Consider the following 56638-nt stretch of genomic DNA (forward strand, 5'->3'; position numbering starts at 1 on the left):
GCGCGTTATACAGGGAGAGTCACAGCTTGTTCACAGGTTGCTCTGGCAATGTATCCGGGTATGGAGAGGCCCCCTATGTTCCGAGGAAGCAAGACGGCTAAGGCCGTCGCGCATACTTGGGTCGCGCCTACCTGGCAGGAACTGGTCCGCGACCATTCCGCCCAGGTGTATCGCCTCGCCTACCGCCTCACCGGCAATCAGCACGACGCGGAAGACCTTACCCAGGACGTGTTCGTGCGCGTGTTCAAGTCGATCCACAATTTCCAGCCCGGGACTCTCGAGGGCTGGCTGCACCGAATCACGACAAACCTCTTCCTCGACCAGGTCCGCCGCAAGCAGCGCATCCGCTTGGACGCCCTGTCGGTGGCCCCAGACCATGTCTGGGGCGAAAGCACTGGCCCCGAGGAACTGCACGACGACGCCGAGCTTGACGCCGACGTCTCCGCCGCCTTGCGCGCGCTCAGCCCTGAGCAGCGCGTCGCGGTGGTCCTGTGCGACATTGAGGGGCTGAGCTACGAAGAGATCGCCAAGGTTCTCGACGTGAAGCTCGGCACGGTGCGTTCCCGGATCGCCCGCGGCAGGGCAGCACTGCGCGAAGCCCTCGCGCACCGTGCGCCCACCGGGGGACGAACGCGCTATGCCGGAGTGTCCTGAATGGCCAAAGGCCCCTGCGAGAAATTCCACCCAGATCTGTCGGCCTATGCCGACGGGACTCTGCCGCCCAAACGCTGGGAGCAGGTGACCTACCACCTGGCGGGCTGTGACAGCTGCTGCGAGGAGGTCCGGGGCATCAGCGACGTGTGCTCGAAGCTGAGCACCTACCGTTCCACCGGCACCCCGGATTCGCTGGCCGCCCGGCTCGAGAACATCGCCGGCGAACACGCCGCCACCCCCCTCTACATGGCTCACGGAGCCGGGGACCTGCCCTCCCAACGCCGGCGCAGGGCCCAGTTCGCCTACCAGGGCGGCGTCGCGCTGCTCGCCGTCATGGTGTCCGCCGTCGTGATCGCGGTGCTTGTTGCGCCCACCCCGGTCAAGGTGTCGGATCCGGTCAAGGCCGCGCGGGAGCAGTACTCCCGGTCGCTGACCGCCATTAGCGTCAACGAAGCCGTGGGTGCCATGCTGCTCGCCAACGAGCGCGGCGCTGACTTCGGTGCCCCGGAGAGCTACGTGCCGCTCACCTCGGAGACTGAATCGCTGCCCATCACCCGTGAACTGGCCGCCAACCTCCTGCGGCGCGCCGCCGACGCTGATTACAGCCTCACCGGCACGCAGCGGGTGTGGGCCAGCGACGGCGAAGGCCGCTACCGCACCGCAGACGTGCGCACCACGAAGATGGCCGGCTTCGGCGCCCAACTGGAAGTACTCGACGTGCGCGGCGACCTGTTCGGCTCGGCCTTCCTGCCGGAGGTCGGCACCAGCCCCGTCGAGGCGCCCTGGGGGTGGGAATACTCCCGCAGCGGCACCACTGAGCAGGTGGCGGGCCGCGACGCAGTGCGCATCCAGGCCAACTCCGGCGAACTTCCGGCTGCCAGGTGGTGGGTCGACGCCGCCACCGGAATCATGCTCTGGGCCGAACGCTACGACGCCCTCGGCCGGGTCAACCTGGCCGTCGGTTACAAGCAACTCTCCCTGGACGACGCCTCGTTCGAGCCGGACGACTCGGCCCAGCTGATCTCGCTCCAGCCCGCCTCCTCCTCTGAGGCGGACGACTGGTGCGTCGGCCTGGACGCCTGCCCCCGCGAAGTGGGTGGCATGTCCCTGGTGGCGTACTCGTCGTCGGAGAAGGACGAGTCGCCGTCGATGAGCCTGGTCTACTCGGATGGCTATCACACCGCCGTCGTCGACTGGACCACCGGCGTGCTCGGCGACGGAGCCCTCACCGAGAGTGACCGCGCGGCGGACATGACGGTGGAGGTCTGGCAGGCGGGCGACGGGGTGCTTTCGGTGGCCTGCGACTGCGCGCCGGCCATGATCAAGGCCATCGCCGGAGAGCTCCCAGAACCCGAGGCCTACCGGGAGACGATCGCCGAGAAGATCGCCGGCGGGCTCGTTCGCATGACCAGGGTGCGCTGATCCGGCCGCGGCCGGGTAGCCTATAGCCGTGTTTGGCATCAGTGCGACGGATCTCGTCATCATCCTCGTGCTGGCCGTGCTCATGTTCGGCCCCGAGAAGCTCCCCGAGTATTCGCGCAAGGCGGCGCGGCTCTTCGTCTTCTTCCGCGATGTGGCGAACAACGCCAAGACCACGCTGGCAACCGAACTGGGCCCCGAGTACGCAGACCTGGAGCTGCGTGACCTGCACCCGAAGGCCTTCATCGCCAAGCAGTTGCGCGAGGAGGTGGCCCTCATCGAAGACGCCAAGCGCGAACTGCTCGAGGCACAGGACACGCTGAAGTCGACAGCCACAGAGGTGAAGAGCGCGGCGAACGTGAATGCGCTGAAGAACGCCGCGGCGGACGGGTCGGCGCTGGACGAGCCTCCTGCGGACGCCCTGGCACTCGCCGGCCCCGTCGCCTCACCCTTCGATCCCGAGGCGACCTAGATCAGGTCGGGATCCAGCGCCTGGTAGGCATGCCAGGCCGGCACTTCGTAGGGATGTGCAGCCAGCATGGCGTCGATGGCCGCTCTCGCGTGCTCGCGCGTGCAGACGGCCTCGATCCGGACCTCCTCCACCACGGTGAGCTCACCGCTGGTGCCGATGAACGGGTCTGCCGCGTCGCTGGGGCGGAAACGTCCCTCGCCCGGGGAACTGAAGCTGCAGGCGGAGTACTCACCGAGCTGTCCCGCCCCGCCCCCCGTCAGCGCGGAGCGCACGGCGTCGGCGTGGGAGAGCGGGGCGAAACAGACGATGACGATCATTGCTGCCTCAGGCGTTGGTGGACAGCGGGAGCCGGTGCCCGAGGAGCCCGCGCTTGGTGGCGGCGATCTGGTTGGCCAGGTCGATGATGGCGGTGGCAGACGGGTGCTCCGGGTGGCTCTCCACGATGGGCAGGCCGCGGTCTCCCCCGGCGAGCAACTGCTCGTCGAACGGGATCTGGGCGAGCATGGGCACGTCGTAGACGACGCGGTCCGTGAGGGCCTCGGCAACGAGCGTGCCGCCGCCGGAGCCGAACAGCTCGATCCGATGGGTCTCGGTGCAGTGGGGGCAGGTGGTCTCGAGCCAGCTCATGTTCTCCACGACACCGATCACGCGCTGCTCGAGGATGTGCGCCATGGTGCCGGCGCGTTCGGCGACCTCTGAGGCAGCCGACTGCGGGGTGGTCACCACGAGCACCTCGGAGCTGGGGATCTTCTGGCCCAGCGACATGGCGACGTCGCCGGTGCCGGGCGGCAGGTCGAGGAGCAGGTAGTCGAGGTCGCCCCAGTACACGTCCGCCAGCAGCTGGGTGAGCGCCCGGTCCAGGATGGGCCCGCGCCAGGCGACCACCTGGTCACGCGAGGGCTTCAGCATGCCCACGGAGATCACCTTGAGACCACCGATGGCGGGCACCGGCATGATCATGTCGTCCACGACGGTGGGGCGCGCGTCGCCCAGCCCCAGGAGGTCCGGGATGGAGTGGCCGTAGATGTCCGCGTCGAGGATGCCGACGGAGCGGCCCTGCCTGGCCAGCGCCAGGCCGAGGTTGACCGTGACCGACGACTTGCCGACGCCGCCCTTGCCGGAGGCCACGGCGATGACGCGGGTGAGGTTGCCGGGCTCGGCGAACTGGATCTTCCGCTCGGCGGCGCCGCCGCGCAGCATCGAGCGCATCGCCTGGCGCTGCTCGTCGTTCATCACGCCGAGTTCGACGTTGACGGCGGAGACGCCCTCGACGGCCTCGACCGCCTTCGTGACCCGGCCGGTGATCTCGCTGCGCATGGGGCAGCCGGAGACCGTCAGTAGGACGCGGACGAACACGGTGCCGTCGTCGCTCGCCTGGATGTCGTCGACCATGCCCAGGTCGGTGATGGGGCGCCGGATCTCGGGATCCTCCACGGTGTGGAGTGCGGCGCGGACGTGCGGGAGCAGCGGGTGTTCAGTCACGGTGTCCTTCATATCTGGAGGTGCTTGTGCCCTCCACGGTACCCGGGGTGTACCGCCCCGGGGTATCGGGTCCGCCTGGGGGATTGACCCTCGTCAAGCGGATGGTGAGCGCCGGGAGTTGAGGGCGTCGCCGAGGATCATGACGCAGGTGGCCACCAGGGCAGGCACCCAGAGCCCGGCCAGGCTGGCCACCACGACGACGGCGGGGCCCAGCACCACGCTCACCGTCAACCGCTCGCGGTAGCCCAGGCGGGTCCGCGAACCCGGGGCGAGCAGGTAGCGCCACAGGGCGAAGTAGCCCAGGACGAACAGCGCGGCCACCACGGCCCCCAGCCACCAGCCGCCGGCGATCCGCCACAGGGAGATCGCGCCCACCACGATGAGGGCCAGGTGGCCGATGAGCAGGACGATGCCGAACCAGCGCACCTCGGTGGCCGATTCGGCGACCTCGGAGACCTCGTCGGGGTGCACCTCGATGCGTGTCTCTCGCCGACCCGTCACCGCGCCTCCTTCTTCTCGGTCTTCTCATTCGCGCGTTCCAACCGGTCCGTCAGTTCACGCAGTTCGCTACGCAGTTCACCACGGACGAAGTCGCGCGTGGCCAGTTCACCCAGATGCATGCGGATGGCGGCGATCTCGCGCGCGAGGAAGTCCATGTCGGCCCGCGACTGCTGCGCCACGCGGCGGTCTTCGTCGAGACTCAATTTGTCGCGCACCTCCTGACGGTTCTGTGCCAGCAGGATCAGCGGCGCGGAGTAGGAGGCCTGCGTCGAGAAGAACAGGTTCAGCAGGATGAACGGGTAGGGGTCCCACTTCAGCCCGAAGAGGCCGATGAGGTTGATCATCACCCACACGATGACGAAGACCGTCATGTAGACGAGGAACTTCGCGGTGCCCATGAAGCGTGCGAAGCTCTCGGCGAAGATGCCGAACGTCTCGGAGTCGACGGCGACCTTGGGCAGCCAGGAACGTCGGCCCGGCGTCGAAAGGGGATTGCGCTCAGACATCGGCAGCCTCGCTCACCTCGCTGGCGTCCACCTCGTCCATGAGGTCACCTCGCCAGTCGTCGGGGAGCATGTGGTCGAGCACGTCGTCGACCGTCACGGCGCCCACCAGGTGCCCCTCCTCGTTGACCACGGGGGCCACGACGAGGTTGTACGTCGCGAAGAAGCGGCTGACCTGCGCGAGGGGGGTGTGGGGGCGCAGCGGCTCCAGGTTGTCGTCGATGAGCGTGGTCACCATGATGGTGGGGGGTTCGCGGAGCAGGCGCTGGATGTGGACCGCCCCGACGTAGCGGCCCGACGGCGTCTCCAGCGGCGGGCGCGTGATGAACACCATGGAGGCCAGGGCGGGGGTGAGGGCCTCGACGCGGGCGTGGGCCAGCGCCTGCGCGACGGTGGCGTCAGTGTCGAGGATGATCGGCTCGGGCGTCATCATGCCGCCGGCGGTGAACTCCTCGTAAGCCATGAGGCGGCGCACGTCGGCCTGTTCCTCGGGCTCCATGCGCTGGAGGAGGTCCTCGGCGACATCGGCCGGCAGGTCGCGCATGAGATCTGCCGCGTCGTCGGGGTCCATCTCGGACAACACGTCTGCGGCGCGCTCCATGTCGAGTTGCGAGATGAGCTCGATCTGCTCGTCCTCGGGGAGTTCCTCGATGGCCTCGGCGAGGATGTCGTCGTCGAGCGCGTCGATGACCTCGGCCCGCGACTCCGGCTCCAGGTCGTGGAGTTCCTGCGCGATGTCGGCGGCCTTCATGTCGGTGAACTCGGCGATGAGGTGAGCGGCGGTGCGGCCGGTGGACAGGATGAGGTCCGGGATCTCCTTCCAGGAGACCACCTCGGGCTTGCCGCGGCCGCCGAACCCGAAGCGGCCGACTCCGGTCGAGGCGCGCAGCGCCACGGTGGCGAGTTCCCATTCGCGGTTGCGCACCTGGGCCATGGAGATGTCCTCGATCCGCGTGGGGCGGTCGCGGTGGATGTTGCGGTCGAGCAGATCCGCGGCGACGAGGACCTCGGCCTCGCGTCGCTGGAAGCGCCGGGTGTCCACCTGGCCGAGGATGGCCACCTGGTTGGGGCTGATCTCGTGCACGCGGATCATCGGCACGAAGATGCGGGCCCTGGCGAACAGCTCGGCCACGAGGCCCTTGACGCGCGGCGCGCGGCCGTCGGCGCGGAGGAAACACACCACATCCTTCACGCGCCCCACCTGGTCACCGGCCGCGTCGACGATGGGCATGCCCAGCACACGCGAGATGAAGACCTGCGTATCTTTGCTGACCATGGGGGTAAATGTACTGGGAACGGAGCGGAAATGACTGGTAGGCACCAGCGCGCCAGGCGCACCGTCCTCGCGGTGCCCGGTTCGAGTGAGCGGTTCATCGCGAAGTCCACCGGGCTCGACGTCGACGAGGTGTTCCTCGACCTCGAGGACGGCGTGGCCGTGGGCGCGAAGGAGGAGGCTCGCGGGCTGATCGTCGAGTCCCTGCGCACGTTGACGTGGAAGGCGCCGACGGTGTCGGTGCGCGTCAACGACTGGATGACGCCGTGGACCCTCCGGGACGTGCTCGAGGTGATCGGTGGGGCCGGGGCCGCCGTGGACAGCGTGATCCTGCCGAAGGTCTCCACCCCGGGGCACGTCGAGGCCCTCGACCTGCTGCTCACCCAGGTGGAGCGCGAGCACGGGCTGGCGGTCGGGCGGATCGGGATCGAGGCGATCATCGAGGACGCCCGGGGCCTCGCTGCGGTGCAGGCCATCGCCGCGGCCAGCCCGCGGCTGGAGTCGCTGACGATGGGTCCAGGCGACATGATGGCCTCGCTCGGGATGCCCGGCCTGGGCGTCGGCGCCCTGGTCGACGGCTACCCGGGGGATCCGCTGCACCACGTGTTCGCCCAGATTCTGGTCGCCGCCCGGGCCAACGGGCTTCAGGCGATCGACGGGCCGTACGTCGCCATCCATGACCTCGACGGCTTCCGTGCCGCGGCCAGGAGGGTCGCGGCCCTCGGCTACGACGGCAAGTGGGTGTTGCACCCCACGCAGGTGGCCGCGGGGACTCAGGTCTTCACCCCGTCGGCAGAGGCGATCGAGCGCGCCCGGGCGATGGTGGACGCCGCCGACCGGGCGGCGGAGCGCGGCGTCGGCGCGGTGATGCTCGGCGACGAGATGGTCGACGAGGCGGGCGTGAAGCTGGCCCGCACCCTCCTCGCCCGCATCGCTGAAATCCGGTGAGCGCTGTCCGCGGGGTCGCGTAGGCTTGAAAATGGTTCAAGGAGGACACAATGGCCGAGCCCGCATCGCCGATGGGGAAGTTGATGAAGCTCAACTACCCACAGCACGTCGTCGAGTACTCGACGTATGAAGAGGCCCAGTCCGCCGTCGACTACCTCGCCGACAACAAGTTCCCAGTCGAGAACATCATGATCGTGGGCACCAACCTGAAACTGCTGGAACGCGTCACGGGTCGTCGCACCTGGGGCGGCGTGATCGCGGCCGGCGCGGCCTCGGGCGTCATGACCGGCCTTCTCGTGGGCCTCATGCTGATGTTCTTCGTGGGCGGCGGCAACGCCACCATGCTGTGGGTGGGCCTGGCCATGGGCATCCTGTTCGGCATCATCGCCCAGGGCCTCACGTACGCCATGAGCGGCGGCAAGCGCGATTTCAACTCGCAGCGCGTCACGGTGGCGGCCAGCTACGAGGTGCTCGCCGAACACCGCGTTGCCCAGTCAGCGCGGGACCTGCTGATGCAGCGCCCCGGCGCACGAGCGGCGCTCTTCGAGTGACGGCGGAGTTCTGGGACAACCGCTACTCGCATCCCAACTACTTCTACGGGTACCGCCCCAACGATTTCCTGAAGCAGCAGTCCTTCCTGCTCAAGCCCAACTCACGGGTGCTGTGCCTGGGCGACGGCGAGGGCCGCAACGGCGTCTACCTCGCCGGGCTGGGGCACCGCGTCGTGAGCCTTGACTTTTCCCGTGTCGCCCTCGACAAGGCGGCGGCGCTCGCTGCGGAGAAGGGCGTTGAACTCGAGACGTGGCACGTCGACCTGGCCAGCTGGGTGCACAACCCGGACCCGCTCGAGCAGTGGGATGGCGTGGTGTCGATCTTCGTGCACCTGCCGCCTGACCTGCGCCGACGCGTGGCTCAGGTGGTCACGCGCCAGTCGGCTCCGGGCGCCAAGTTGATCCTGGAGGCGTACACGCCGGCGCAGCTCTCGCTGGGCACGGGCGGGCCGAAGGACGTGGACCTGCTGCTGAAGCGCGACGACGTGGCGGCCGATTGGCAGGGCTGGCACCTCGACGTACGGTTGCTGGAGCGGCGGATCTTCGAGGGCATGGGGCACCAGGGGCTCAGCTCCGTCGTCCAGGCCCTCGGCCTTCGCGTCGGCTGAGGCAACCGGAGACACCCTTCGGGCCTGCAGGGGGTCTCCGGTAGGTTAAGGCCCACCGAGTCGTGAGGAGTGCCGCATGGATCTCAACTGGAGCTACTACAACCCCAACTCGCCCGCAGAGCGGGTACTGATAGTCGGACCGAGCCTGGGCGGCAACGCCGCCCATCAGTGGACCAAGGTGGCCGCTGAACTGATCGACGACGTGCGTGTCGTGTTCGTCGACCTCCCCGGCACCGGCCTGGGTGCCGTCTGGGACGACGCGGACGAGCCGTCGCTCGACACCGTGGCCGCCGCCATCGCCGACGTGGCGGACGAGGTGCGCGCAGACCTTGGCGGGGACGTACCCGTGTACTTCGCAGGGCTCTCGATCTCCGGCGCCACCGCGCTGCACCTGGCGCGTGACTACGCGAAGAGCGTCGCCGCCGTCGCCGTCGTGGCGTCCTCGGCCAAGGTGGGGGAGAGCGAGCGCTGGCGTGAGCGGGCCGACGCCGTCGACGCCCGGGGCACGCAGCACCTTCTGGAGGAGACCACCAAGCGGTGGTTCACCCCGGCGTTCCGGGCCGAGCAGCCCGCCGCGGTCGACGCGATCATGGAGGGTCTGGCCTCGGCGGACGACCACTCCTACGCGCAGCTGTGCCGGGCCCTGGCCGAGCACGACGTGCGCGACGATCTCGGCCTCATCCGCATCCCCGTGATGATGATCGCCGGCGAGCGCGACTCGTCGACGCCGATGGCGAACGTCGAGGCTGTCGCTGAGGGTGTGCTGCGGGGGGCGCTGCACGTCGTCGACGGCGCGGCGCACATGGTGCCGGTGTCGCATCCGGTGCAGGTCGCTGAGCTGCTGCGTGGGCTTCTGGAGCGCCCGCTCGCCAGCCGCGTCGTGAGCGAGTCCGAAGACTGAGGTCCGCTGGAGCCGGCCGAGCTGGGGCCTTGGCCGGGCGCTGGGCGCCCGGCCAGGGGACCGTCACCCGGCGTCGCGCAGGTTCCTCATCCACTTCTCGACGGCGTCGGCCTCGCGGGGCAGCGACCCGGACAGGTTGACCGGGTCGCCGTCCGTGATCAGGATGTCGTCCTCGATCCGGATGCCGATGCCGCGGTACTCCTCTGGCACCAACAGGTCGCCCTGCTTGAAGTAGACGCCGGGCTCCACGGTGATGATCATGCCGGCCTTCAGCGTGCCCCCGCGGTACAGCTCCGCGCGGGCTGCGGCGCAGTCGTGCACGTCGAGGCCCAGGTGGTGGCTGGTGCCGTGCACCATCCATCGGCGGTGGAAGCCGCCCTCCTCGGACAGGGATTCCGCGGCTGACACCGGGAGGATGCCCAGTTCCTCGAAGAACTCTGCCAGCACCGTAATGGCGGCCTGGTGCACGTCGGCGAACAGGTTGCCCTTGCGGCACGCCTCGATGCCCGCCGTCTGGGCGGCCAGGACGGCCTCGTAGACGCGGCGCTGCGGCTCGGTGAACGCGCCATTGACGGGCATGGTGCGGGTCACGTCGGCGGTGTACAGCGTGTTGACCTCGACGCCCGCGTCGAGCAGGAGGAGGTCGCCGTCGACGAGGTCGCCGTCGTTGCGGATCCAGTGCAGCGTGTTGGCGTGGTCACCGCCGGCGGAGATCGTGTCGTACCCGACGGCGTTGCCCAGGTGCCGGGCGTGCAGGCCGAAGATGCCCTCCACCCAGCGCTCGCCCCGGCCGTTCCGGACGGCGGCGGGCAGTTCGCGGGCCACGGCCTCGAAGCCGACGCGGGTGGCGTCGATTGCGCGCTTCATCTCGCCCACCTCGAACTCGTCCTTGACGAACCGGGCCTCGGAGACGGAACGTGCCAGGTCGGCGTCGAGCGCGGTGGCCAGGTCGCCGCGCGCCTGGTCGACCATCTCCGTGATGGCCGGGTCGGCGTCGCGGATGACGAGCGTGCGGTTCCCGGCCTCGCGCAGCACCTCAGCGAGGTCGGCGATGGCCCGGCAGCTCAGCTGCGTGGCCGCGGACATCTCCTCGAGGGAGTCACGCTTGCCCACCCACACCTCGCCGTAGCGCGAATCCGCGTAGAACTCGCGGTCCGTGCGCGGGGCGCGGGGCTTGAAGAAGAGCGTGGCTTCGTCGTCGCGGATGACGAGGACGGCATCGGGCTCGCGGTCCTCGCCCAGACCGCTGTAGTACGTGAACGCGGTGTGCGGGCGGAACCGGTAGTCGGTGTCGTTGGAGCGCACCTTCAGCGGGCCGGCGGGGATGACGAGCGTCTGGCCGGGGTACTCCGCCGCCAACTTCTTGCGGCGCGCAACCGTCCACTCACTGGCGGGCAGCTTCTCCGGCATGACGTCGGAATAGGGCTCCCAATCCTGGACGATGAACTTCTTGAACGCCTCGGAATAGGGGTCCCGGCGGTTCTCGGATGCGTCAGAGGGTGCGATCATGGCCGCCACTTTACGCTGCTGGCGCAGACCCACAGCAGGCGATCCTGGGGAACCGCTAGACCTTGCGGATGCGGATGGCCTCGATCGTGTGGTCACGGTCCTTGACCAGGATGGCCGTGGCGCGCTCCCGCGTGGGCGTGATGTTCTGCCGGAGGTTCGGTCCGTTGATGGTGTCCCAGATCTGGCCGGCGAGCTCGACCGATTCGGCGTCGGACAGGTCCATGAAACGGCGGAAGAAGCTGCGCTGGTCCTGGAAGGCGGTCTCCCGGAGGGTGAGGAAGCGGTCCAGGAACCATTCCTTGATGTGCTCCTCCTTGGCGTCCACGTAGACCGTGAAGTCGAAGAAGTCGCTCACCGCCAGGCCCGGGTGGCCGTCTGCCTCGATGCGGGCGGGCTGCAGCACGTTGAGTCCCTCGACGATGAGGATGTCGGGGCTCTCCACCACGATGTGCTCGCCCTCCACGATGTCGTAGACGAGGTGCGAATAGACCGGGGCGAGCACCCGGGGTTCGCCGGACTTCACGCCCATCACGAACTGCAGGAGCGCCCGGCGGTTGTAGGACTCGGGGAAGCCTTTGCGGTCCAGCAGCCCGCGACGCTGAAGCTCCGCGTTGGGATAGAGGAAGCCGTCGGTGGTGATGAGATCCACCTTGGGGGTGCCGGGGGCGCGGCGCAGGAGTTCCTGCAGCAGGCGCGCCACCGTCGATTTCCCCACAGCCACGGAGCCCGCCACGCCGATCACGAACGGCGTGCGCTGCACATCGAGGCCCAGGAAGTCGTTGGACTGGGCGTAGAGGCGCCCGGTGTTGACCATGTGGAGGTGCAGCAACTGCGTGAGCGGCCGGTAGACCTCCGCGATGTCCAGTTGGCTCGTCGGGTCGCCGAGGCCCCTCAGCCTGGTCAGTGTTTCTTCGTCGAGATTGATCTGGGTGGCGTTCGACTTCTCGGCCCACGCGCGGCGTTGCAGCGTGACGTACGGTTCGGGCACAGCGCTCCTCGGTTGCTGGGTGTGCAGCCAGCAAGCATACGCCCGGCGTGTCTCCGTGGCGGGCGCGCCCAGCGGAAGCGCCCACCATGGGCGGCGGTATTCAGCACCTCGAAGTGTCAATGTCAAGAAGTGGGCAAGGGTGCTGTACGGTTTTCGACGTGTGTGGAATCGTTGGATACCTCGGAACCCGTGACGGACTCGACGTTGTACTGAGCGGTCTGCGCCGCCTCGAGTACCGCGGCTATGACTCGGCCGGCATCGCCATGCCGCATGACGGGCAGATCGCCTGGCGCAAGCGCGCCGGCAAGATCGCCAACCTGGCAGCGGCCATCGATGAGGACCCCCTGCCCCGCAGCGCCGTCGCGATCGGCCACACGCGGTGGGCCACCCACGGCGCGCCCAACGATGCCAACTCGCACCCCCACGTCGCAGAGCGCATCGCCATCGTGCACAACGGCATCATCGAGAACCACGACAAGCTGCGCGCGGAACTCAACGGCGCCACGTTTACCTCGGAGACCGATTCCGAGGTCGCCGCGCACCTGCTGAACAAGGAAGTGCACGGGGGGGCCAGCCTCGTGGAGGCCATGCGCACCGTCGCGGCCAAGCTTGAAGGGGCCTTCACCCTCGTCGCCGTCGACGCGCAGGACCCTGACCGGATCGTGGCGGCCCGCCGCAACTCCCCGCTCGTGGTGGGCAGGGGCGACGGCGAGTACTTCCTCGCCTCAGACGTGGCCGCGTTCATCGCGTACACCCGTGACGCCGTCGAACTCGGCCAGGACCAGATCGTGGAGATCACGCCTGAGGGCGTCAACGTCACCACGTTCGACGGCGGCCCCGCCGAGACGAAGGACTTCCACGTCGACTGGGACCTGGAGGCCGCGCAGAAGCAGGGCTTCGACTGGTTCATGCGCAAGGAGATCTTCGAGCAGCCCAAGGCGGTCGCCGATACGCTCCTCGGCCGCCTCAACGAGCGCGGCGAGCTCGTCCTCGACGAACTGCGGATCAGCCCCGAGACCCTGCGCCGGATCAACAAGATCGTGATCGTGGCCGCGGGCACCTCCTTCTACGCCGGCCTGGTGGCCAAGTACGCCATCGAGCACTGGACCCGCATCCCCTGCGAGGTGGAGCTGGCCTCCGAGTTCCGCTACCGCGACCCCATCGTCGACCCCATGACGCTGGTGGTCACCATCTCCCAGTCCGGCGAGACCGCAGACACCCTGATGGCCATCCGCCACGCCCGCGAACAGCACGCCAAGGTGGTGGCCATCTGCAACACCAACGGCTCCACCATCCCGCGTGAATCCGACGCCGTGATCTACACCCACGCGGGGCCGGAGATCGGCGTCGCGTCCACCAAGGGCTTCACCACGCAACTGGTGGCCTGCTACCTGCTCGGGCTGTACCTGGCCCAGGTCCGCGGCATGAAGTACGGCGACGAGATCGCCGCGCTGCTGGCAGAGCTCGAGCGGATGCCGGCCGCCATCCAGCAGGTGCTGGACAACAAGCAGCCGGTGCTGGACCTCGCCGCCGAACTCGTCGACGCCACGTCGGTGTTGTTCCTCGGCCGGCACGCCGGCTACCCGGTGGCGCTGGAGGGCGCGCTGAAGCTGAAGGAACTGGCCTACATCCACGCCGAGGGGTTCGCCGCCGGAGAGCTGAAGCACGGCCCCATCGCGCTCGTCTCCGAAGGCCTGCCGATGTTCGTGATCGTCCCGCCCCGCGGCCGCGACCAGTTGCGCGACAAGGTCATCTCCAACATCGCCGAGGTGCGTGCCCGCGGCGCCCGCACGATCGTCCTGGCCGACGCCGACGACGAGGAGGCGCGCGCTGTCGCGTCGAACTTCATCGAACTGCCCAAGGTGTCCACGCTGCTGCAGCCCCTTGTCGCGGTGGTCCCGCTGCAGCTGTTCGCCTGCGAGTTGGCGACGGTGAAGGGCCACGACGTCGACCAGCCGCGCAACCTGGCGAAGTCGGTCACCGTCGAGTAGGTGGCCGGTCCGTCACGGCTACGGCCCTCGTGCCTCGGACGCGTCCGGCTCAACCAGCGTTAGGGTGCTTCCATGATCGTGGGCATCGGGACGGACCTAGTGGTCATCGAGCGTTTCAAGCGGATGCTCGATGAACGGCCCAAACTGGGCGAGCGCCTCCTCACCGACGGCGAGCGCAAGCTCTCCGTCGAATCCCAGGCAGCGCGGTTCTCGGCCAAAGAGGCTCTGGCCAAGGCGCTCGGGTCGCCGGGCGGCATGCGGTGGCTCGACTGCGAGGTGGTCCGCTCCGACGAGGGCGTCCCGTCGTTCGTGACGACCGGCTCGGTCGCGGCCCGGATCGAGGCGCTGGGTGTGAGGCGCATCCATTTGTCCATCAGCCACGACGGTGGCTTCGCAACGACCATGGTGGTGTGTGAGGCATGAAGCAGGTCATCAGCGCGCAACAGATGCGCGACGCGGAGCAGCGGGTCTTCGACGCCGAACCCGACGTCGACCTCATGGGGAGGGCGGCCCTGGCCGTCGCTCAACTCGCCGAGGCGATCGCGCCCAACGGCCCGGTCCTCGTGGCCGTGGGCCCCGGCAACAACGGGGGAGACGGGCTCTTCGCAGCCGCCCACCTGGCGGACCACCGGCCCGTCACCGTGTGGCCGGCCATGGGGAAATGCCATGAAGCAGGCCTGGCCGCCGCCCGTGGGGCGGGCTGCCACGTGGTCGACGCCGTGGGCGCCGCCGCCGGACTGGCTGATGCGGCCCTCGTGATCGACGCGGTGACGGGCCTCGGCTCGCGTCCGGACCTGCCCACCACGACGGCGACCTTCGCGGAGGCGTGCGACGCCGCCGCCGTCCCCGTGCTCTCCGTGGACCTCCCCAGCGGGCTCGACGCCGACTCCGGGCACCCACACAACAGCTTCCGCGCCGAACACACCATCACCTTCGCCGCGCTGAAGGCCTGCCACGTGCAGCAGCCAGCGGCGTCGCGCTGTGGCGAGGTACACGTCGCGGACATCGGGGTCGCGCTCCCTGAGGGCGCCCCGAGGGACGGGCAGCGGGGCGCGTTGAAGGGCGCGGGCGTCGAGGAGGTGCGCCAGGCCGAGGAGGCCGACGTGGCCCTCTGGTGGCCGGTGCCGGATGCCACCTCCGACAAATACTCGCGCGGCGTCGTGATGGTGGACACCGGGTCCGAGCATTACCAGGGAGCTGCCCTCCTCAGCATCGCCGGAGCTGTCAACGCCGGCGCCGGCATGGTGCGCTACACGGGCCGCGTGCACTCCGGCCTGGTCCTCACCCGGTTCCCGAGCGTGGTGATGGGCGAGGGCAGGGCCCAGGCCATGGTGCTGGGGTCAGGTTGGGGCGACACCGACGGCGCCGAAGGACGCGTCGCCAACGCCAAACTGCACGGCCTGCCCGCCGTCGTGGACGCCAACGCCCTGTACGCACTGCCCCAGGGCCGGCTCGACGGCTGGCTGTTGACGCCGCACGCCGGTGAGTTGTCCCGGATGCTCGGTTGCTCGCGGTCGCACGTGGAGAACGAGCCCGTCAGTTGCGCGCGGGAGGTGGCCCGCAGCACGGGGGCGGCCGTCCTCCTCAAGGGGGCCACGCAGTACGTCGCTGAACCGTCCGGGCGCGTGACGATCGCGGTCCCCGGGCCGAGTTGGACGGCGCAGGCGGGTTCGGGTGACGTGCTCGCGGGTATCTGCGGCACGTTGTTGGCGGCAGGTCTGCCCGCGTGGAAGGCCGGTGTGCTGGGGGCGAGCATCCAGGCGATGACCGCCTGGGGTCATCCCGGGCCCTACCCGCCGGACGTGCTTGCCGGGCGGCTGCCCGAGGTGATCGCCTCGATCACTCCCCGGTGAAAAGTCCTTCGCCGATCCAGCCGCCCTCCTGGAAGCCCGGCGGGATCACGAACACGGCCGAGCCGATGGCCGTGGTCCACTCGTTGAGCGCGTCGCCCTGATCCAGCATCCGCTGCACGGGGATGAACTGGTCGGCGATGTCCGCCTGGAAGGCGCAGAAGATCAGGCCCGACGTCTCGACCGGCGTGCCGTCGACCCAGTCGTCGTGGGTGTAGTTGAGGCCCCGCCGCAGCATCCTGCGGCCGTTGTTCTGCGACGGGTGGCTCCGCCGGGAGTGGGCGTCGAGCGCGATGACCGGCGCCCCGTCCTGCGTGGCCCCGAGGTCGACGTCGTCGCGTTCCCCGCCGCCGGTGAGGGGCGCGCCCGTGTCGAGCCGTCGACCCACCGACGCCTCCTGCCGGTCCCGCACGGCTTCGTCCCACCCCACCAGGTCCATCTCGATGCGCCGCACCACCAGTTGGGTGCCGCCGGTGAGCCACTCGTCGGTGGAGACGACGGCGGCGCTGAGGGAGTCGCCCGTGGGGTTCGCCGAGCCGTCCACCTGGCCGAACAGGTTGCGCCCGGTGACCGCGGCACCCGTGGCGTCGACGGAGCGCCAGGAGCCGCGCTGGGCCCATCGTCGGGTGGTGAACGGGGCGGCGTCGGTCACGAACCGGCGCACGGCGTGGGCGACGCTGGTGGCGTCGTCGGCGGACACCCAGACGAGGAGGTCACCGCCCGTCCAGCGCTGGTCGAGCGCATCGTGCTGCATGGGCGGGATCTCCTGGAACCCGGCCGGGCGCTTCGCCTGCAAGCCGTCCAGTTCGAAGACGCGGGGGCCGAGGCCCACCAGCGCGGTCAGTGAGACGCCGGGTTGGGCCATGTCGGGAGCGAAGTCGCCCGCGGCGGGGCGGCCCTCGGTGAGCGCCACCACATCGCCCGTCCAGGCCCGCAGCAGCCGGCCGAGCGCAGCCTTGTCGGTCTGGGGGAGCAGGTCGAAGGCGACCAACTCGCTCACCTGGGTCTTCGGCGTGAAGATGCCGGCCTGCTGCGCGCCGTAGGGGGAGTAGGTCTGTCCGACGACGCCGCCGTCGGTTCCCGGGTCCGGGGAGTGCGGGGCGGTGGCGCGCCCGGCGACGACTCCGGCAGCGCCGGCGATGCCGGCGGCGCCGGCGTAACCGAACACGCCTCGACGGCTGACCTTGGACATGGCGCTCAGTGTACGTGTCTTCGGCACCGTATCGCCCGCGAGACGAGTACCCCACGGGGTATTGCCTGTGTAGGCTGGCGGCCATGACGCTGCGTCCCCTCGCTCTTGCCGTTTCCGCCCTCCTCGTCGCCGGCTGCACGTCGGCGCAGCCCGCCACCCCGGGCATCCTCGCCGCAGACCCCTGGGCCCGCACCACCGACGGTGCCGAGCGTCCGGACATGACCGCCGTCTTCGTCAACCTGACCAACCCGTCGAACGAGGACAGGGTGCTGGTAGAGGCCAATTGCGGCGATGTCGCCCAGCAGACCGAGCTCCACGTCATGGAGGACCAGGACGGGAAGATGGTGATGGTCAAGGCCGAGGGCGGCATGACCGTGCCCGCCGGCAAGCACTGGCATCTGGCGCCCGGCGGTCCGCACATCATGCTGATGGGTCTCACCCGCGAACTCCCGGCCGGCTCGGAGGAGCTCACCTGCACCCTCACGTTCGACGACGGGCAGACCATCGAGATCCTCGCGCCCGTCAAGCAGTTCACCGAGGAGCAGGACAGCTACCACGAGCACGCCGAGGACGGCAGCGAGGTCACTCCGGGCGCATGACGACGGTGGGCTTCATGAACCGTTCACCTCGTGTTCCCCCGGCTACCGGGTGTGGTTCACCCTCGTGAGTATTGTGGAACTGTGAGAGTCGCGATCGTCGCAGAATCTTTTCTTCCCAATGTCAACGGGGTGACCAACTCCGTGCTCCGCGTGCTCGAACACCTCAAGGCCCACGGTCACGAGGCGATGGTCATCGCTCCGTCCGACGGTGGCAGGACCCCCAAGGACTACCTGGGCTTCCCCATCGTGCCGGTCAATTCGATCGGCCTGCCGGGCTACGACGTGGTGCGCGTGGTGACCACCACCAGCTTCAACATCGAGCGCATCCTCACCAACTTCCGCCCTGACGTGGTGCACCTGGCCGCGCCGTTCATCGTCGGCTACAAGGCGGCCTCGGTGGCCGCCAAGCTGGGCATCCCCATGGTGGGCATCTATCAGACGGAGATCCCCACCTACGCTGCCCGCTACGGCGTGCCGTCGCTGGAGCCCGTCTTCTGGCACCACCTGCGTCAGGCGCACTCACTGGCCTCGCTGAACTTCGCTCCGTCCACCTTCGCGCGCGACCAGCTGATCGAGCAGGGCGTTCCCCGCGTGGGCGTCTGGGGCAGGGGCGTGGATTCCGTGCGTTTCGACCCGTCCAAGCGCAGCGAGGCCTTCCGCGCGCGCTACGCCCCCAACGGGGAGCGGCTCATCGGTTTCATGGGGCGGTTGGCCTCGGAGAAGCGCGTGGAGGACCTGGCGGCTGTCGCGGCCGTACCCAACACCCGCCTCGTGATCATCGGTGACGGCCCGCTGCGCGGCCAGCTCGAGGCGACGCTGCCCAACGCCGTGTTCACCGGCCTGCTGACGGGCGAGGACCTGCCCACCGCGTTGGCCAGCCTGGACCTGTTCGTCCACACCGGAGACCTCGAGACGTTCTGCCAGGCCATCCAGGAGGCCAAGTCCTCCGGCCTGCCCATCGTCGCACCGCACCGCGGCGGCCCCATCGACCTGGTGGACCAGTCGCGCACCGGATGGCTGTACCGCCCCGGCGATCTGGAGGCAATGCGCGGCCACGTCGTGGACCTGATCGGTGACGATGCGAAGCGCCAGGCGTTCGGCGCGGCCGCCCGCGAGTCTGTGTTGGGGCGCACGTGGGAGAAGGTCTGTGCCGAATTGATGGGGCATTACACCAAAGCCATCCGCATGTCGGTGCGCGGCGGCCACCTCGTCGGCTGAGGGTGATGCCCGCTGCCGGCGGGTGCGGAAAGCGGGGCCACAGACCCCTCAAATTGGGGATGCGGTCAATCTGGTGTAAGCTCGACAGGCCCGATGCGGCGCCCAATCGCGCCAACTTGACGCCCAAGCGTCAAATTTCCTATTTGAGCGGGCAGTCCAGTCTCAGGTGGACCTATTCCCTGAGCGCATACCCCTCGAAGGGCAACAACACAATGACTTCACCGAACCGTAAGGCTCGGTGGTCCGCTGACAAGCGCGCCACCAAGGGCCTCAATCCTCAGCGTCGTGGCGTCGGCCGCACCGACCGTCGCGATGATTCCGCACCTCTGAACCGCAAGCAGCGCCGCGCGCTCCAGTTCGCAGACCGCGAACCGGGTTCCGAGAACCACGAGAGCCAGGGCATCGACGAGACCCGTCGCGACACCCGTCCCGCCACCTCGCGTCCCGCCGGCAACTGGGGCGACCGTCCCCGTCGCGATGACCGTGACGACAGTCGCCCCCGTTTCGAGCGCGACGACCGTCGTCGGGACGACCGTGGTTCTGAGCGCGACGATCGCCGTCCCTCATTCCAGCGCGATGACCGTCCCCGTCGCGACGACCGTGACGACCGCGGCCCCCGCTTTGACCGTGACGACCGTCGCCCCCGCTTCGAGCGCGACGATCGCCGTCCGTCGTTCCAGCGCGATGACCGTCCCCGTCGTGACGATCGCGACGACCGCGGCCGCAATGACCGGTTCGACCGCGACGACCGTCGCCCCCGCTTCGACCGTGACGACCGCAACGGTGCCGGCCCCGAGCGCCGCGAGCGCCGCAGCGACTCGTGGGGCGAGCGTCCGGCCCGCAAGCCGTTCGAGCAGCGCCACACGCACGAGCCGCGCGGTCACGAGGATCGTCGCCGTCCGTTCGACCGCGATCGCCGCAACGGTTTCGACCGTCCGGAGCGCCCCAGCCTTGAAGAGTTCGAGGCCGAGGCGGATCAGATGAGCTGGGAGGCCACCACGGCCGAGGGTGTGCAGGGCGAGATCTCGTCCGGCTTCCTCGAGTTGGGTGTGCACGAGCAGCTCGTCCGCGTGCTGGCCGCGCAGGGCATCACCGAGCCGTTCCCGATCCAGCAGGCGACCATCGCCGACGCGATCGCGGGCCGCGACGTGCTCGGCCGTGGCCGTACCGGCTCCGGCAAGACGCTCGCCTTCGGCCTGCCGATGCTGAGCCGCCTCGCCGCCGGTACCCCCGTCGGTTCCCCGCGCGCCATCATCCTGACGCCCACGCGTGAACTCGCGCTGCAGATCGCCGACGTCCTGTCGCCCCTGGCCTCCAAGGTCGGCATCGACCTCACGCTGATCACCGGTGGCATGAGCTACGCGCCGCAGCTGAAGGCCTTCGCCCGCGGCGTCGACGTCGTCGTGGCCACCCCCGGCCGCCTCATCGACCTCATCGAGCAGGGCGCCGCAGACCTCAGCCAGGTCCAGGTCACCGTCCTCGACGAGGCAGACCACATGGCGGACATGGGCTTCCTCACCGAGGTCCGCACCATCCTCGACGCCACCCCGGAAGGCGGCCAGCGTCTGCTGTTCTCCGCCACCCTGGACAACGCCGTCGGTTCGCTGGTGCGCAAGTACCTGTCCAACCCGGTCACCCACGAGGTGGACTCCGAGAAGGCGTCGGTCAGCACCATGGTGCACCGCCCCATGCTGGTTCGCCCGCACCACAAGAACCAGGTCACCGCGGAGATCGCCAACCGTGACGGCCGCACCGTGCTGTTCGCCCGTACCCAGATGGGCACGGACCGTATCGCCGCCCAGCTCCGCGACGCGGGTGTCATGGCCGGCTCGCTGCACGGCGGTCTCACCCAGGGCGCCCGCGCCCGCATCCTGGCGGCGTTCCGGGAAGGCCTCGTGCCGGTCCTGGTCGCCACCGATGTCGCGGCCCGTGGCATCCACGTCGACGATGTGTCGCTCGTGCTGCAGGTGGATCCGCCGCACGACTCGAAGGACTACCTCCACCGCGCCGGGCGTACCGCCCGCGCCGGTAACGAGGGCGTCGTCGCGACGATCGTGCTGCCCCACCAGCGCAAGGTGGCCCAGCGTCTGCTGAGCCAGGCCGGCGTGCAGGCCGAGGGTCTCACCGTGGAGCCGGGTTCGCCCGAACTCCGCGAGGCCACCGGCGCCCGCCCCGTCAGCGGTGTGGCGATCCAGGAATCCGATTACCTGGCGCTCATCGCACCGAAGCAGCAGCCGCGTCGTCGTCCCGACGGCCCGCGTGGCGGTGGCCGCGGTGGATACCGCAGCGGAGGCCGTAGCCGCAACCGTTGGTGAGGCGTACTATTTCCCCGCTATGACATCTGATCTCGAAGTGCGGGTGGCCGAACCGGCCGACGCCGCCGAACTGCTGCAGGTCATCCGCGCAGCATTCTCGGCCCGCCGCCCGGTGGACCCACCCGCAGAGGCCCTCACAGACGCCGTAGCCGACATCGAGCATGCGCTCACCGTCGGCTCCGGCGTCGTGCTGGTGAATGAGGGTCACCTTGTCGCCGGCCTGCTCATCGAGCTCGACGGCGACGTGGCGACGTTGCGCCGGGTCTCCGTGCTGCCCGCATGGGGCGGCAAGGGGCTGGCGCGCATGCTGGTGCAGAGCGCCCTGACGCTCGCCGTCGATCTGGGCGCCCGTCGCGTCGAACTCGTGGCGCGCCAGGAGTTCCCGGAGATCGTCCAGTGGTGGCGGGACCATGGCTTCGAGGTGCTGGGGGGCGTGCCCAACGGCCACACGATGGGCCGGGAACTGCCCGTGATCATCGACGTGCCCACAGCAGAAGACATGCGCTGGCTCGGCCGCAGGCTTGCGGGGCTGCTGCGCAAGGGCGACGTCATCGTCGCCACGGGCGACCTCGGCGCCGGCAAGACGACGCTCACGCAGGGCATCGGAGAGGGCCTGGGCGTCACCGGCCCGATCATCTCTCCCACTTTCGTGATCTCGCGCGTCCATCCGCATCCAGGTGAGGGCCCGGCCCTGGTGCATGTCGATGCGTACCGGCTGGGGGGTTCCGCGGAGCTCGCCGACATCGACCTCGACGCGTCGCTCTCCGAGGCCGTCACCATCGTCGAATGGGGCTCGGGCCTGGCCGAATGGCTGGCCGATTCCCGCCTCGAGATCGACATCGAGCGCGGTCTCACCTCGGACCAGCGCACCGTTCACCTCACCGGCATCGGCCCGCGCTGGGCCGGGGCCCTGGAACCGCTCAGGGAGCAGCTATGACCTGGACCGTGGGAATCGACACGAGCCACGTGGTGGCCGTGGGCATCGCCCGCGACGGTGAACCCGTCGCGAGGGTGATCGTCGACGACACCCGTGCCCATGCCGAGGCCCTCATGCCGTCGGTGCTGGAGGTCTGTGCGCAGGCCGGCATCGCGCTGACCGAAGTGGACGAGTTCGCCGTCGGGATGGGTCCCGGGCCCTTCACGGGGCTCCGGGTGGGCATCGCCACCGCCTGGACCCTGGCCCTGGCCGGCAACAAGCCGGTGCACGGGGTGTGTTCGCTCGATGTCGTCGCACGTCAGTGGGTTGAAACCGCGGACCGCTCGCCGGCCGTTGACGGCCGCCTCGGGGGAGGCTTCATCGTCGCCGCCGACGCCCGGCGCAAGGAGTTGTACTGGGCCACCTACGACGCGGACGGCACCCGCATCGGGGACCCCCAGGTGTGCGCCCCCACGGAACTTCCCGCACTGCCGGTGGCGGGCGCGGTCCCCGTGGAGTACCACGAGTTCCTCGACATCCAGGGCCCGCAGGCGCTGGACCCGGCCGTCCTCGCGGCGCGCTGGGCCACCCTTGCCCCTGCCGGGGACGAGCCCTACTACCTGCGCCCGGCCGACGCGACGGTGCCGGGCAAGCCCAAGTCTGCGCTTCCGCGCCTGCGAGCGCGCCGATGAACGTCGACATCGCCACGCTCGACGACCTCCCCGCCATCCTTGGGCTCGAAGACCACTTCGAGCGACGCGTCTGGTCCGAACGGTCCTGGCACGACGAACTCGTCGGCCTCGGACGGCTCGTGCTGATCGCCCGGAAGACGGCGGGCAACGTCATCGGGGTCGCCTGTTTCCAGCACGTGGACGAGGTGGTCGATCTGCACCGCATCGTGGTGGCACCGGAAGAGCGGCGGCTCGGCTTCGCCCGCGTCATGCTCGTCGCCGGCCTGCAGTGGGCCATCGCCCAGGGCGCCAGCCGCATGCTGCTGGAGGTCGACCACACCAACGTGCCGGCCATCGCCCTGTACCGCGGCTACGGGTTCCGGCAGGTGGCCGTCCGCCGCGGATACTACGCGCCGGACCGCGACGCGCTCGTCCTGGAGCGGCAACTGGAAGGCGTCGACGCGGATTCCGTCGGCATGTGGGACATGGAGGCACTCGATGACTGAACCCCTCGACGACGCTCAGGGCCCGCTGGTGCTGGGCCTCGAGTCGTCCTGTGACGAGACCGGCGTCGGCATCGTCCGCGGCCGCACGCTGCTGGCCAACGAGGTCGCCAGCTCGGTGGACCTGCACGTCCGCTTCGGCGGCGTCGTCCCCGAGGTCGCGAGCCGCGCGCACCTGTCGGCGCTGATCCCCACCATCGAGCGCGCCGCCGAGAAGGCGGGGATCAAGCTCGCCGACGTCGACGCCATCGCCGTCACCGCAGGCCCGGGCCTGATGGGCGCCCTGGTCGTCGGGCTGGCGTCCGCCAAGGCGCTCGCCGCCTACCTCGGCAAGCCGCTCTACGGCGTCAACCACCTCGTCGGCCACGTCGCCGTCGACCTGTTGGACCACGGACAGCTGCCCACGCCCGCCGTCGCGCTGCTGGTCTCCGGCGGCCACACGTCGCTGCTGCATGTCGAGGACATCGCCACGAAGATCACGGAGATCGGCGCCACCATCGACGACGCGGCCGGTGAGGCCTACGACAAGGTGGCCCGCATCCTCGGGCTGTCCTATCCGGGCGGCCCTGTCATCGACAAACTCGCGCAGGAGGGTGACCCCACGGCCATCCGCTTCCCGCGCGGCCTCACGGCGCGGCACGACCTCGAGAAGCACCGCTACGACTTCTCGTTCTCCGGCCTCAAGACAGCGGTCGCCCGCTGGGTGGAGCAGCGGCGCCTCGACGGTGGGGAGATCCCCGTCGCAGACGTCGCCGCCTCGTTCCAGGAGGCGGTGTGCGACGTGCTCACGGCCAAGGCGGTCGCCGCGGCGCAGGAGTACGGCGTGGACACCATCCTGCTGGGCGGGGGAGTGGCGGCCAACTCGCGCCTGCGCACGCTGCTCGAGGAGCGCGCCAACGCCGTCGGCATCGAACTGCGTCGGCCCAGGCCGGCCCTCTGCACCGACAACGGCGCGATGATCGCGGCCGTGGCCAGCGAGGTCATCCGGGCGGGCATCGCACCGTCCGGGCTGGACATCTCGGCCCACTCCGGCCTCCCCGTCGGGACCATCTCCGTCTGAGAATCGGATGTGCTCGTTCAAATAGGGCCGCGGTAGCACGGCGGGGTCAAAGACACAACAAGGTAACGATCTGGTGTCAAAGAACCTGTGATTCTTCCACGACGCACTTAATTGTCGATAAGGTCGCCAACACTAAGTTGGGCCCACTGCGTGGGGCCCACGAGTGTCGTCCTACGACAAGGAGAATCAATGAAGTTCAGGCGAACATCCGCCTCGCTGGCAGTGATGCTCAGCGGCGCGCTGCTGCTGAGCGCTTGCACCAGCCCCGACGAGACCGAAACCCCGCCGGCCGGCGAAACCACCGCGGCCACGGGTTCGGAAAGCCCCGGTACTGAAGACACCGCCAGCGCCGATCCCTCGGCGTCCACGGACCCCTCGGCGTCCGAGGGTGAGAACCCCGCGGCCTGCCTGCAGGACGTCGGCATCACCGAAACCCAGGACGGCGAGGTCCGCTACACCGCAGGCCCCGGCGACTGGAGCGGTTACAACTCCATCACCTACAAGACGTACTCGACGTACAACTCGGCCGTTGCCGCACACATGTTCTCGAGCTTCATCTACTTCGGCACCGATGGCACCATCTGTGACAACAAGGACTTCGGCTCGTACGAGGTGCTGTCCGAGGATCCGCTGGAGATCGAGTACACGATCAACGATGACGCGGTGTGGTCTGACGGCACCCCGGTCACCATCAACGACTACCTGATGGACTGGGCAGCCCAGAACCCCGAGTTCCTCGTCCCCGGCTACGCCAGCGGCGAGAACCCCGAGGCTCCGGTCGTGTTCGAGCACGTCTCCAGCTCCTTCGCCCAGTACGTGCCGGAGGGCCCGCAGGGCGAGGTCGGTTCGAAGACCTTCACGGTCAAGTACACCAACCCCTACCCCGACTACAAGCTGACCGTGGGCTCGGCGCTGCCGGCGCACGTCATCGCTGAGAAGTCCGGCCTCACGCCCGAGGCACTGGCCCAGGCCGTGCTCGACCGCGATGCCGAGACGGTGAAGAAGGCCGCTGAGTTCTGGAACACCGGCTGGATGTACAACCCGGGCGAACTCCCGGCAGACCTGGCTGACGTCCCCTCCTCCGGCCCGTACAAGCTGAAGGAAGGCGGCTGGACCGCTGGTCAGTCGCTGACGCTCGAGGCGAACGAAGAGTACTTCGGTACCCCCGCCGCCACGAAGAACCTCATCTTCCGCTTCATCGACGACGCCCAGCAGGTGCAGTCGCTGCAGAACGGTGACGTTCAGGTCATCCAGCCCCAGGGCACCGTCGATCTCGTCGGCCAGCTCGACGCCATCGGCGACGCCGTCAAGGTGGACAAGTTCTCCTCCCTGACGTGGGAGCACCTCGACTTCAACTTCCGCGACACCAGCGCCTTCGCTGATGCCAACGGTGGTCTCGAGCTGCGCCAGGCCTTCGCCTACTGCGTCCCGCGTCAGCAGATCGTCGACCAGCTGATCAAGCCGATCAGCCCCGACACCGTTCTCATGAACGCCCGCGAGGTCTTCCCCTTCCAGGACGAGTACCAGGGTGTCGTTGACGCTGCCTACGGTGGCGAGTACGACACCGTCGACATCGAGAAGTCCAAGGAACTCCTGGCGGCTTCCGGCGTCACCGCTCCGGTGGACGTGCGGATCGGCTACCGCGCCGGTAACCAGCGCCGTACCGACACCGTCGCCGCCATCAAGGCCTCCTGTGACCAGGCCGGCTTCAACATCATCGACACCAACGCGGCTGACTTCTTCGACGTCGCGCTGCCCAACGGTGACTACGAAGTCGCTCTGTTCGCGTGGGCCGGTTCCGGCCAGATCACCTCGGGCGAGAACATCTACGCCACGGGCAAGGGCCAGAACTACGGCGAGTACAGCAACGAGGACGTCGACGCCGCATGGGCCGAGCTGACCAAGACGCTGGACCGCGAAGAGCAGCTCGCTGCCATCGAGAAGATCGAGACGGCTCTCTGGGACACGCTGTACGGCATCCCGCTGTACGCCCACCCCGGCATCGCTGCCTACGACGCAGGGCTGCAGAACGTTCGCGCTACCTCGACGCAGGACCAGGTTTCCTGGAACGCGCCGCAGTGGCTGAACAGCTGACCTCCTGAGGTCAGTGCCTAGCCGCTGAAACCGAATAGGGGGCAGGTGACTTCCCGAGTCACCTGCCCCCCTTTCGTTGCCAACCATTCCATGTGGCGTAGACTCAGCCAGCGCCAGAGTTGGACAAGCGCGAGTTCAGCTCGAAAAACCTGTAAGGAACGCATACCTGTGATCAGATACATCGCCAAGCGCTTGGGGATCTCCGTCCTCGTTCTGCTGCTCGGCTCGCTGTTGCTGTTCGTGTTGACGATCAACTCCGGCGACCCGCTCGAAGACCTACGTGAATCCAACGCCCCCAACCGCGCAAACCTCATCGCGCAGCGCATCAACTACATGGGGTTGGACCAGCCCTGGTACGAGCGCTACTGGGACTGGCTTTCGGGAGCGTCCAAGTGTCTCGTGGGCCAGTGCGACCTCGGGCTGGACCGCAAGGGCCAGTCGGTCAATGCCATGGTCGTCACGGCGGCAGGCTCGACGCTGCGCCTCGTCGTCTTCGCCACCATCCTCGCCATCATCATCGGTGTGACGCTGGGTATCGTGACCGCCATCCGGCAGTACTCGGGCTTCGACTACGCCGTCACCTTCATGGCCTTTGTGTTCTTCTCCCTGCCGGTCTTCTGGTTCGCCGTGCTGCTCAAGCATTACGCCGCAATCGAGTTCAACAACTGGATAAAAGAGGCCAGCTTCAGTCCACAGTCAATAGTGATCATCGCGGCGTTACTGGCATTTGTTCTGATGGCCGCCATCGGCGGTGAATGGAAGCGTCGGCTCATTAACTTCGCTGTCGCCTTCGTCGTCTTCGCGGGCGCACTGTTCTACTTCGACGCCGTCACCTGGTTTCGCCGGCCCTCGATCGGCCTGCCCATCTTCGCCATCGTCGCGCTGGCGCTGGCCGCCCTGATCGTGGGCATGACCTCCGGTTTCGCGAACAAGAACGTCCGCAACGCCGTGGCCACCACCGCAGTGGCGGGCATCATCGGCTACGCGCTGATGCGCGGCACCCTCATGACCAACCCCTCCTGGCTGCTGTTGGCGCTGTGCTTCCTCGGTGCTGTGGCCATCGCACTGATCAGCGGCTGGTTCTGGGGAGGCTTCTCCCGCAAGCAGGCGATGATCTCCTCCTTCATCTGGTCCCTGATCGCCACGCTGGTGGCGGCCGGAGACCTGTTGCTGAGCAACTGGTCAAAGTACCTCAAGGAGATCCCGCGGCCCGTGCCCACCATCGGCTCGGAGACCCCCAACTACGATTCGACGTTCTGGAACCACGCCATCGACTCTCTGACGCACATCGCGCTGCCGACGGTGGTGCTGACGCTGATCTCGATCGCGGCCTACACCCGGTACACCCGCGCGTCGATGCTGGACGTGCTCAACCAGGACTACATCCGCACCGCCCGTTCCAAGGGCATCTCGGAGCGCAAGGTGATCACCCGCCACGCGTTCCGCAACTCGCTGATCCCGCTCGCCACGATCGTCGCGTTCGACTTCGCCGGCCTGATCGGCGGCGCGGTCATCACCGAGACGGTGTTCGGCTGGCAGGGTATGGGCCAGTTGTTCAACGTCGGTCTCAACCAGGTTGACCCGGCACCCGTCATGGCCTTCTTCCTGGTCACCGGCACGGCAGCCGTGCTGATGAACATGCTGGCGGACATTGCCTATGCCTTCCTCGACCCGCGGATCGCGCGCTAAGGAGATTGACGAATCATGACTCAGGATCCGAACCGCACCCCTCTGCAAATTGAGGGCGACGCCTTCTCCATCGAGGACGACGTCGAAACCAGCAACACGAAGTCGTACTCGCAGGGCCAGCTGGTCCGCAGGCGCTTCTTCCGGCACAAGGGCGCCATGGTCGCCCTGACCGTCCTGATCCTCCTCATCCTGTTGGCGTTCACGTCCATCGGCGTGGGACCCCTGCCCGGATGGTGGGACAAGGACTTCATCAACGCCTACCCGCCGGTCAACAGCGGGCAGCCGACACTGCAGTTGTGGCCCTTCCAGATCGGTGAGCACCCGTTCGGGCAGAACACCATCGGCAAGGACTACTTCGCTCTGGTCATGAAGGGCGCCCAGCAGTCGCTGTTCATCGCCTTCATGGTGGGCCTGCTGGCCACCTTCATCGGCACCAGCATCGGCGCCATCGCCGGCTACTACCGCGGCATCGCCGAAAGCCTGCTCATGCGCGTCACCGACCTGTTCATCATCATCCCCACCCTGGTGCTCGCCGCAGTGCTGGGCCGGATGGCCGGATCGAGCATCCCCCTGCTGGCACTGGTGCTGGGACTGGTCTCCTGGACCGGCCTCGCGCGCCTGGTGCGCGGTGAGGTGCTGTCGCTGCGCGAGCGCGAGTTCGTGGCGGCCGCCCGCGCCGTCGGCACGTCTGCGCCGCGCATCATCGTGCGCCACATCCTCCCCAACGCGCTGGGCACCATCGTCGTCAACGCAACCCTGCTCATCTCGTCGGCGATCCTGCTGGAGACGGCGCTGTCGTTCCTCGGGTTCGGCGTCAAGGCGCCCAACACCTCGCTCGGTCTGCTGGTCAGCGAGTTCCAGAATGCCCTGACCACCCGGCCGTGGCTGTTCTGGTGGCCCGGCATCTTCATCCTCATCATCGCGCTGTGCGTCAACTTCATCGGTGACGGCCTGCGCGATGCCTTCGATCCCCGCCAGCAGATGGACTGATCATGACGACAACTGACAACCAGTACACCGGCCCGCGGTTCACCGGCGAGAATCCGGTGCTGAAGTTCGACGAACTCGACGTGCGGTTCCGCACCGAGTTCGGCACCGTCCACGCCGTCAAGGGCCTCACCCTCTCGGTGGAGCCCGGCGAAGTGATGGCGCTGGTCGGCGAGTCCGGCTCCGGCAAGTCCGTCTCCGCCACGACTGCGCTCGGCCTGCTGCCGAAGACCGCCCGCATCCAGGGGGAGACCCGCGTCGGCGACAAGACCATCAACCACCTCAGCCCCCGCGAGCTGCGCAAGGTGCGCGGCAAGAGCGTCGCGATGGTGTTCCAGGAGCCCATGACGGCGCTCAACCCCGTCATCAAGATCGGTGACCAGCTCATCGAGTCGATGGAGGTGCACGGTGTCGCCTACGGGCGCCAGGCGTGGAACCGGGCCATCGACCTGCTCAAGGCCGTCGGCATCCCCGGCGCCGAGCGGCGCGTGAACCAGTTCCCCCATGAACTCTCAGGCGGTATGCGCCAGCGCGTCGTGATCGCCATGGCGCTGGCCTGTGACCCCGAGGTCATCGTCGCCGACGAACCCACCACAGCCCTCGACGTGACGGTGCAGGCCGAGATCCTCGACCTGCTGCGCTCGCTGAAGGACAAGCTCAACACCGGCATCCTGCTGATCACGCACAACATGGGCGTCGTGGCGGACATGGCCGACAACGTGGCCGTGATGTTCAAGGGCAACATCGTGGAGCGGGGCCCCGTCGAGCAGGTGCTCCTCAACCCGCAACACCCGTACACCAAGAAGCTGCTGGCCGCCGTGCCGCACCTGGGCGACGGCCCCGGCCAGTTCGGCGAGGCGCCCAACCCGGTCGCGGAGGAGGCTGAGGCGGCCCTCGACGTGCGCAACCTCGTCGTCGAGTACCACCGCGCGGGCAAGAAGCCGTTCCGCGCCGTCGACGACGTGTCGTTCGACGTGCGCCGCGGCGAGATCGTCGGGCTGGTGGGCGAATCCGGCTCTGGTAAGTCGACGATCGGCCGGGCGCTGCTGGGGCTCATCCCGTCCCATTCGGGCGAGGTGCAGGTGCTGGGCGAGGACCTCCTCTCCCTGCACGGCAAGGAACTGCGCCGGCTCCGTAAGCGGATCGGCGTCATCTTCCAGGACCCGGCCGCTTCCCTCAATCCCCGGTTCCCCGTCGGCGATGTGATCTCCGAGCCGCTCGAGGTGCACAAGGTGGGCGACCGCAAGTCGCGCGAGAACCGCGTGCACGAGCTGCTCGAGGCCGTCCAGCTGCCGCGCTCCGCGTTCAACCGCTACCCGCACGAGCTCTCCGGCGGTCAGCGCCAACGCGTGTCGATCGCCCGCGCCCTGGCCCTGAACCCGGACCTCCTGATCGCGGACGAGCCCACCTCGGCGCTGGACGTGTCGGTGCAGGCCTCGGTGCTGGCGATGTTCACCACGCTGCAGAAGGAATTCGGCTTCGCGTGTCTGTTCATCTCGCACGACCTCGCCGTCATCGACTCGCTGGCGCACCGCGTCGTCGTGATGCAGTACGGCAAGATCGTCGAGGCCGGGAGCCGCGAGCAGGTGCTGCTGAACCCGCGGGAGGAGTACACCAAGCGACTCCTCGCCGCCGCGCCCGTTCCGGACCCCATCGAACAGCGCGAGCGTCGCGCCGCCCGCCACGCGTTGCTGAAGGAACTCGGCGACGAGATCGTGGAGTTCGACGCCCGGGAACTCGACTTCGAGAAGTGACGCGCACGGCCGCACTCGACGCGGCGATGCACGAAGCCGATCCCTCGTCGCTGAAGGCGGGGGAGCGGCTTCGTGCTCGTTTCACGGCCGACGAGGTCGCCTGGGCGCTCACCCAGGCGGCGCTGCGGCGTAAGGGCGTGTCGAAGTTCTCCCGGGCGTCGGAGATGTTGTTCACTCCGACCGGGCTGGAGCAGGCCTCCCGCGAACCAGTTGCGCGCTGGAGGGCCGAGCGCTTCGTGGCAGCGGGCGTCACGGAGGTGTGGGACCTGGGCTGCGGAATTGGCGCGGACGCGATGGCGTTCGCGGCCGCGGGTCTGCGCGTCGTCGCCGTGGAACTGGACCCCGAGACAGCGGCCGTGGCCCGGCACAACCTCGATCTGGTGGGCGGCGGCGAGGTCATCGTCGCAGCCGCTGAGGACGTCGACGTGCCTGCGGGGGCCGCCGTGTTCCTCGACCCTGCCCGGCGAACCGCGCGGGGCCGAACCTGGAATGTCGCCGATTTCACGCCGTCGTGGGACTTCGTGCTCGCGCACCTGGCGGGGGAGCGGTTCGCCTGCGTGAAGCTCGGCCCGGGAGTGCCCAAGGAACTGATCCCGGGCGACGTGCAGCCCTGTTTCGTGAGCCACCGCAGTGACGTCGTGGAGGCATCGCTGTGGAATGGCTTCCCGAGGGAACCGCGTGCGGTGGTGCTGACGTCGCGGGACGTGCATGAACTGGGCCCACAGGCCCGGCGTGACCTGCGGGTGCGGCCCGTCGGCCGGTACCTCATCGAGCCCGACGGCGCGGTGATCCGTGCCGGGCTGATGGACGCCATCGAACCTGCCCTCGACCTCTGGCTGCTCGATCCGCACCTCGCGTACCTGTCTTCTGACCAAGCTGTGGAGTCGCCGTTCGCCACGTGTTTCGAGGTGGTTCAAGTGCTCGACTACGACCTCAAGCGGCTGCGTGCCTGGGTTCGTGACCACGCCGTGGGCACGCTGGAGATCAAGAAGCGCGGCATTGAAGTGGACCCGGCGGTGCTGCGGAAACAGCTGAAGCCGAAGGGGCCCAATCAGGCGACCCTCATCCTCTCGCGCACGAGCGAGGGCACCCGCGCGTTGGTCTGTAGGAGAACCTAGCCATGCCCTTCGCCCCAGAGTTGACCACGCTCGGCTACGTCACCTCGCCCGATCGCACGCAGGTGCTGCTCTGCCACCGGGTGGCCAGGTCGCACGACGAGCAACTGGGCAAGTACAACGGCCTGGGCGGCAAGGTGGAGCGCGGCGAGGACGTCGCAGAGGCGATGCGCCGCGAGTTGCGGGAAGAGGCCAACATCGAGGTCACGGAGATGGAACTGCGCGGCACGGTGGCGTGGCCGGGCTTCAACGGCCGCGACGTGTTCGGCTTCGTGTTCCTCATCACCGGTTTCACCGGAAGCATCCCGGACAGCAACGTCGAGGGTGACCTGGGCTGGCATGACGTGGCCACCATGATGGAGCTGCCCATGTGGGACGGCGACCGCCATTTCCTCCCGCTCGTCTTCGACGACGGGCCCCAGTTCCACGGTGTCATCCCCTACGACGGTGGGCACAGCGTCGGCTGGAAGGTGTCGCGCGGCGCCCGTTGAGCGCCTAAGCTCACCGCCATGGGCAAACTCGGTGACCAGCAGGTGACGGACGACGACGTCCGCGAGGCCAACCGTGCGAACTGGGACGAGCGGGCCACGCTCCACGAGGCGGGGTCCTACGAGGTGTCTCGCTACGCCGAAGACCCTGAGCAGATCTCCAGCGTGGTGGCCGACGACCGGGCACCCCTGGCCCGGGCCCTCGGCCGTGACCCGCTGGCCGCCAGACCGCTCGAAGGCCTCGACCTGCTGCACCTCCAGTGCCACATCGGCACGGACACCCTGTCGCTGGCCCGGCTGGGCGCGCGCGTCACGGGCGCAGATTTCTCACCGGCCAGCCTCGAGGCGGCGCGTCGGCTCTTCGCCGCCTCCGGCACTCCGGGCACCTTCGTCGAGACCGATGTGCAGCACGCCGGCGACAACGTGCCGGGCAGCTTCGACGTCATCTACACCTCCATCGGCACCGTGACCTGGTTCCGCGACCTCGATGCCTGGGCGGCCGGCATCGCCAAGCTCCTGCGGCCCGGCGGCACGTTCTACATCCGCGACGGGCACCCCGTCATGTTCTCCCTGGACGACGAACGCACCGACGGCGAACTCGTCGTCCGGTACCGCGGCATGGCCGACGGCACCTCCGAGGTGTGGGACGACGAGGAGACTTACGGCAGCGACGACAAGCTCACCAACGTGCGCACCTATGACTGGCCGCATTCCCTCTCGGAGATCGTCAGCGCCCTCATCGGGGCCGGGCTGACCATCACGGGGATGGACGAGGGACAGACCCTCCCCTGGGACGCGTTGCCGCAGATGACGTTGACCGCGGACGGTGGCTCGTATGAACTGCCCGAACACCAGCGGTTCCTGGTGCCGTTGACGTACACCATCACGGCCCGCAGGTAGCCCCGGGCTCAGCGCGCGAGTCTGCGCCCCTGCAGCACCGCTGACAGGAACACCACGAAGATGCCTGCCACCGGGACGATCAGGAGACCCATCCGCAGCGAGACGTTGTCCGCCACCGCGCCCACGATGGGCGGCGACACCAGGAAGCCCACGCGCAGCAGCCACGAGACGATCGTGAGCCCGGTGCCCGCGCGGAGGCCCGGCAGGTTGTCTCCGGCGTGCATGGCGGCGGGCACGAACGTGGCGCAGCCGAAGCCGGCCGCGGCGAAGCCCAGCACCGTGCCGGGCACGCTCGGCCAGGCGAGGGCGAGGCCCATGCCCACGGCGATCAGCAAACCTCCGAAGCGGGCGACGGCGCGCTCACCCCAGTGGTCGACCATGCGGTCGCCCAGGATCCGGCCCACGAACTGGGCACCCACCAATGACACGAAACCGAAGGCGGCGAGAGCGGCCGGGGCGCCCAGCGTCTGGAGGTAGAGGGTGGCCCACGAGTTGCCGAGATCCTCCACGACGCTGCCGGAGATCGAGATCAGCGAAAGGGCGCCCAGCAGCGCGATGATGCGCGGGCTGATGCCGCGTCGGCCCTTGTCGGCGACCTCGTGGGGGTCGGCGACGGCGCGCTCGTCACCGTCGTGACCGGGCAGGGCGTTGCGCTGCGCCACGACGGCGACGACGGTGAAGAGCACCGCGGAGATGCTCAGGTGCACCGCGAGCGGGAGCCGCAGCGCGATCGCGGCCGCGGCCATCAGCCCGCCCGCCACGGCACCCATGGACCAGAAGGCGTGGAACGAGTTGATGATCGACGAGCCGTAGCGCCGCTGCACGCGCAGCCCGTGCGCGTTCTGGGCCACGTCGATGATGGCGTCAGCGGCGCCGACGGCGAACAGGGCCCCGGCGAACAGCGCCAGCGACGGCGACACCCCGGCCGCCAGCACGAAGAGGCTCGCGAGCATGGTGCCGTAGGTCGCCACGCGGGCGGAGGTGAAGCGTCGGATGAACCAGGCAGCCGTCAACCCCGCCACGATGGCGCCCACCGGCATGGCGGCCACCGCGAAGCCGTAGACAGTGTTGCCCAGGCCCAACGCCGCCTTGATCTCGGGGTAGCGGGGCAGCACATTGGCCACGATCGCGCCGTTGGTGAAGAACATGGCGTTGACCGCGAAGCGTGCTTTCCGGTCCACCTGCGGGATCGTTCGGACGGTTGTCATGCGCCCGATGGTAGCGAGCACTCGGAGTGCACGGTTGCTCAGGCGTTGGCAGCGACCTGGGTTCCGGCGCCCCGACGACGTACCGACGTCTGGGGGAGGGCTGCCGCGAGCCGCTCCTCGGAGCCGTGGACGGTGTAGCCGCCGTCGGCGAGCATCTGGAGGTCGGCCTTGCCGGCCTGGCCCTCGGAGGTGAGGTAGTCGCCGAGGAACAGCGAGTTGCAGATCTCCATGCTGAGCGGCTGGAGCGAGCGCAGGTGCTGCTCGCGCCCGGCGGAGACGCGCACGTCGGCCGCCCCGTGCACGAAGCGGATCATGGCGAGGATGCGCAGGCACTGGTGCGGGGTGAGCTCGTGGTGGCCCTGCAGCGGGGTGCCGTCGAACGGCATGAGGAAGTTCACCGGCACGGAATCCGCGCCGATCTCCTTGAGTTGGAACGTCACCTCGACGAGCTGCTCGTCGGTCTCACCCATGCCGGCGATGAGGCCGGAGCAGGCGGAGAGGCCGTGCTCGCGGGCGTGCTGGACGGTCTGCTTGCGGTCGTCGAAGTCGTGGGTGCTGCAGATGTTGTCGTAGTGGGACTCGGCGGTGTTGAGGTTGTGGTTGTAGGCGTCCGTCCCGACGGCGGCGAGCTTCTCCGCCTGCCCGTCCTTGAGGATGCCCAGGCAGGCGCACACCTCGACGTCGGGGTTCTCGTCCTTGAGGTCTTCGACGATCTTGGACACGCGGTCCACGTCGCGGTTCGACGGGCCGCGGCCTGAGGCGACCAGGCACACGCGGCCGGCCCCGGCCTGGATGCCGGCCTTCGCCGCGGCCAGCGCGTCCTCGTGGGTGAGCCAGGTGTAGCGGAGGATCTCGGCGTCGGAGCCGAGGCGCTGCGAGCAGTAGAAGCAGTCCTCGGGGCACTTACCCGACTTGAGGTTGACGAGGTAGTTGACCTTCGTGGCAACACCGTGGAAATGGCGGCGCACACGCCCGGCCGCGGCGACGAGCTCATAGGTGCGGGCGTCCGGAAGCTGCAGGACGGCCAGGGCCTCGTCGGGGGAGATGGTGCCGTCGGCGATCGCCTTGTCGGTAAGGGAGTACAGATCCACGGGTTCGCTCCTTCGCGTTTGAACACTGTTCAGAAAGGAGCTTAACAGTGTTCAAATCTGCGGTAACCCGGGGATCAGGGCTCACGGGGCACAGCGCAACCACAAAACCTGGCACTCGGCTTGATTGAGTGCTAAAGCCGCGATAGTTTGGGGACTGGCACTCGACACCCTCGGGTGCTAACTGCCTAGGCGGCACCGCGACGACGCCCGGGTCCAACAGAAGAAGACATCTCAGCCGGTTTCGGCCGGAAGACACAAAGGAAGGTGTTTGACGTGGCAACCACGATCAAGCCTCTCGAGGACCGCATTCTGATCCAGCCCCTCGAGGCCACCCAGCAGACCCAGTCGGGCCTCTTCATCCCCGACACCGCCAAGGAAAAGCCCCAGGAGGGCAAGGTCATCGCCACCGGCCCCGGCCGCATCGACGACAAGGGCAACCGCATCCCCCTCGATGTCGCTGAGGGCGACGTCGTCATCTTCTCGAAGTACGGCGGCACCGAGGTCAAGTACGACGGCAACGAATACCTCCTGCTCAACGCGCGGGACATCCTCGCCGTCGTCTCCAAGTAAGGGCTGATTTCACCCATGGCAAAGATTCTCGCTTTCAACGAGGAAGCCCGCCGCGCTCTCGAGCGTGGCGTTGACGCCCTCGCCGACACCGTCAAGGTGACGCTCGGCCCCAAGGGCCGCTACGTCGTCCTGGACCAGAAGTGGGGCGCCCCGACCATCACCAACGACGGCGTCACCGTCGCCAAGGAGGTCGAGCTCGACGATCCTTACGAGGATCTCGGCGCCCAGCTGGCCAAGGAGGTCGCCACCAAGACCAACGACGTCGCAGGTGACGGCACCACCACCGCCACCGTGCTCGCCCAGGCCATGGTCCACGCCGGCCTGCGCGCCGTGACCGCCGGCATCAACCCCGTCGGCCTCAAGCGCGGCATCGACAAGGCCGTTGAGGCCGTCGTCGAGCGCCTGCGTGAGAACGCCCGCGTGGTCGACACCACCGCCGACATGGCGTCGGTCGCCACCATCTCCTCGCGTGACGAGCAGATCGGCGAGCTCATCGCCGAGGCGTTCGACAAGGTCGGCAAGGACGGCGTCATCACCGTCGACGAGTCGCAGACCTTCGGCACCGAGCTGGAGTTCACCGAGGGCATGCAGTTCGACAAGGGCTACCTGTCGCCGTACATGGTCACTGACACGGACCGCATGGAAGCCGTGCTGGATGATCCGTACATCCTGATCAACAGCGGCAAGATCTCGTCGATGAACGAGCTGCTCCCGCTGCTGGAGAAGGTCATCGCCGCCAAGGGCACGCTGTTCATCGTGGCTGAGGACGTCGACGGCGAAGCGCTCTCGACCCTCGTGGTCAACAAGATCCGCGGCACCTTCACCTCCGTGGCCGTCAAGGCCCCGGCCTTCGGTGACCGCCGCAAGGCCATGCTCGAAGACATCGCCATCCTCACCGGTGGCCAGGTCGTCGCGCCCGAGGTCGGCCTCAAGCTCGACCAGGTTGGCCTCGAGGTGCTCGGCCGCGCCCGCCGCATCGTCGTCACCAAGGACGCCACCACCATCGTCGATGGCGCTGGCGAATCCTCCGAGGTCGACGGCCGCGTGGCCCAGCTGCGCGCCGAGATCGAGCGCACGGATTCCGACTGGGACCGCGAGAAGCTGCAGGAGCGGGTCGCCAAGCTCGCCGGTGGCGTGTGCGTGATCCAGGTCGGCGCCGCCACCGAGGTGGAGCTCAAGGAGAAGAAGCACCGCATCGAGGACGCCGTCTCGGCCACCCGTGCGGCCATCGAGGAGGGCATCGTCGCCGGTGGCGGCTCCGCCCTCATCCACGCCGGCGCGGTGCTCGCTGACGGCCTCGGCCTCGAAGGCGACGAGCTCGCCGGCGTGAACGTCGTGGCCAAGTCGCTCGCCGAGCCGCTGCGCTGGATCGCTGAGAACGGTGGCGAAGCCGGCTACGTCATCACCTCCAAGGTTGCCGAGATGGAGGTCGGTCACGGCTACAACGCCAAGATCGGCGAGTACCAGGATCTCGTTGCCAACGGCGTGATCGACCCGGTCAAGGTCACGCGTTCCGCGCTGGCCAACGCCGCGTCCATCGCGTCGCTGCTGCTCACCACGGAAACCCTCGTCGTCGACAAGCGCGAAGACCAGGACGCCTGATCTGACATCAGTCGCTGCAAGGCCCCGCCCGGTTCGCCCGGGCGGGGCCTTCTGCGATCCCGCTGGTGTTGAGCTGGCCAGCTGCCGGCGCCGCCGATAGCCTGGTCCCCGACCTGGGAGGGTGGCGAAGTGGGCAAGCGGATCACTGTGGTTGGCGCGGTTTCGGTGCGGGACGGACGCATTCTGGCGGCGCGCCGGAGCGACTCCATGTCACTGCCCGGGCTCTGGGAGTTCCCCGGTGGGAAGATCGAGCCCGGCGAGACGCCGCAGGAGACGCTGCGCCGCGAGATCGACGAGGAGCTGGGCTGCACCGTCGAGGTGGGCGACTTCCTCACCCGCACCGAATACCAGTACTCGTTCGGGCTCGTGGACCTGAGCACCTACTGGTGCCGGATCGTCGACGGTGAACCTGAGCCGACTGAGCACTCCGAGCTGCGCTGGGTGGACGCCCATGAGCTGGCCGAGCTGGAGTGGGCACCGGCTGACGTCCCGGCCGCCGAACTGATCTTCGCGGCCCGCGACCGATGGAGCTGACAGCGGGCTTTGGCCGCGACCTGACGTTCGGTTTCGTCGACCGCACGCAGACCTCACCCCGCCTCCACCACCCCCGGCTGATCGTGAACGAAGGCCGCGACACCATGCTGCGGACGATCCGCCACGAGCTGCGCCGCGCCGACAGCTTCGTGTTCTCCGTCGCTTTCGTCACCCCGGGTGCCATCGCCGCGCTGAAACAGGCGCTGCTCGACTTCTCGGGCGCGGGCACGATCATCACCTCGACGTACCTGGGCTTCAACTCGCCGGCCGCCTTTGACGAACTGCTCAACCTGCCGCGCATCGAAGTGCTGCTGCTGGACGGTGCCTCGGAGGGATTCCATGCGAAGGGCTATGTGTTCCGTCAGGAGCACAGCTCGACGGCCATCGTGGGCAGTTCCAACCTCACCGAGTCAGCCCTGCTGCGCAACCACGAATGGAACCTGCGCTTCTCAGCGTTGGCGGACGGTGACATCGTGCACCAACTCGAAGCCGCCGTCGACAGGCAGCGTGCCCGCGCGGTGCCCCTCACCCGCGCCTGGGTAGAGGCCTACCGTAAGACCTGGCGGCCGCCCGCCGCTCCGAGCACCCCGCACCAGGCCCCCGCCGTTGGGGCCGGCGCTGCCGTCATGGTCGTCGCCAACTCCATGCAGGTGGAGGCGCTGGCCGAGATCGATCTGGTGCGGGCCCGGGGGGAGAAGCGCGGCCTCGTCGTGTCCGCCACGGGCACGGGCAAGACGATCCTCGCGGCCCTCGATGTGCGAACGGCCCAACCGCAACGCATGCTGTTCGTGGTGCACCGGGAACAGATCCTGGACAAGGCCATCGCTGAGTTCCGCCGGGTCCTGGGCGCCCCCGCCAGCGACATCGGCAAATTGGCCGGCGGCCGCCGCGAGGTGGATCGCCGCTACGTGTTCGCCACCGTCCAGTCGCTGTCCAACGCCCTGGGTGACATCGCCCCGGATGCCTTCGACTACGTCCTCATCGACGAGGTGCACCGGGCCGGCGCCGACAGCTACCGCCGCATCATCGAGCATCTCACCCCGGCCTTCCTGCTGGGCATGACCGCCACCCCGGAGCGCACCGACGGTTTCAACATCTTCGAGCTGTTCCACTACAACGTGGCCTACGAGATCAGGCTGCAGAAGGCGCTGGAGGCCGACATGCTGGCCCCGTTCCACTACTACGGGGTCACCGACTACGTCACCGGCGACGGTGAGGTCATCGACGACACGACCAGCCTCGCCCGCCTCGTGGACCGCGAACGCGTCGACCACGTGCTCGCCGCAGTGGAGCGCTACGGGCAGGCGGGGATCCCGGTACGCGGCCTCATCTTCTGCTCCCGCAACGAGGAGGCCAGGCAGCTGTCCCAGGTCCTCAACGGGCGCACCCTGCGAGGCCGCAGACTGCGCACGATGTCCCTGTCCGGCATGGACTCGGTGCGGGCCAGAGAGGACGCGGTCGCACGGTTGGAACGGGGCGACCTCGACTACCTCCTCACCGTCGACATCTTCAACGAGGGCATCGACATCCCTGCCATCAATCAGGTGGTGATGCTGCGCCAGACCCAGTCGGCCATCGTGTTCACCCAGCAACTGGGGCGTGGCCTGCGCAAGGCTGCAGGCAAGGACTACCTCGTCGTCATCGATCTCATCGGCAATTACGCCAACAACTACCTGGTACCGGTGGCGTTGTTCGGCGACTCCAGCCTGTCGAAGGATTCGGTGCGGCAGAATCTCATCGAGGCCGAGGAGGCCGGCTCCATCGCCGGGCTGTCCAGCGTCAACTTCGACGCCATCGCCCGCGATCAGGTCTTCAAGGCCATCGCCCAGGTCAAGCTTGATTCGATGGTGGCCCTGAAGAAGGCCTACACAGAGATGCGCAACAGGGTCGGGGGAGAGCCGAAGCTCCTGGACTTCGCGCGGTTCGACACTGCGGATCCGGTGGTGCTGGGCACCAAGGAGAAGAACTACTGGCAGCTGTCGGCCAAGTTCGCCAACGTGCAGGGCCCCACGCCCCGCCAGACCAGACTGCTCAACCTGCTCACGGTCGAGCTGCTCAATGGGAAGCGGCCCCACGAACTTGTGGTGCTCCGGGCGCTGCTGGAGGAGGGCCGGCTCACCGGGGCCGACATCGTCGAGCGCTTGCGCGCACGAGACTGCACCAGCACGCCCGAGGTGGTGCGCAGCGCCGTCAGCATGTTGACTCTCGGGTTCTTCCCGGCGAAGACGAAGCCCAGCTACCATCCGCTCGCGGTCGAGAGTGACGGCGGACTGGAACTGAGCCCCGAATTCCGCGACGAATGGGCCAACCCCGATTTCCGGGCGCAGGCCACCGACGTCATCGACACGGGCCTCTTCCTCGCCCGTCACCGGCACGGCTGGGCGCAGACGCTGCGCCCGGGCAGGCGCTACTCGCGCAAGGACGCCTGCCGGCTGCTCAATTTCCGCGGCGACGAGACGGCCACGCTCTACGGCTACAAGGTGGACGAGTTCTCCCGCACCTGCCCCATTTTCGTGACCTACCACAAGGGCGACGAGGTGGAGTCCTCCGTGGCCTACGGCGATGAGTTCCTCGACGAATCCACTTTGCGATGGTTCACCCGCAGCAGGCTGCATCTGGGCAGCCGGGAGGTGCGCCGCATCGTCGAGCACAGCGTGGAACTGCACCTGTTCGTCAAGCGTGACGACGCCGAGGGTCGCGACTTCCTGTATCTCGGCACCGTGAGCCCGCACAATGCGCGGCAGGAGACGATGCCCACGGACGACAGGTTGTCCGTCGTCACGATGCACCTGCGCCTCGACGAGCCGGTGGAACGCGGCCTCTACGACTACCTCACGGCCGGCCCGGCCCCCGCCCAGGCGACAGTGGCAGATCTGGGTTGGCGGGAGGCAGCGCTTGATCTGCCGCTATTCGCTCATCCTGGAACAGCGCAAGCGGACAAGGTAGTGCCATAATCGGGCGATGACCACCAGGCGCGACGACAATCTCGGCCAGACGCAACGCTCCCTGGCCGAGCGTGCGCGCGACGTCATCCGCGACCGCATCACCACCGGCGCCTACCAGCCCGGGTACCGGATCAAGGAGCGCGACCTCTCCGAGGAACTGGGCATTTCGCGCATCCCGGTGCGCGAGGCGCTGGCCGGGTTGTCGACGGAGGGCTTCATCACCCTGCAGCCCCGCCGCGGTGCGGTGGTCACTGAACTGGTCCCGGAGGACCTGCGGGAGATCTTCGAGCTGCGCGAGGCCCTCGAGGTGCAGGAGGTCGAGCTTGCACTCAAGCACGGCAGCGAAGCGGAACGAGCCCGCCTGCTGCGCGTCGTCGAGAAGGAACAGTCCGCACTGAAGTCGGGTAACCGCGACCTGGTGCGCCGGTACAACGCGGAGTTCCACGAGGTGCTGGTCCAGATGACGCACAACTCGCTCATGGCGTCGATGCTGGAACCGCTGCGCAACCGGTTAAACTGGTTGTTCAAGCAGAATGACGACCCGGCCGCCATCTGCGGCGAGCACTTCGAGATCGCCCAGGCCATCGTGTCGGGGGACAGGGCCAAGGCGCGGGCGCTCGCCGAAGTGCATGTGGGGACCTCACTGCGGCTCGCCCACACGCTCCTCTTCGGCGACACAGAAGCCTGACGCGGGTCAGGAGCGGAGGACGGTTCCGGCCTTGCCCTCGAGGGCAGCGCCGATCTTGTCCAGCGCGGTGATGACGCCCATGGGCCCACCCTGTTCGACGAAGCGGCGGATCGCCGCGACCTTCGGGCCCATGGAACCGGCGCCGAACTGCCCCTCGGCCTCGTGGCGGCGGATCTCCTCCAGGCTCACCTCACCGAGCGGGGCCGCGTAGTCCTTGCCCCAGTTGACCCAGGCATTGTCCACGTTGGTGGCCAGCACGAGGGCATCGGCGCCCAGCCGGCGGGCCAGCAGCACGCTGGCCAGGTCCTTGTCGATGACGGCCTCGACGCCGTGCAGCACGCCTTCGGCGTCGCGTGTGACGGGGATTCCGCCACCGCCGCCGGCCACGACGAGCAGGCCGGCCTTCAGCAGCGCGTCGATCGCCGGCGCGTCGAGGATCTCGATCGGTTCGGGGCTGGGCACGAGCCGGCGCCAGCGTCCGGGCTCGATCTCGCTGAGCATCTGGCCGAAGTGGCTCAGGCGCTCTGCCGTCGCCTCGTCCACGTAACGCCCGACGGGCTTGGTGGGCTTGTCGAACGCCGGGTCATCCGCAGCGACGAGCGCACGGGTGACGACGACGGCGGGCAACATGTCGATCTGACGGTGCGCCAGTGCACGGTCCAAGGCGTTGAGCAGGATGAAGCCTATCGAGCCCTGCGTATTGGCGACACACCAGTCCAGGGGGACGGGGGTCAGCACGTAGGCGGCCAGGTCGTTCTTGGCCAGGATGTTGCCCACCTGCGGGCCGTTTCCGTGGGAGATCAGCACCTGGTGGCCGTCGTGGGCCAGAGCTGCGATCTGTTCCGCCGCCGCCTCGACGGCAGCGATCTGGTGATCGGCCCGGACGGATTCTCCGGGGCCGGTCATTGCGTTGCCCCCTAGGGCTACCAAGATCCTCATGTATATGGTATACCATATGCCAGAGGGTTTAAGAAGGCAGAGACGCCCGGAGAACAGGCAGGAAAGATGACTCACACCGCATGGCCGGACATGGTGGCCGGTGCCGCCGCCGACGAGGTTCGCGCACAGCTCGCAGGCGGGGCTGACCCCAACGCGACGGCGACCGGAGCGCAGGCCCGTTCCTCCGCGGTGCTGATCGCGGCGAGCGCAGGCAACACCGAGGCGCTCGAGGTGCTGATCGAGGCCGGGGCCGATATCAACGCCCAGAACCGCATCTCCCTCAACCCGTTCCTGTGGGCCTGCATCAACAACGACCTGACCTTGGCGCGCCGCATGGTGGAGGCCGGGACCGACCTCGAGCTGGTCACCCGGTTCGGGGGAGTGGGCATCCACCCCTCCGCGGAGAAGGGATTCGTGGAACTCACGCGCTACCTTGCCGAGGAGACCGACGTCAACGTCAACCACACCAACATCTGTGGCTGGACACCGCTGCTGGAGGCGATCATCCTCCGTGACGGTGGCCCCACGCAGCAGGAGATCGTGAAGATCCTCCTCGACGCGGGCGCGGACCCGAAGATGGTCGACCAGTGGGGCGTAACCCCGCTGCAGCACGCCGAGAAGATGGGCTTCACCGAGATCGCCGAGCTCCTCGTAGCAGCAGGCGCCTGACATGACCGTGATGAGGGCGCTCGTGGCTGACCGGGAGTTCACCTCCTGGGCCGCCAACCGCCCGCGTGCGCGAGTCCACTCGGTCTTCGCGCGCACCGTCAACATGATCGACGCCTCCGGCCTCTGGACCCTCGCCGCCGCGACGGTGCCGGTGGGACCGCGCACCGCTGTACTGGACATGCCGTCGGCAGCAACACTCAAGCTCGCCGTCGGAGATGAGGTGGATCTCGCCTCCGTCGACCTCAGGAACGCCACCACCTGGAATTCCGCCCGCTGGCCGTTGCGGATCACGCGCAGCGCGGTCGAGGTGGTGCGGGCGCACCTGCCCGTCACCAACGCGACGGACCCGTTCGAGCGCGCGGCAGAGGGGCGGATCGCCACGCACGCGGTGCGACTCCAGACAGCGGTGAGCGGCGGCGACTTCACCACCACCAAGATCGCGGCAGCGGGCCTCATCGGCCTCGGTCCCGGTCTCACCCCGGCCGGTGACGACCTCCTCGCGGGCTTCATCATCGGCTGCCACGTCACGGGTCGCGACGCGGCCCTGCGGTGGCTGCGCTCCGCCGTCGCGGAGCACGCCGCGGCCACCAACGACATCAGCCTCACGATGCTGACCGCGGCCCTCGACGGCCGCGCGACCAGCGTCCTCCACCACCTCGTCGATGCGCTCGGCGCGGGCGACACCGACCGCATCACCGCGGCCACCAACCAATGCCTCGCGGTCGGGCACTCCTCAGGACTGCACATTGTGGGCGGACTCGTCGCCGCCCTGGAACTCACTGAAAGAGGTCATCGATGACGACAACAACGACGCTCATCAAGAAGAACACCTACATCGACTCGGTCTCACTCATGTCGGTCTCGACGAAGGCCAACGCGCTGCCGGGTGTGCAGCAGGCCTTCACCGCCATGGGCACCCCCATGAACAAGGAGGTGCTGGAGGGTCTCGGTCTGCTGAGCGGGGAGGTCGCCGAAGCCACTCCCGGTGACCTCATCCTCATCGCCATCACCGACGACGGCGTCGACACCGATGAGGTCATGGGCCAGGTCCAGGAACTGCTCGTCCGCAAACCCCGCGGCGACGAGGAGTCCGAGATCACCTACCGCACCCTCAAGGGCGCCGCCGGTGGCCGCAAGGACGCGAATCTCGCAGTGATCTCCGTGAACGGCGCGTTCGCCGCGAACCAGGCGCACGCAGCGCTCGACGCCGGGCTCAGCGTGCTGATGTTCTCCGACAACGTCTCCATCGAGGACGAACTGTCCCTCAAGCGCAAGGCGCACGACAGGGGCCTGCTCATGATGGGACCGGACTGTGGCACCGCCATCCTCGGCGGCGTCGGTCTCTGCTTCGCCAACGAGGTACGTCGCGGGCACATCGGCATCGTCGGTGCCTCCGGCACCGGCAGCCAGGAGATGAGCGTGCGCCTGCACGCCTTCGGCGGCGGCATCAGCCACCTCATCGGCACCGGCGGCCGCGACCTCTCCGAGGAGATCGGCGGCATCATGATGCTCGACGGCATCGCCGCGCTGGACGCGGACCCGGGCACCGACGTGCTCGTCGTCGTGTCCAAGCCGCCGGCACACTCCGTGGCGAGCAAGGTCATCGACGCGCTCGCCGCCTCGAAGAAGCCCGCCGTCGTGTGCTTCCTCGGCGCCCCACAGGAACTCCTGGACGAGGCCGAGGACAAGGGCGTCAAGGCGTACAACCGCACCAAGCCCGCCGTCATCGCCGCCCTCGAGGCCAGCGGCGTCGACACCAGCACCATGAACCTCCACCCCCTCAACTGGCCCCTCATCGAGGAGGTCCGCGGCAAGCTCGCTCCCGAGCAGCGCTACATCCGCGGCATCTTCGCCGGGGGCACGCTCTGCGACGAGGCCATGTTCCTCGCTCTGGAGGACTTCGACGACGTCTACTCCAACCTGCGCTCCGGTGAGTTCCACCTCGGGGCCGGCGACACGTCGAAGGGCCACACCTTCCTCGACTTCGGCTCGGACGAGTTCACCAACGGCAAGCCGCACCCCATGATCGATCCGTCCAACCGTATCCAGCGCTTCCTGGAGGAGGCCGCTGACCCGGAGACCGGCGTCATCGTGCTCGACTTCGTCCTGGGCTACGGCGCCAACCCCGACCCCGTCGGCGTGATGCTGCCCGCCATCAAGCAGGCCAAGCAGCAGGCTGCCGCTGAAGGGCGCCACCTCGAGGTCCTCGCCTTCGTGCTCGGCACCGAGGGCGACCCACAGGACTTCGACTCGCAGGTCAACCAGCTCACGGACGCGGGCGTCACGTGGGCATCGTCTTCCACCAACACCGGGCTCCTCGCCCGCGAATTCGTCAAGAAGGGCAACAACTGATGAGCATCGCAGACCTCCTGACCAACCCGCTGTCGGTCGTCAACGTCGGGGCCGAGATGTTCGCCGACGACATCACCACCCAGGGCGCCCGCGTCACGCACCTCGACTGGACCCCGCCCGGTGGCGGCCGGCCCGACGTGATCGCCGCGCTGACCAAGCTGGCTGATCCCGCCAACGCCGAGCGCATCGAGGCCGCCAACGCCATCGCGCTGGAACGCATCGTCACCTCCCAGCCCATGCTGGTGGGCTTCGGTCAGGCCCTCGACGTGGTGCCCGGCATGACGAAGAAGACCATCCTGCACGCCGGCCCGCCCATCGAGTTCCAGCGCATGGCCGGCGCCATGAGGGGCGCCGTCACCGGCGCGCTGGTGTTCGAGGGCCTCGCCAAGGACCTCGACGAGGCCTATGAGTTGGCGCTCTCGGGAGAGATCGACTTCAGCCCCTGCCACGAGCACAACGCGGTGGGTTCCATGGCCGGCGTCACCTCCGCATCGATGTTCATGCACGTGGTGGAGAACCGCCCCTACGGCAACTACGCCTACACCAACCTGTCCGAGCAGCTCGCCAAGATCCTTCGGATGGGCGCCAACGACCAGAGCGTCATCGACCGCCTCAACTGGATGCGTGACGTGTTCGGCCCGATCCTCCGCGACGCCATGGTGTCGGCCAAGGAGATCGACCTGCGCATGATGCTGGCCCAGGCCATCCACATGGGCGACGAGGCCCACAACCGCAACAACGCCGGGACCGCGCTGCTCATCCAGGCCCTGACGCCGCACATCCTCGAGTCGGGCTTCTCGACGAAGGACAAGCAGGACGTCTTCAACTTCGTGCTCAGTTCCGACTACTTCTCGGGCCCCACCTGGATGGCCACCTCCAAGGCCGCCATGGACGCGGCGCGCAACATTCCGGACTCCACCGTCGTGACCACGATGTGCCGCAACGGCGTGGAGTTCGGCATCCGGGTCTCCGGCATCGGCGGCAACACCTGGTTCACCGGGCCGGCCCAGCGTGTCGTCGGCCCGCTGTTCGCCGGTTACACGGTGGAGGACTCCGGCCTCGACATCGGCGACTCCGCGATCACCGAGACCTACGGCATCGGCGGCTTCGCCATGGCCGCAGCCCCGGCGATCGTCCCCCTGGTGGGCGGCACCGTCTCCGAGGCCATCGGCTACTCGAAGACCATGATGGACATCACCACCGGGACCAACCCGAACATCACGATCCCGCTGCTGGACTTCCGTGGGATCGCCAGCGCCATCGACGTGCGCAAGGTGGAGGACACGGGCATCCTGCCCGTCATCAACACCGCCATCGCGCACAAGGACGCCGGCATCGGCATGATCGGTGCAGGCATCACCTACCCGCCGCTCGAGGCGTTCCACACGGCAACTCTCGCACTGGCCGAGAAGTTCTGAACCTCACCACAATCGGTGGGCAGGGTTGCCCACCGTCCACCCTTGAAAGGGGAAACATCATGTCAACGCTCTCTGTTGACGCTGCTGACGTAGTGGAGATCTCGGACGAGACCTTCGCCGAGTACGCGTCGCGCGGCTACTCGGAGGAGGTGCTGCCGGTGCGCCGCAAGGACCGCACCTGGGGTATCCGCAACTTCGCGACGGTGTGGATGGGGCCCATCCACAACATCCTCAGCTACTTCACTGTCGTCGGTTTCTTCGCCTTCGGCCTGTCCGCCTGGCAGGTCATCGGGGCCATCATGACGGCGGCGGTCATCGTGTCGATCGGCTACGTCCTCAACGGCCACGCGGCCGCCAAGTACGGTGTGCCGTTCGCGATGCTCATCCGCGACACCTTCGGCGTCAAGGGCGCCGTGTTCCCGGCACTGCTGCGTGGCCTCATCGCCGGCTTCGTCTTCTTCGGCCTCACCACTGTGTCCTCGGCCCAGGCCCTCGACGTCGTGTTCGAGCGGCTCTTCCCGGGCTTCCTGAACCTCGGTGGGGGAGCGGACGTGCTCGGCCTCCCCATCCCGACGCTGATCAGCTACGTCGTGATGTGGGTCGTCACCGTGGTGCTCTACCTCGCCGGCCAGAAGTTCATCGGCAAGTTCTCCGACTGGGCCTCGCCCGCCGTCTGGATCCTGATGGTCGTCGGTGTCATCATCGCGATCAGCAACGCCGGCGGCGTCGGCGACGTGCTCGCGCTCGACCCGATCACCGAACCGGTCACCGTCGTCGGCTTCGTCACCTGCGTCTCGATGCTCGTGTCCAACTGGGCCGGCCCGATCGTCAACATCGCCGACATCTCGCGCACCGCCGCCAACCAGCGCGCGCCACGCCTGGGGTTCCCCATCGGCATGATCGTGTCCTACATCCTGTTCGCCATCGTGACGGTGTCGTTCATGGCCAGCCTGTACGCCGTCAGCGGCGGTGAGATCGACGTCAACAAGCCCACGGTCTTCGTCGACGCCATCAACTCGATCGGCAACCCCTTCATCGTCATCCTGCTGATCCTGGCCATGAACGTCGGCGCCACCGCCTTCGTCGTGTTCGGCAACATGCTGCCCTCCGGGCTGCAGATGACGGCCCAGCTGCCCAAGTGGTTCACCGTGAAGACCGGCGGCCTCCTCGCCGCCGTCGTCGGCACGCTGATCCTGCCCTGGCAGTTCGTGGAGAACACCACGATGCTCTACCTCTTCTACAGCTTCATCGGCTCGATGTTCGGCCCCATCGCCGGCATCATGCTCGCCAGCTACTACCTCGAGCGCAAGCGCGTCCTGAACCTCGACAACATCTACACCGCCCCCGGTGCGGACGGCGCGTACCCGGGCGGCGTCAACTGGCGCGCGATCGGCGTGCTGGTCGTCAGCTTCGTCGTGACCATGTCCGGGAAGCTCTTCAGCGGCGTCGAACTGCTGGCCACCATCAACAACTGGGCCTTCTTCTGCGGCCTCATCATCGGGTTCGTGGGCTACCTGCTCGTCCGTCCCCGCACCACCACCAACTGATCGTCCCCACAGACAAAGGCGTTCCTCATGGACGAATACTTCAAGCTCGCCGTCGAAGCCACCATGGAAGGCATGCGTGAGGGCACCGGCGGACCGTTCGGCGCCACCCTCGTCGACAAGAGCGGCGAAGTCATCGCCGCCGTCGGCAACACCGTGCTCAAGGAGATGGACCCCTCGGGCCACGCCGAGCTCGTCGCGGTCCGCGAGGCCTGCGCCACGTTGAACACGCTCGACCTCAGCGGCTCGACCATGTACGCCACGTGTGAGCCCTGCCCCATGTGCGTGGCCGTGATGATGTGGGCCGGCGTGGAGAAGTGCTACTACGCCTCCACCCGCACCGACGCTGCGGAGGCCGGGTTCTCGGACCAGCACCTGCGCGACTTCCTCGACAAGACCGACCCCACCCTCTTCGACCTCGAGCATCTCGAAGAGGGCCGCGAAGACTGTGCTGAGATCTGGACCGAGTTCGGTCGGCTGAAAGCCGAGCGGGCCTGACCCACAGCACACTGAGAACCCCGCCAGGCGTCCCCCTGTCTGGCGGGGTTCGTCATTTCCGGAGCCGTCCGCCGCTCGGCCACCGGTTAGCCCGGCCTCAGGCGGCGGCGTAGACTGAGGCCTCGAATGGCCGCGACCGAAGGGTGACCAAGTGTCCGAGGAACTGACTGGATCGGGGGTGCCCGCGCCGTTCGGCGTGCTGGGGCTCACCTATGACGATGTGCTCCTTCAGCCCAACCAATCAGACATCATCCCCTCGCAGGTGGACACCGGCACCCAGCTGACCCGTCGCATCAGGCTCAACGTGCCGCTCGCCTCCGCTGCGATGGACACCGTCACCGAATCCCGCCTGGCCATCGCCATGGCGCGCGAGGGTGGCATCGGCATCCTGCACCGCAACCTCAGCATCGAGGACCAGGCGCACATGGTTGACCAGGTGAAGCGCTCGGAGGCCGGCATGGTGTCTGAACCCATCACCGTCGGTCCCGACGCCACCCTCGGGGAGGTCGACGACCTCTGCGCCCAGTTCCGCATCTCCGGCACGCCCGTGGTGGATTCCGACGGCACGCTCCTGGGCATCATCACCAACCGCGACATGCGCTTCGAGGACGACGCCTCCCGCAAGGTGGGCGAGGTCATGACGAAGATGCCGCTGGTCACCGCCCACGTCGGCGTGACCAACGACGAGGCCATCGGCCTCATGGCCAGGCACAAGATCGAGAAGCTGCCCATCGTCGACGGCCAGGGCAAGCTCAAGGGGCTCATCACCCTCAAGGACTTCGTCAAGGCTGACAAGTACCCCCACGCCGCCAAGGACGACTCCGGCCGCCTGCGCGTCGGCGCCGCCGTCGGCTTCTTCGGCGACTCCTGGGACCGCGCCATGGCGCTGGTGGAGAAGGGCGTCGACGCCATCGTCGTCGACACCGCGCACGGCCACAGCCGCGGCGTCGTGGACATGATCCGCCGCCTCAAGGCAGAACCCCTCGCCGCTGACGTCGACATCATCGGCGGCAACGTCGCCACCTACGCCGGAGCCAAGGCCCTCGTCGAGGCCGGTGCAGACGCCGTGAAGGTGGGCGTCGGCCCCGGCTCCATCTGCACCACCCGCGTGGTGGCAGGCGTGGGCGTGCCCCAGGTCACCGCCATCTACGACGCGGCCCGTGCCGCCAGGCCGGCCGGTGTGCCGGTCATCGGCGACGGCGGCCTCCAGTACTCCGGCGACATCGCCAAGGCCATCGTGGCCGGCGCCTCCAGCGTCATGCTCGGTTCGCTCCTGGCCGGCTGCGCCGAGAGCCCCGGCGAGCTGGTGTTCATCAACGGCAAGCAGTACAAGAGCTACCGCGGCATGGGTTCGCTGGGCGCCATGGCCGCCCGCGGGCGCAAGGCCTCCTATTCGAAGGACCGCTACTTCCAGGGCGACGTCACCGCCGACGACAAGCTCATCCCCGAAGGCATCGAGGGACAGGTCGCCTACCGCGGTCCGCTGGCCGCCGTGGCCTACCAACTGGTGGGTGGCCTGCGGCAGTCCATGTTCTACTCCGGAGCGGGCACCATCGCCGAGCTCCAGGACAGGGGCCGCTTCGTGCGGATCACGGCCGCCGGCCTGCGCGAATCGCACCCACATGACATCCAGATGACCGCCGAAGCGCCGAACTACTCGTCGCGCTAGGAAGAGAACAGGTATAAACAACCACATGTACGAGCTTGAGCGTTCCAAGCGCGCCTCCCGCGCCTACAGCTTCGACGACGTCGCCATCGCGCCCACGCGTCGCACCCGCAGCGACGAGGAGGTGGACCTCTCCTGGAAGATCGACGCCGTCAGCTTCGACGTGCCGATCGTGGCCGCCCCCATGGACTCGGTGATGTCGCCGGCAGCGGCCATCCGCATGGGGCAGCTCGGCGGCCTGGGCGTGCTGAACCTGGAGGGTCTCTGGACCCGCTATGAGGATCCGCAGGCCCAGTATGAACTGATCACCCAGCAGTCGGATCAGGTCACCGCCACCAAGCGGCTGCAGGAGATCTACGCCGAGCCGGTGAAGGCGGAGCTCATCCGCGATCGCCTGGCCGAGATCCGCGACGCCGGGGTTCCGGTGGCCGGGTCGCTGTCGCCCGCCCGCACGCAGGAGTTCGCGCCCATCATCGAGAAGGCCGGCATGGACTTCTTCGTGATCCGCGGCACCACCGTCTCTGCGGAGCACGTCGGCGGCGAGGACACCCTCAATCTCAAGGACTTCATCTACCGCTTCGACACCCCGGTGCTCGTCGGTGGGGTGGCCACCTACCGTGCGGGTCTTCACCTCATGCGTTCCGGTGCGGCCGGCGTCCTCGTCGGCTTCGGCGGCGGCGCCACGCACACCACCGCGTCGGTGCTGGGCATCCAGGTGCCCATGGCCTCTGCGGTGGCAGACGTGGCGGAGGCCCGTCGTGACTACCTCGAGGAGTCCGGCGGCCGCTACGTGCACATCATCGCCGACGGCGCCGTCGGGCGTTCCGGCGACATCGCCAAGGCCATCGCCTGTGGTGCCGACGCCGTGATGGTCGGCTCGCCGCTGGCTCGCGCCACCGAGGCCCCCGGCCGCGGCTGGCACTGGGGTTCCGAGGCCTGGCACGCCTCGTTGCCGCGTGGCGAGCGCTCCTTCTTCGAGCAGGTCGGCACCCTCGAAGAGGTCGTGCTCGGCCCGTCGCGGGTTCCGGACGGCACGATGAACCTGGCTGGCGGTCTCCGCAAGGCCATGGCGCTGACCGGTTACACGGACCTCAAGTCGTTCCAGCGCATCGAACTCATCCTGCTCTGACGATGGGGATCCCCATGGACGAAGCCCTCCACGAGCTGAAGCGCCTGCGCGGCAGCATCGACAACATGGACTCCGCCCTCATCCACCTGCTGGCTGAGCGTTTCAAGGTGACCCAGCGGGTGGGAGAGCTCAAGGCGAGCGCGGGGCTGCCGCCGGCAGACCCGGGCCGCGAGGCCCAACAGATCGCCCGGCTCCGTGCGCTCGCGGAGAGCGCGGAGCTGGATCCTGAGCTGGCGGAGAAGTTCCTGACGTTCATCGTCAGCGAGGTGGTGCGCCACCACGAGCGGATCGCCGCGGAGCAGGCAGACTGACGCCCTGAGCCGGCGGCCTCGGGGGAGGCTGCCGGGTCAGTCGTGGGCGTTGATCATGAACTCCGCCGCCCGCACCAGGTAGTCGCGCAGGGCGGCGTCGTCCTCCGGGGCGAGATCCAGCGTGTCGCAGGCGTTCATCATGTGGTGCACCCAGCGGTCGCGCTGCAGCGGGGTGACGGCGAACTCCAGGTGCCGCATCCGCAGCCTCGGGTGGCCGCGCTGCTCCTGGTAGGTCTTCGGGCCGCCCCAGTACTGCTCGAGGAACATCCTCAACCGGTCCTCCGCCGGGCCCAGGTCCGCTTCGGGGTAGAGCTCCCGCAGCGGGGCGTCATCGGCGACACCCTTGTAGAACTCGTGCACGAGTTGCTGGAAAGTCCCGTAGCCGCCCACGCGGTCGTAGAAGCTCTTGTCTGTCACGGACCCATTGTGTCAGGAGCCGGTGACGCACCCTCTACAGCAACCTGAACGCGGTGTCAGGATTGGCGGCAGCGGCCCACCCCCAACGACGAGGAGCCCTGCCATGAACGAACTGACCCCGCAGCGGATCCGGACCAACCGCCTCACCCAGAACGTGTGGACGGCAGGTCCGATGGACGGCACGCCGCTGCTGCTGGTGCACGGCAACCTCAGCAGCGGCGGCTTCTGGCGGTACGTCGTCGCTGGGCGACGCCTTGTACAAGCGTATAGGTAGTTATACGCTTGTATCGTGATTGATGACCGGACGACGAGTGCCAAACTGCGCGACGCGTGTATCGAGATCGTCGCGGAATCGGGGGTGAAGGCCGCGACCGCGCGCGCCGTCGCCGACCTGGCCGGTGTGTCGCTGGGTCTCATCCGCCACCACTTCGGCTCCATGGGGCAGCTCCTGCACGCCTGTGACCAACACGTCGCGGATCTCGTGCGCTACGGCAAAGAGGACGCCATCGCCCAGGGCGCCGGGTTCGACGCGCTGGCCGCGCTCCGGGCCACCGGCTCCGAGCACGTCATGGGCTACCTCGCCATGCGCCTCACCGACGATTCCGAGGGCATCAACCACCTCGTCGACGCGATGATCGACGACGCCGAGGGCTACCTCGACGCAGGCGTCCAGGCCGGGCTGCTCACACCCACCGACGATGAGCGCGCCCGGGCCGTCCTGCTGACGATGTTCGGGTTGGGCTCGCTCAGCCTGCACAACCACCTGAGCCGGCACTTCGGCATCGACCTGCGCAGCGCAGACCCCTCCACCCAGCCCGGCTTCGCGCGCTACCTGAGCGTCCACCTGGAGGTCTTCGGCGGCCTCCTGCAACCCGCGGTCCGTGAGCAGTACCTCGCGGCCATCGATCAACTGTCCGAGGAGGACGCATGATCCCCATCCAGACGCGGCAGCTCACCAAGCACTACGGGTCCTTCCCCGCGCTGGTGGACCTCGATCTCGACGTGCGGCAGGGGGAGGTCTTCGGTTTCCTCGGCCCGAACGGCGCCGGGAAGTCCACCACCATCCGCGTGCTGATGGGCGAGCTCAACGCGACGTCGGGCTCGGCCGCGGTGCTGGGTGCCGCCCCTCGCGAGGTGGCCCACCGCAACCGGCTGGGCTATCTCCCGGCGGACCTGGCGCTGTGGCCGGCGATGACAGGGCGGGACACCCTGAAGTTCTTCGCCAATCTCCGCGGGGGAGTCGACTGGCGCTACGTCGACCAACTCGTGGAGCGCCTCAAGGCCACCCTCGACAAGCGCGTCGGGGAACTCTCCAGCGGCAACCGGCAGAAGATCGGCCTGATCGCCACGTTCATGCACAAGCCCGAACTGCTGCTGCTCGACGAACCCAACGCCGGCCTCGACCCCCTCGTGCAGCACGAGTTCTGGGCCATGATGCGCGAGGTCGCCGACGACGGCCGCAGCGTCTTCCTGTCGTCGCACACCCTGTCAGAGGTGGAGCGCGTGGCGGACAGGGTGGGCATCATCCGTCAAGGTCGCCTCGTCGCGGTGGAGGAGGTCGCTGCGCTGCGCGCCATGCAGATGCGCCGTATCGAGCTGGATTTCGACGGCGAGCTCGAGGAGGGTTTCCTCCGCCGGATCGACGGCGTGCGCGACGTGGAACTGAGGCCGGGGCGCGCGGTCGTCGACTTCAACGGCGACATGTCCGCGCTGCTCGGGGCCGTCACCGGCCTCACCACCCTGCGCGACCTCCGCACCAACGATGCCGACCTCGAGGAGATCTTCCTGGCCTACTACAAGGACGCGAAGTGAGCACCGCGGTCCTCCGCAAGGGCCTGGCCGACGGGTGGCGGGGCCTGACGACCGCCGCCGCAGTCGTCGCCGCGATGCTGGTGTTCGGGCTGATCGTCTACCAGGACATCGACCTGAGCATCTACGAGGCGCTCCCGGAAGCCGTCCGCAGCGTGATGGGTGTCCCCGTGGAGGCGGACGCGTCCGTGCTCGCCTACAACGAGATGCTCGGGGCCATCGGCGCGATGGCACTGGCAGGCGTCGGCATCGCGATCGGGGCCCAGGCCGTGGCCGGCGAAGAGGGCAACCCGACGCTGCCCCTGGTGCTGGCCGCGCCCGTGTCGCGCACGGCCTACGCCCTGAGCAGGGCGGTGGCCATGGTGCTGCTCCTCGTGGCCGCGACGGTCGTGATCTGGGCGGCCGGCGCGCTGGCGCCGCTGGCCCTCGGCATCGACATCGGCCAATCCGATCTCGGTGCCCTCATGACCCACCTCGGGGCCAACACCGTGTTCCACGCGGCCGTCGCGTTCGCCGTCGGCGCGCTGACGGGCCGCAAGTCTCTGGCGGCCGCGATCGCAGCCGGGGTCATGGTGCTGGGGTGGCTCGGCGCGGGGCTGCTGCCCCTGTGGCGTGAGGGCTCGGCGGAGTGGGTGCCGTGGACCTGGTTCAACGGCTCGAAGCCGCTGGTCAACGGCGTCGACGGCGGACACCTCGCCCTACTGCTCGGTGGGACCGTGGTTCTGGTCGCGGTGGGGGTCCTCGGGTTCGCACGGCGTGAGATCCGCCTGCATGAGGGTGGCGCCTCGCTGAAGCAGCGGCTCCACGGGCTCCCGGTCGTCGGGAAACTGGTGCGCCCCACCGGTCGGGGCCAGTCCCTCCTGGGTCTGCGCTTCGCCTCACAGCGCACGCTGCTGATCACGGTGACGTTCATCATGGGCGCGCTGATGGGCCTCGTGATGGGCCCGTTGTACTCGTCGATGGAGGCTGACCTCAACCAGTTCGCCGCGAGCTTCCCCGAGGCGATGGTGGCGATGTTCGGCGGTGGCAACATGTCCACCCCCGCCGGGTTCCTCCACATCGAAACGATGGGCATGATGGCTCCCATCGCCGTGATCCTGCTGGCCACGGCAGCCGCCTCGGCCGGCATCGCGGGGGAGGAGCACGCCGGGCGGCTCGCGGGACTGCTCGCCACCCCCGTCTCGCGCTCCCGCGTCTACTGGACCACCGCTGCGGTCATGGCCGGCTACGTGCTGGTGGTCAGCGTCGGGCTGTTCCTCGGCCTGTGGGCGGGCAACGCGCTGGGCGGGCTCGAGGTGGAACTCGCCAACGTCGCGACCGCCTGCTTCCTGATGGCCTGCCTCGGATGGGCCTTCGGCGGCTTCGCGCTGCTGTTGTCCGCGGCCACGGGTCGCCCCGGCCTCGTCGTCTGGGGCACCACGGGCGTGGCCATCGTGACGTACTTCGGCTACACGCTGCTCATGGCGGCGGGCCGGGAGGAGTGGGGATGGTGGTCGCCGTTCCGCGCCTACCTGTACGGCGCCCCCATCGAGGTGGGCATGGCGTGGTGGCAGCCGACGTGGCTCCTGGTCGCCGCCGTCGCTTTGGTCCTGGCAGGGCTTCCCCTGTTCGCGCGCCGCGACCTCCGCTGACTTCTTCGCGCGCAAGGCTCTCGGCCATCGGTATCGTCGAGGAGTGGACATGGTGGAGATCTCCCTCGACTGCCCTGTTTCAGCGCTGGGCAGCCTCCTCCTCGTGGAGACGGAGGCCGGCCGGAGCATCATCCGCAGGACCTCCCAGGGCGGCACCCACACGCTCACCGCGTACCTGCCGGACGGCCGCAAGACAGACTTCGAGGGCGTGCGCGGGGAGCGCACCCTGAGGCAGGCCGTGGCCACCGTGTCGGCCGCCCGCCCGCTCCGGGCCTTCCAGGTGGAGGGCGGCGAGGTCACGGCCAAACTGCGGCCGGCGCAGACCTTCCTGTCCTACCTGCCGTGGGTGGTGGGGATCGCGCTGGCCGGACTGGGCGGCGTCGGCGACGCCTTCGGCCTCCTCCGCTTCGTGTTCCTCGCGCTCGGCATCACCATCATCATCGTCGCCCAGGACGCCTTCAAGAAG

Annotated in this window: 55 protein-coding genes (1 of these 55 running past the window's edge); 43 read left to right on the plus strand and 12 right to left on the minus strand. The window is 68.4% G+C overall.

Features of this window, described 5'->3' with window-relative positions:
* Positions 1 to 75: 75 nt before the first annotated feature.
* From sigE to ACX1DX_RS14725, 3 genes are read left to right on the plus strand one after another with little or no spacing between them, the layout of a single operon-like run.
* Positions 76 to 654, plus strand: a complete 579-nt coding sequence (gene sigE / locus ACX1DX_RS14715; RefSeq protein WP_245244118.1) for an RNA polymerase sigma factor SigE — start codon at positions 76 to 78, stop codon at positions 652 to 654.
* The gene (locus ACX1DX_RS14720; RefSeq protein ID WP_182761958.1) at positions 655 to 2076 is read left to right on the plus strand and encodes a zf-HC2 domain-containing protein; all 1422 of its coding nucleotides are present in this window, start codon (positions 655 to 657) and stop codon (positions 2074 to 2076) included.
* Positions 2077 to 2104: 28 nt separating this feature from the next.
* Positions 2105 to 2545 (plus strand): sec-independent translocase, encoded by a 441-nt coding sequence (locus tag ACX1DX_RS14725; protein ID WP_182761956.1) that lies wholly within the window; start codon positions 2105 to 2107, stop codon positions 2543 to 2545.
* Here the strand turns inward: ACX1DX_RS14725 and cutA are convergent.
* The 5 genes from cutA to ACX1DX_RS14750 form a co-directional block, all read right to left on the minus strand.
* Complete coding sequence (gene cutA, locus ACX1DX_RS14730) at positions 2542 to 2862, minus strand: YqfO family protein (RefSeq protein WP_459397181.1); 321 nt, start codon at positions 2860 to 2862, stop codon at positions 2542 to 2544. The two genes, ACX1DX_RS14725 and cutA, sit on opposite strands and share 4 nt — an antisense overlap.
* A gap of 7 nt (positions 2863 to 2869) precedes the next feature.
* Complete coding sequence (locus tag ACX1DX_RS14735) at positions 2870 to 4039, minus strand: Mrp/NBP35 family ATP-binding protein (protein WP_459397182.1); 1170 nt, start codon at positions 4037 to 4039, stop codon at positions 2870 to 2872.
* Positions 4040 to 4120: 81 nt separating this feature from the next.
* Positions 4121 to 4528: a DUF4381 domain-containing protein gene (locus tag ACX1DX_RS14740; RefSeq protein ID WP_459397183.1), complete on the minus strand. Its 408-nt coding sequence runs from the start codon at positions 4526 to 4528 to the stop codon at positions 4121 to 4123.
* Positions 4525 to 5034: a DUF1003 domain-containing protein gene (locus tag ACX1DX_RS14745; RefSeq protein ID WP_459397184.1), complete on the minus strand. Its 510-nt coding sequence runs from the start codon at positions 5032 to 5034 to the stop codon at positions 4525 to 4527. Before ACX1DX_RS14745 ends, ACX1DX_RS14740 begins: the two co-directional genes overlap by 4 nt.
* Positions 5027 to 6307: a magnesium transporter MgtE N-terminal domain-containing protein gene (locus ACX1DX_RS14750; protein ID WP_459397185.1), complete on the minus strand. Its 1281-nt coding sequence runs from the start codon at positions 6305 to 6307 to the stop codon at positions 5027 to 5029. Before ACX1DX_RS14750 ends, ACX1DX_RS14745 begins: the two co-directional genes overlap by 8 nt.
* Before the next feature lie 30 nt (positions 6308 to 6337).
* Here ACX1DX_RS14750 and ACX1DX_RS14755 point away from each other — a divergent pair, with 30 nt between their 5' ends.
* The 4 genes from ACX1DX_RS14755 (at position 6338) to ACX1DX_RS14770 (ending at position 9312) form a co-directional block, all read left to right on the plus strand.
* Positions 6338 to 7252 (plus strand): HpcH/HpaI aldolase/citrate lyase family protein, encoded by a 915-nt coding sequence (locus ACX1DX_RS14755; protein ID WP_459397186.1) that lies wholly within the window; start codon positions 6338 to 6340, stop codon positions 7250 to 7252.
* A 50-nt stretch (positions 7253 to 7302) separates the two neighbouring features.
* Complete coding sequence (locus tag ACX1DX_RS14760; protein ID WP_076059679.1) at positions 7303 to 7803, plus strand: general stress protein; 501 nt, start codon at positions 7303 to 7305, stop codon at positions 7801 to 7803.
* Positions 7800 to 8411 (plus strand): class I SAM-dependent methyltransferase, encoded by a 612-nt coding sequence (locus ACX1DX_RS14765; RefSeq protein WP_182761942.1) that lies wholly within the window; start codon positions 7800 to 7802, stop codon positions 8409 to 8411. The genes ACX1DX_RS14760 and ACX1DX_RS14765 overlap by 4 nt, the downstream gene beginning before the upstream one ends.
* A 76-nt stretch (positions 8412 to 8487) precedes the next feature.
* Complete coding sequence (locus tag ACX1DX_RS14770) at positions 8488 to 9312, plus strand: alpha/beta fold hydrolase (protein WP_459397187.1); 825 nt, start codon at positions 8488 to 8490, stop codon at positions 9310 to 9312.
* A 63-nt stretch (positions 9313 to 9375) separates the two neighbouring features.
* Here ACX1DX_RS14770 and ACX1DX_RS14775 read toward each other — a convergent pair whose 3' ends face one another.
* Positions 9376 to 10821 carry an aminopeptidase P family protein gene (locus ACX1DX_RS14775; protein WP_459397188.1) on the minus strand — a complete coding sequence of 482 codons (1446 nt, stop codon included), beginning with the start codon at positions 10819 to 10821 and terminating at the stop codon, positions 9376 to 9378.
* Positions 10822 to 10876: 55 nt separating this feature from the next.
* Positions 10877 to 11836, minus strand: coding sequence for a type I pantothenate kinase (gene coaA / locus ACX1DX_RS14780; protein ID WP_220486218.1), 960 nt, complete (start codon positions 11834 to 11836; stop codon positions 10877 to 10879).
* A 131-nt stretch (positions 11837 to 11967) separates the two neighbouring features.
* On the opposite strand from coaA, the gene glmS reads away from it, so the two are divergent.
* The 3 genes from glmS to ACX1DX_RS14795 all read left to right on the plus strand — a co-directional run bounded on the left by glmS (position 11968) and on the right by ACX1DX_RS14795 (position 15653).
* The gene (glmS, locus tag ACX1DX_RS14785) at positions 11968 to 13800 is read left to right on the plus strand and encodes a glutamine--fructose-6-phosphate transaminase (isomerizing) (RefSeq protein WP_459397189.1); all 1833 of its coding nucleotides are present in this window, start codon (positions 11968 to 11970) and stop codon (positions 13798 to 13800) included.
* Between the two features lie 72 nt (positions 13801 to 13872).
* On the plus strand, positions 13873 to 14223 hold the full coding sequence (locus tag ACX1DX_RS14790; protein ID WP_076059669.1) for a holo-ACP synthase: 351 nt from the start codon (positions 13873 to 13875) through the stop codon (positions 14221 to 14223).
* Positions 14220 to 15653, plus strand: a complete 1434-nt coding sequence (locus ACX1DX_RS14795; protein WP_459397190.1) for an NAD(P)H-hydrate epimerase — start codon at positions 14220 to 14222, stop codon at positions 15651 to 15653. The genes ACX1DX_RS14790 and ACX1DX_RS14795 overlap by 4 nt, the downstream gene beginning before the upstream one ends.
* On the opposite strand, the gene ACX1DX_RS14800 is transcribed toward ACX1DX_RS14795, so the two are convergent.
* On the minus strand, positions 15640 to 16842 hold the full coding sequence (locus tag ACX1DX_RS14800; RefSeq protein ID WP_459397191.1) for a Dyp-type peroxidase: 1203 nt from the start codon (positions 16840 to 16842) through the stop codon (positions 15640 to 15642). The two genes, ACX1DX_RS14795 and ACX1DX_RS14800, sit on opposite strands and share 14 nt — an antisense overlap.
* 83 nt (positions 16843 to 16925) lie before the next feature.
* Between ACX1DX_RS14800 and ACX1DX_RS14805 the strand changes: the two genes are divergently transcribed.
* From ACX1DX_RS14805 to ACX1DX_RS14870, 14 genes are all read left to right on the plus strand, one after another.
* Positions 16926 to 17441 carry a copper chaperone PCu(A)C gene (locus tag ACX1DX_RS14805; RefSeq protein WP_459397192.1) on the plus strand — a complete coding sequence of 172 codons (516 nt, stop codon included), beginning with the start codon at positions 16926 to 16928 and terminating at the stop codon, positions 17439 to 17441.
* Between the two features lie 81 nt (positions 17442 to 17522).
* Complete coding sequence (locus ACX1DX_RS14810) at positions 17523 to 18659, plus strand: glycosyltransferase family 4 protein (protein ID WP_459397193.1); 1137 nt, start codon at positions 17523 to 17525, stop codon at positions 18657 to 18659.
* 212 nt (positions 18660 to 18871) lie between these two features.
* Positions 18872 to 20974, plus strand: coding sequence for a DEAD/DEAH box helicase (locus ACX1DX_RS14815; protein WP_459397194.1), 2103 nt, complete (start codon positions 18872 to 18874; stop codon positions 20972 to 20974).
* A 19-nt stretch (positions 20975 to 20993) separates the two neighbouring features.
* Positions 20994 to 21911, plus strand: coding sequence for a tRNA (adenosine(37)-N6)-threonylcarbamoyltransferase complex ATPase subunit type 1 TsaE (gene tsaE, locus ACX1DX_RS14820; RefSeq protein WP_459397195.1), 918 nt, complete (start codon positions 20994 to 20996; stop codon positions 21909 to 21911).
* Positions 21908 to 22582 carry a tRNA (adenosine(37)-N6)-threonylcarbamoyltransferase complex dimerization subunit type 1 TsaB gene (tsaB, locus tag ACX1DX_RS14825; protein WP_459397196.1) on the plus strand — a complete coding sequence of 225 codons (675 nt, stop codon included), beginning with the start codon at positions 21908 to 21910 and terminating at the stop codon, positions 22580 to 22582. Before tsaE ends, tsaB begins: the two co-directional genes overlap by 4 nt.
* Entirely contained in the window at positions 22579 to 23067 is a 489-nt protein-coding gene (locus ACX1DX_RS14830) for a GNAT family N-acetyltransferase (RefSeq protein WP_459397197.1), read from the plus strand. Before tsaB ends, ACX1DX_RS14830 begins: the two co-directional genes overlap by 4 nt.
* Positions 23060 to 24124: a tRNA (adenosine(37)-N6)-threonylcarbamoyltransferase complex transferase subunit TsaD gene (tsaD, locus tag ACX1DX_RS14835; protein WP_459397198.1), complete on the plus strand. Its 1065-nt coding sequence runs from the start codon at positions 23060 to 23062 to the stop codon at positions 24122 to 24124. The genes ACX1DX_RS14830 and tsaD overlap by 8 nt, the downstream gene beginning before the upstream one ends.
* A 189-nt stretch (positions 24125 to 24313) precedes the next feature.
* The gene (locus ACX1DX_RS14840; RefSeq protein ID WP_459397199.1) at positions 24314 to 26218 is read left to right on the plus strand and encodes an ABC transporter family substrate-binding protein; all 1905 of its coding nucleotides are present in this window, start codon (positions 24314 to 24316) and stop codon (positions 26216 to 26218) included.
* A gap of 168 nt (positions 26219 to 26386) precedes the next feature.
* Complete coding sequence (locus tag ACX1DX_RS14845; RefSeq protein WP_076059642.1) at positions 26387 to 27907, plus strand: ABC transporter permease; 1521 nt, start codon at positions 26387 to 26389, stop codon at positions 27905 to 27907.
* Positions 27908 to 27922: 15 nt separating this feature from the next.
* Positions 27923 to 28897, plus strand: coding sequence for an ABC transporter permease (locus tag ACX1DX_RS14850; RefSeq protein WP_076059640.1), 975 nt, complete (start codon positions 27923 to 27925; stop codon positions 28895 to 28897).
* A gap of 2 nt (positions 28898 to 28899) precedes the next feature.
* The gene (locus ACX1DX_RS14855; RefSeq protein WP_459397200.1) at positions 28900 to 30648 is read left to right on the plus strand and encodes an ABC transporter ATP-binding protein; all 1749 of its coding nucleotides are present in this window, start codon (positions 28900 to 28902) and stop codon (positions 30646 to 30648) included.
* Positions 30645 to 31766 carry a class I SAM-dependent methyltransferase gene (locus ACX1DX_RS14860; protein ID WP_459397201.1) on the plus strand — a complete coding sequence of 374 codons (1122 nt, stop codon included), beginning with the start codon at positions 30645 to 30647 and terminating at the stop codon, positions 31764 to 31766. Before ACX1DX_RS14855 ends, ACX1DX_RS14860 begins: the two co-directional genes overlap by 4 nt.
* 2 nt (positions 31767 to 31768) lie before the next feature.
* A complete protein-coding gene (locus ACX1DX_RS14865) occupies positions 31769 to 32254 on the plus strand; it encodes an NUDIX hydrolase (protein WP_076059634.1) in 486 nt (161 codons plus the stop codon).
* Between the two features lie 18 nt (positions 32255 to 32272).
* Complete coding sequence (locus tag ACX1DX_RS14870; RefSeq protein ID WP_459397202.1) at positions 32273 to 33151, plus strand: class I SAM-dependent methyltransferase; 879 nt, start codon at positions 32273 to 32275, stop codon at positions 33149 to 33151.
* A gap of 8 nt (positions 33152 to 33159) precedes the next feature.
* Here ACX1DX_RS14870 and ACX1DX_RS14875 read toward each other — a convergent pair whose 3' ends face one another.
* The gene (locus ACX1DX_RS14875; protein WP_459397203.1) at positions 33160 to 34359 is read right to left on the minus strand and encodes an MFS transporter; all 1200 of its coding nucleotides are present in this window, start codon (positions 34357 to 34359) and stop codon (positions 33160 to 33162) included.
* A 38-nt stretch (positions 34360 to 34397) separates the two neighbouring features.
* A complete protein-coding gene (gene bioB, locus ACX1DX_RS14880) occupies positions 34398 to 35450 on the minus strand; it encodes a biotin synthase BioB (protein WP_459397204.1) in 1053 nt (350 codons plus the stop codon).
* 273 nt (positions 35451 to 35723) lie between these two features.
* Between bioB and groES the strand changes: the two genes are divergently transcribed.
* The 5 genes from groES to ACX1DX_RS14905 all read left to right on the plus strand — a co-directional run bounded on the left by groES (position 35724) and on the right by ACX1DX_RS14905 (position 41789).
* Complete coding sequence (groES, locus tag ACX1DX_RS14885; RefSeq protein WP_076059623.1) at positions 35724 to 36020, plus strand: co-chaperone GroES; 297 nt, start codon at positions 35724 to 35726, stop codon at positions 36018 to 36020.
* A gap of 15 nt (positions 36021 to 36035) precedes the next feature.
* The gene (gene groL / locus ACX1DX_RS14890; RefSeq protein ID WP_459397205.1) at positions 36036 to 37622 is read left to right on the plus strand and encodes a chaperonin GroEL; all 1587 of its coding nucleotides are present in this window, start codon (positions 36036 to 36038) and stop codon (positions 37620 to 37622) included.
* Between the two features lie 147 nt (positions 37623 to 37769).
* Positions 37770 to 38156 carry a (deoxy)nucleoside triphosphate pyrophosphohydrolase gene (locus ACX1DX_RS14895; protein ID WP_459398228.1) on the plus strand — a complete coding sequence of 129 codons (387 nt, stop codon included), beginning with the start codon at positions 37770 to 37772 and terminating at the stop codon, positions 38154 to 38156.
* Positions 38147 to 41110: a DEAD/DEAH box helicase gene (locus ACX1DX_RS14900; RefSeq protein ID WP_459397206.1), complete on the plus strand. Its 2964-nt coding sequence runs from the start codon at positions 38147 to 38149 to the stop codon at positions 41108 to 41110. Before ACX1DX_RS14895 ends, ACX1DX_RS14900 begins: the two co-directional genes overlap by 10 nt.
* Positions 41111 to 41117: 7 nt before the next feature.
* Positions 41118 to 41789, plus strand: a complete 672-nt coding sequence (locus ACX1DX_RS14905; RefSeq protein WP_459397207.1) for a GntR family transcriptional regulator — start codon at positions 41118 to 41120, stop codon at positions 41787 to 41789.
* 6 nt (positions 41790 to 41795) lie between these two features.
* Here the strand turns inward: ACX1DX_RS14905 and ACX1DX_RS14910 are convergent, their stop codons facing one another.
* Positions 41796 to 42728: a carbamate kinase gene (locus ACX1DX_RS14910; protein WP_459397208.1), complete on the minus strand. Its 933-nt coding sequence runs from the start codon at positions 42726 to 42728 to the stop codon at positions 41796 to 41798.
* A 66-nt stretch (positions 42729 to 42794) separates the two neighbouring features.
* On the opposite strand from ACX1DX_RS14910, the gene ACX1DX_RS14915 reads away from it, so the two are divergent.
* From ACX1DX_RS14915 to ACX1DX_RS14955, 9 genes are all read left to right on the plus strand, one after another.
* Positions 42795 to 43397 carry an ankyrin repeat domain-containing protein gene (locus tag ACX1DX_RS14915; protein ID WP_459397209.1) on the plus strand — a complete coding sequence of 201 codons (603 nt, stop codon included), beginning with the start codon at positions 42795 to 42797 and terminating at the stop codon, positions 43395 to 43397.
* A 1-nt stretch (position 43398) separates the two neighbouring features.
* Entirely contained in the window at positions 43399 to 44196 is a 798-nt protein-coding gene (locus tag ACX1DX_RS14920; protein WP_459397210.1) for an oxamate carbamoyltransferase subunit AllH family protein, read from the plus strand.
* Positions 44193 to 45749: an acyl-CoA synthetase FdrA gene (fdrA, locus tag ACX1DX_RS14925; RefSeq protein WP_459397211.1), complete on the plus strand. Its 1557-nt coding sequence runs from the start codon at positions 44193 to 44195 to the stop codon at positions 45747 to 45749. The genes ACX1DX_RS14920 and fdrA overlap by 4 nt, the downstream gene beginning before the upstream one ends.
* Entirely contained in the window at positions 45749 to 47167 is a 1419-nt protein-coding gene (locus ACX1DX_RS14930; protein ID WP_459397212.1) for a YlbE family protein, read from the plus strand. Before fdrA ends, ACX1DX_RS14930 begins: the two co-directional genes overlap by 1 nt.
* 59 nt (positions 47168 to 47226) lie before the next feature.
* Positions 47227 to 48714, plus strand: a complete 1488-nt coding sequence (locus ACX1DX_RS14935; RefSeq protein ID WP_182764576.1) for a cytosine permease — start codon at positions 47227 to 47229, stop codon at positions 48712 to 48714.
* A gap of 27 nt (positions 48715 to 48741) precedes the next feature.
* Positions 48742 to 49209: a nucleoside deaminase gene (locus ACX1DX_RS14940; protein WP_459397213.1), complete on the plus strand. Its 468-nt coding sequence runs from the start codon at positions 48742 to 48744 to the stop codon at positions 49207 to 49209.
* 163 nt (positions 49210 to 49372) lie between these two features.
* The gene (gene guaB / locus ACX1DX_RS14945) at positions 49373 to 50878 is read left to right on the plus strand and encodes an IMP dehydrogenase (RefSeq protein ID WP_209455252.1); all 1506 of its coding nucleotides are present in this window, start codon (positions 49373 to 49375) and stop codon (positions 50876 to 50878) included.
* A gap of 25 nt (positions 50879 to 50903) precedes the next feature.
* Positions 50904 to 52004 (plus strand): GuaB3 family IMP dehydrogenase-related protein, encoded by a 1101-nt coding sequence (locus ACX1DX_RS14950; protein WP_182764573.1) that lies wholly within the window; start codon positions 50904 to 50906, stop codon positions 52002 to 52004.
* 14 nt (positions 52005 to 52018) lie between these two features.
* Positions 52019 to 52315 carry a chorismate mutase gene (locus ACX1DX_RS14955; protein ID WP_459397214.1) on the plus strand — a complete coding sequence of 99 codons (297 nt, stop codon included), beginning with the start codon at positions 52019 to 52021 and terminating at the stop codon, positions 52313 to 52315.
* Positions 52316 to 52351: 36 nt separating this feature from the next.
* On the opposite strand, the gene ACX1DX_RS14960 is transcribed toward ACX1DX_RS14955, so the two are convergent.
* On the minus strand, positions 52352 to 52732 hold the full coding sequence (locus ACX1DX_RS14960) for a globin (protein WP_182764572.1): 381 nt from the start codon (positions 52730 to 52732) through the stop codon (positions 52352 to 52354).
* A gap of 103 nt (positions 52733 to 52835) precedes the next feature.
* Between ACX1DX_RS14960 and ACX1DX_RS14965 the strand changes: the two genes are divergently transcribed.
* The 5 genes in view from ACX1DX_RS14965 to ACX1DX_RS14985 are tightly spaced (at most 49 nt apart) and all read left to right on the plus strand, a layout consistent with a single transcriptional unit that may run on beyond the window.
* A complete protein-coding gene (locus tag ACX1DX_RS14965; RefSeq protein WP_459397215.1) occupies positions 52836 to 53006 on the plus strand; it encodes an alpha/beta fold hydrolase in 171 nt (56 codons plus the stop codon).
* A gap of 15 nt (positions 53007 to 53021) precedes the next feature.
* A complete protein-coding gene (locus ACX1DX_RS14970; protein ID WP_459397216.1) occupies positions 53022 to 53663 on the plus strand; it encodes a TetR/AcrR family transcriptional regulator in 642 nt (213 codons plus the stop codon).
* Positions 53660 to 54544 carry an ABC transporter ATP-binding protein gene (locus tag ACX1DX_RS14975; RefSeq protein ID WP_459397217.1) on the plus strand — a complete coding sequence of 295 codons (885 nt, stop codon included), beginning with the start codon at positions 53660 to 53662 and terminating at the stop codon, positions 54542 to 54544. The genes ACX1DX_RS14970 and ACX1DX_RS14975 overlap by 4 nt, the downstream gene beginning before the upstream one ends.
* Entirely contained in the window at positions 54541 to 56172 is a 1632-nt protein-coding gene (locus ACX1DX_RS14980; protein ID WP_459397218.1) for an efflux permease Rv1217c-related protein, read from the plus strand. Before ACX1DX_RS14975 ends, ACX1DX_RS14980 begins: the two co-directional genes overlap by 4 nt.
* Positions 56173 to 56221: 49 nt before the next feature.
* Positions 56222 to 56638, plus strand: partial view of a hypothetical protein gene (locus ACX1DX_RS14985; protein ID WP_459397219.1) — the start only. It continues 549 nt past the right edge of the window; 417 of the gene's 966 nt are visible here — the first part of the coding sequence; it begins with the start codon at positions 56222 to 56224; the stop codon falls past the right edge of the window.

The organism is Tessaracoccus zhenghani (genome assembly GCF_054552775.1).

Excerpts from the sequence above, each read along its gene's own strand:
- sigE (WP_245244118.1), top strand. The coding sequence starts at position 76 with ATGTTCCGAGGAAGCAAGACGGCTAAGGCCGTCGCGCATACTTGGGTC.
- ACX1DX_RS14720 (WP_182761958.1), top strand. The coding sequence starts at position 655 with ATGGCCAAAGGCCCCTGCGAGAAATTCCACCCAGATCTGTCGGCCTAT.
- cutA (WP_459397181.1), bottom strand. The coding sequence starts at position 2,862 with ATGATCGTCATCGTCTGTTTCGCCCCGCTCTCCCACGCCGACGCCGTG.
- ACX1DX_RS14735 (WP_459397182.1), bottom strand. The coding sequence starts at position 4,039 with ATGAAGGACACCGTGACTGAACACCCGCTGCTCCCGCACGTCCGCGCC.
- ACX1DX_RS14745 (WP_459397184.1), bottom strand. The coding sequence starts at position 5,034 with ATGTCTGAGCGCAATCCCCTTTCGACGCCGGGCCGACGTTCCTGGCTG.
- ACX1DX_RS14750 (WP_459397185.1), bottom strand. The coding sequence starts at position 6,307 with ATGGTCAGCAAAGATACGCAGGTCTTCATCTCGCGTGTGCTGGGCATG.
- ACX1DX_RS14755 (WP_459397186.1), top strand. The coding sequence starts at position 6,338 with ATGACTGGTAGGCACCAGCGCGCCAGGCGCACCGTCCTCGCGGTGCCC.
- ACX1DX_RS14760 (WP_076059679.1), top strand. The coding sequence starts at position 7,303 with ATGGCCGAGCCCGCATCGCCGATGGGGAAGTTGATGAAGCTCAACTAC.
- ACX1DX_RS14770 (WP_459397187.1), top strand. The coding sequence starts at position 8,488 with ATGGATCTCAACTGGAGCTACTACAACCCCAACTCGCCCGCAGAGCGG.
- ACX1DX_RS14775 (WP_459397188.1), bottom strand. The coding sequence starts at position 10,821 with ATGATCGCACCCTCTGACGCATCCGAGAACCGCCGGGACCCCTATTCC.
- ACX1DX_RS14790 (WP_076059669.1), top strand. The coding sequence starts at position 13,873 with ATGATCGTGGGCATCGGGACGGACCTAGTGGTCATCGAGCGTTTCAAG.
- ACX1DX_RS14795 (WP_459397190.1), top strand. The coding sequence starts at position 14,220 with ATGAAGCAGGTCATCAGCGCGCAACAGATGCGCGACGCGGAGCAGCGG.
- ACX1DX_RS14800 (WP_459397191.1), bottom strand. The coding sequence starts at position 16,842 with ATGTCCAAGGTCAGCCGTCGAGGCGTGTTCGGTTACGCCGGCGCCGCC.
- ACX1DX_RS14805 (WP_459397192.1), top strand. The coding sequence starts at position 16,926 with ATGACGCTGCGTCCCCTCGCTCTTGCCGTTTCCGCCCTCCTCGTCGCC.
- ACX1DX_RS14815 (WP_459397194.1), top strand. The coding sequence starts at position 18,872 with ATGACTTCACCGAACCGTAAGGCTCGGTGGTCCGCTGACAAGCGCGCC.
- tsaE (WP_459397195.1), top strand. The coding sequence starts at position 20,994 with ATGACATCTGATCTCGAAGTGCGGGTGGCCGAACCGGCCGACGCCGCC.
- tsaB (WP_459397196.1), top strand. The coding sequence starts at position 21,908 with ATGACCTGGACCGTGGGAATCGACACGAGCCACGTGGTGGCCGTGGGC.
- ACX1DX_RS14830 (WP_459397197.1), top strand. The coding sequence starts at position 22,579 with ATGAACGTCGACATCGCCACGCTCGACGACCTCCCCGCCATCCTTGGG.
- tsaD (WP_459397198.1), top strand. The coding sequence starts at position 23,060 with ATGACTGAACCCCTCGACGACGCTCAGGGCCCGCTGGTGCTGGGCCTC.
- ACX1DX_RS14840 (WP_459397199.1), top strand. The coding sequence starts at position 24,314 with ATGAAGTTCAGGCGAACATCCGCCTCGCTGGCAGTGATGCTCAGCGGC.
- ACX1DX_RS14850 (WP_076059640.1), top strand. The coding sequence starts at position 27,923 with ATGACTCAGGATCCGAACCGCACCCCTCTGCAAATTGAGGGCGACGCC.
- ACX1DX_RS14855 (WP_459397200.1), top strand. The coding sequence starts at position 28,900 with ATGACGACAACTGACAACCAGTACACCGGCCCGCGGTTCACCGGCGAG.
- ACX1DX_RS14865 (WP_076059634.1), top strand. The coding sequence starts at position 31,769 with ATGCCCTTCGCCCCAGAGTTGACCACGCTCGGCTACGTCACCTCGCCC.
- ACX1DX_RS14870 (WP_459397202.1), top strand. The coding sequence starts at position 32,273 with ATGGGCAAACTCGGTGACCAGCAGGTGACGGACGACGACGTCCGCGAG.
- ACX1DX_RS14875 (WP_459397203.1), bottom strand. The coding sequence starts at position 34,359 with ATGACAACCGTCCGAACGATCCCGCAGGTGGACCGGAAAGCACGCTTC.
- groL (WP_459397205.1), top strand. The coding sequence starts at position 36,036 with ATGGCAAAGATTCTCGCTTTCAACGAGGAAGCCCGCCGCGCTCTCGAG.
- ACX1DX_RS14900 (WP_459397206.1), top strand. The coding sequence starts at position 38,147 with ATGGAGCTGACAGCGGGCTTTGGCCGCGACCTGACGTTCGGTTTCGTC.
- ACX1DX_RS14905 (WP_459397207.1), top strand. The coding sequence starts at position 41,118 with ATGACCACCAGGCGCGACGACAATCTCGGCCAGACGCAACGCTCCCTG.
- ACX1DX_RS14910 (WP_459397208.1), bottom strand. The coding sequence starts at position 42,728 with ATGAGGATCTTGGTAGCCCTAGGGGGCAACGCAATGACCGGCCCCGGA.
- ACX1DX_RS14915 (WP_459397209.1), top strand. The coding sequence starts at position 42,795 with ATGACTCACACCGCATGGCCGGACATGGTGGCCGGTGCCGCCGCCGAC.
- ACX1DX_RS14920 (WP_459397210.1), top strand. The coding sequence starts at position 43,399 with ATGACCGTGATGAGGGCGCTCGTGGCTGACCGGGAGTTCACCTCCTGG.
- fdrA (WP_459397211.1), top strand. The coding sequence starts at position 44,193 with ATGACGACAACAACGACGCTCATCAAGAAGAACACCTACATCGACTCG.
- ACX1DX_RS14930 (WP_459397212.1), top strand. The coding sequence starts at position 45,749 with ATGAGCATCGCAGACCTCCTGACCAACCCGCTGTCGGTCGTCAACGTC.
- ACX1DX_RS14935 (WP_182764576.1), top strand. The coding sequence starts at position 47,227 with ATGTCAACGCTCTCTGTTGACGCTGCTGACGTAGTGGAGATCTCGGAC.
- ACX1DX_RS14940 (WP_459397213.1), top strand. The coding sequence starts at position 48,742 with ATGGACGAATACTTCAAGCTCGCCGTCGAAGCCACCATGGAAGGCATG.
- ACX1DX_RS14950 (WP_182764573.1), top strand. The coding sequence starts at position 50,904 with ATGTACGAGCTTGAGCGTTCCAAGCGCGCCTCCCGCGCCTACAGCTTC.
- ACX1DX_RS14955 (WP_459397214.1), top strand. The coding sequence starts at position 52,019 with ATGGACGAAGCCCTCCACGAGCTGAAGCGCCTGCGCGGCAGCATCGAC.
- ACX1DX_RS14965 (WP_459397215.1), top strand. The coding sequence starts at position 52,836 with ATGAACGAACTGACCCCGCAGCGGATCCGGACCAACCGCCTCACCCAG.
- ACX1DX_RS14975 (WP_459397217.1), top strand. The coding sequence starts at position 53,660 with ATGATCCCCATCCAGACGCGGCAGCTCACCAAGCACTACGGGTCCTTC.